The following is a 57,671-nucleotide window of genomic DNA, read 5'->3' as shown; positions in this document are numbered from 1 at the left end:
CTGTCGGGCGTCCTGTCGCTCGCCGCCGAGAAGGCCGGCTGGGCAGCCCGGTCGCCGGGCAAGGCGGACGGCGGCAAGGGCCACGGCTTCGGCGTCGCGGCCCACGAATCCTTCGGCTCCTACGTCGCCATGGTGGCCGAGGTGACGACGGAGGGGGCGAAGGTGAAGGTGAACCGCATCGTCGCCGCCGTCGACGTCGGCATCGCGGTCAATCCGGACATCATCCGGGCTCAGGTCGAGGGGGCCGTGGGCTTTGCCCTCTCTTCGGTCCTGCGCAACCGGATCACCCTCAAGGACGGCGTGGTGCAGGAGCGGAACTTCGACACCTACGAGCCGACCCGCATGAGCGAGATGCCGGTGGTCGAAGTCCACATCATGCCCTCCACCGCGGCCCCCACGGGCATCGGCGAACCGGGCGTGCCGGTGATCGCCCCGGCCATCTCGAACGCCGTTTTTGCCGCCACCGGCCGGCGTCTTCGCTCCCTACCCCTCGATCTCGACGGCCTCAAGGGCGTGTAATCGAACGGCCCCGCGTCTCACGCGGGGTCGATGGAGAACGCCATGCCGAGGCCCGTTCCCTGATCGGCGTAATCCAGAAGGACGTAACCCCGCTCCGAAAGGGCGGCGTCCAGAATGTCGCGATGCTTGCGAAACATCTGGCCGATGGCGAGCGGCGTCAGGCGCGGGTTGCCCCGTCGCAATTCGTCGACGCCGATCCGGAGCGGTGCGCCCTCCCGGTCGGCGATCCGGACAAGGGCACCGGCGAGGTCCGCCGCCTTGGTCTCCGACGCCGACTTCGCCTTGAACGCCATTCCGCTTTCCTTCACCCGCCGTCGCCGTGACGGCAACGATCCTGAACCGGATGCGATCCCGGTCCAGGCGTCCTGCGCAGCACCGTCCCGTGCGCTCAGTTCGGGTGGAACACCACCTTGACGCAGCCGTCCTTCTTGTCGCGGAACGTCTTGTAGAGGTCGGGGCCGTCGGCGAGGTCCGTCGAGCGGTGGGTGATCATCGACGTCATGTCGAACCGCCCCGCCTGGATCAGCTTCGTCAGGGTCTCGAGGTAGCGTTTCACGTGGGTCTGGCCACTCTTGAGGGTCAGGCCCTTCTGGACGATCGATCCCATGTTGATGGGCAGCGGGCCACCATAGACGCCCGGGATCGAGACGATGCCGCAGGGACGCACGGCCTTGATCGCCTCCATGAGAACGTAGGGCCGCTCCGTCGAGGTGAGCTTCTCCTGCAGGGTGCTGATGATCCCGGCGACGCCGTGGCCGGCGGTGGCCTCCATCCCGACACAGTCGATGACGGCGTCGGCGCCCTCGCCCTTGGTGATCTCCTTGATCCGCTCGAACACGTCTTCCTTCATGAAGTCGATGATGTCGGTGGCGCCGGATTTGCGCGCCAGCGCGATGCGCTCGGGCACCGTCTCGATGACGATGATGCGTTCGGCCCCCATGATCTTCGCCGACTGGATCGTGAACAGGCCGACGGGCCCCGCGCCCCAGATGGCGATGCTCTCGCCGCCCCGAATCTCGCAATGCTCGGCGCCCTGCCAGCCCGTGGGCAGGATGTCGGTGAGGAACAGGAGGTGCTCGTCGTCCATGCCCTCGGGCGCCAGCATGGGGGCGACATCGGCCATGGGCACCCGTACGTACTCGGCCTGACCGCCGGCATAGCCGCCGGTGAGGTGCGAGTATCCGAACAGGCCGGCCGTGGTGTAGCCGAACTGTGCCGCCGCCATGGCGCCGTTGCGGTTGGAACGCTGACAGACGGAATAGTTGCCGAGCTTGCACTGGCGGCATTCGCCGCAATTGATGTTGAAGGGCACGACGATCCGGTCGCCCTTCTTGAACTTGGTGAAGCCGGTCCCGACCTCGACCACTTCACCCATGAACTCGTGGCCGAGAACGTCGCCGCTCTCCATGGTCGGCATCTGACCGTCCATGAGGTGGAGGTCGGAGCCGCAGATGGCGCACGACGTCACCTTGATGATGACGTCGCGGGCATCCTCGATCTTCGGGTCCGGTACCGTATCGCACCGGATGTCGCCCTTGCCGTGCCAGCACAATGCCTTCATCCGGTTCATCCTTTTTATGATTTCCAGCAGGACGTTCCGGTCCGGGTCAAGAATTCCGCATCGGGAAAACCAACCTATGTCGTCGATCGTCTGCCGCTGATCGGGTCGATATCGGATCAAGACGATGTGCGGGCATAGGTTCCGGGCGGCTACGCCTTGAGAAACGCCAGCAGATCGTTCGTAAGTCGCTCTGCATGTGTGAAGGGCAAGGCATGGGAGGCGCCCTCGTAGACGACGAGGGTCGAACCCGGGATCGCCGCGGCCGCCGCCCGGCCCGACGCATCAATGGGCACGGTCTGGTCGTCGTCGCCATGGACGATGAGGGTCGGTACCCGGATATGCGCCATGTCGGGGCGGAAATCCGTTTCGCCGAAGGCCCGGACGCAGGCGGTGGTGGCCTTCGGCGAGGCGCGCATGGCAAGGTCGCCCGTCCAGCCCATCAGCTCGCTGGAGGTCGGCGCGGTGAAGACGCCGGCCCCGAAGAAGGTCTTGGCGAAGTTCGCGAGGAAATGCGGGCGGTCGGCTTTCAAACCCTCGATCATGCCCTCGAACACGCCGGCCTCGACGCCTTGCGGGTGGTCGGGAGTCTTCAGCATCATCGGCGTCACTGCCGAGACGAGGGCCACGCGGGACACTCGTGCGCCGCCGTGGCGCGACATGTACCGCGCGATCTCGCCGCCGCCCATGGAGAAGCCGACCAGGGCGACGTCCTGGATGTCGAGCCCGTCCAGCACCGCCTTCAGATCGTCCGCGAAGGTGTCATAATCGTAGCCGCCCCAGGGCTGGTCCGAGCGGCCGAAGCCGCGCCGGTCATAGGCGACTGTGCGAAACCCCGCCTCGGTGACGGCGGGCATCTGATACTCCCACATGTCGGCGTCCAGGGGCCAGCCGTGGATGAACACGACGGGGCGGCCGGTGCCCCAGTCCTTGTAGTACAGTCGGGTGCCGTCCGGGGTGTCGAGGAAGGGCATGGGAACTCCGTCGCCTTGGGAAGCCGGTCGATCCGGCGGGATGACAAACCAAGAGCCGCGGGGCGCCCGCGTTCCCGCATCCCCTGTGCCGGAACGGGCCGGCTTCCTATGTCCCCGTCAGCATGCACTCCGCCCCCGATTTCAGCGCCACCGCCGCGTCCCTACGCGCCTGCCGCCTCTGTCGCGATGCGCCGGTCTACGGACCGCCCCTGCCTCAGGAGCCGCGCCCCATCGTCCAGGGAAGTTCCAGCGCGCGCCTGTGCATCGCCAGTCAGGCGCCCGGCAACAAGGCCGACAAGAGCGGCATCCCGTTCATGGACCCCTCCGGCATCCGCCTGCGTGACTGGCTCGGCCTCGACGAGGCGGCCTTCTACGACGCCTCGCGCCTCGCCATCGTCCCCATGGGGGCCTGCTTTCCCGGCTACGATTCCAAGGGTGGGGACCGGCCGCCCCGGCGCGAGTGCGCCGAGCGCTGGCGGGAGGAGCTGTTCGCCGGCTTGCCGCAGCTCGAACTCATCCTCGTCATCGGGCAGTACGCGCAGGCCTGGCACCTCGGCCGGGCCAAGGGGGGCCTCACCGAGACCGTCCGGGGGTGGCGCACCGTGCTCGATGCGCCGCGCCGGCCGCGCGTGCTGCCCCTGCCGCACCCATCCTGGCGCAACAGCGGCTGGCTCAAGGCCAATCCGTGGTTCGAGGCCGAGCTGCTGCCGGTGCTGCGGGCCGAGGTCGCGCACGCCATGCGCCCGCACGCCTCACCCTCGCGTTGACAGCGCGGGCCGGACGCGGGATGGCCGGCCCGACGCAGCGCAACGGCCAGGATTTGCCCATGTCCACCATCACCGATCCGCGCGACCGCCTCATCGTCGCCCTCGACGTCGCGACGGTCTCGGAGGCGGAAAGCCTGGTGGAGCGCATCGGTGATGCGGCGACCTTCTACAAGATCGGCTACCGCCTCGCCTATGCGGGCGGCCTCGCCCTCGTGCCGCGCCTCGCCGCCGCCGGCCTCAAGGTGTTCCTCGATCTCAAACTGCACGACATCGGCAACACCGTGGAAGAGGGGGTGCGGGCGCTCGTCGACCTCGGTCCGACCTTTCTCACGGTGCACGCCTACCCGCAGACCATGCGGGCGGCCGTGCGCGGGCGCGGCGCGGGCGATCTTCGAATCCTGGCCGTGACGGTGCTGACCTCCTACGATGAGGCCGACGCGCGCGAGGCCGGCTACGCGCTGCCGGTCTCCGAACTCGTGGCGCAACGGTCCCGCCAGGCGGCGGAGGCCGGCATCGACGGCATCGTCTGCAGCGCCGTCGAGGCGGCGTCCGTGCGGAGTGTGATCGGGCCGGAACGCCTCATCGTCACCCCCGGGATCCGACCGGCCGGCAGCGCGCTCGGTGACCAGAAGCGGGTGATGACCCCCGGTGCGGCGCGGCGCGCTGGCATCGACCATGTGGTGGTCGGCCGCCCGATCACTGGAGCCGCCGATCCTGCTGCCGTAGCGCGGGCGATCGTGGCCGAGATGGCTTGAGGGGCGTTAGGGAATTCGGCGCAAGCCTCTGATCAGGAACATGATCATGGCCTCCAGCGGCGGAATGCCGACGTTCGGATATTGGCTCACCAGGGTCGGATGGCAGTAGCGCAACACGGCCGTATGCAGGCAGGCGGCGGCCAGGGCCGGGTCGTCGACGGCAAATTCCCCCGCGGCGACGCCACTCCTTACCAGGGTCTCGAATATCGCGGCGGTCCGCTCGATGTGCTGGGCGCAGACGTCCCAGCTTTCGGCCACGGCGGCCGCCACCATTTCCTGCATCCGGGGATTGGCGTCGCAGCGCTCGGCACAGGTTTGGTGCAGAACGCGGATCACCGCACCGAGCCGATCCGCAGCGCTCGCATTACCGCTCTGCGCCGCAACCGTCACGCGCCGCTCAGTCTCATCCATGAGACGCTGGATGACGGCTTCGTGGATCGCCTTCTTCGAATCAAAGAACCGATATACGTTGGCCGGGCTCATCCGCAGGGTGCGGGCGATGTCGGCGACGGTGGTCTTCTGGTAGCCGATGTCCCGAAATGCCGCTTCAGCGGTTTCGAGAATGCGGCAGCGTGTCGTGGGCGCTGCCTCTTCCGGAAGGGTGTCCGTCTCCGGAAGGAAGGGCGTTGGGGCCGCGGCGCTCGTCATGGCCGTTACGCTAGGCGGCGGCGCACGCGAGGTCAAAGGCCAACACGATCTCTGGCGCGCGGTATATCTGAGTTGTGTCTTACGAGCCGAATTGTGAGCCGAGCTGCTCCAAGTATTCCGCCAGATCCACGCCGCCGATGCGTTTGCCGTAATCGAAACGCATGCCCTCGCGGATGTCGACGCTGCTCGATTTCGTGGTCAGCGTGAACGGCTTCACGCAGATCCATGCGCCGTCACGACGATGCTCGAAGAAGTTCAGGATCTCGTGCTTGGCCATAAACGCCTCCCGCGTTGTCTGACCTGTCAACGACGATCAGCCCCAACGGTTCACGCCGCGCCTGAATTTCACCACTTCCTGAATGAGCTTGACCGTAAGGAACAAAGATCCTGATTCAACGGGGTGGGGATATCCCCACCCCGGCGTTTCGGCTCAGGCCGCGCTCTTCAGCGGCCCGATCTTCTCGTGGAAATCCGGACCGTTGATCGTCTTCGTCACGTACCCGTCCCGGATCAGGTAATCGCCGAAGCGCTCGCCCGCCTGCTTGTTCTTCGCATAGGCGGCGAACAGCGGATCGAGCACCGTCTTGATCTCGGAGGCCGTCACGTCCTCAGCGTAGAGCTTGCCCAGGCGCGAACCATCGAAGGCCGCGCCGAGATAGAGGTGATAGCGCTCGGGTCCCCGACCGACGAGGCCGATCTCGGCGAGGAAGGGCCGGGCGCAGCCGTTGGGGCAACCGGTCATCCGGATCGTGATCTCGTCGTCGGCCAGACCGTGCGACGCGAGGCTCGCTTCCAGCTCGGTCATCAGGTCGGGCAGGTAGCGCTCGCTCTCGGCCAGCGCCAGGCCGCAGGTCGGGAGGGCCACACAGGCCATGGAGTTGCGCCGCAAGGCGCTCGCACCCTTCAGCAGGCCGTACTGATCGACCAGCGCCTCGATCTCGGCGCGCTTCTCCGACGGAACGTTGGCGATGATGACGTTCTGGTTGCCCGTCAGGCGGAAATCGCCCTCGTGGATCTCGGCGATTCGGCGCAGGCCCGTGAGGAGCTGGGCGCCGCCGTCGTAATCCTTGATCCGACCCGACGCGATGTAGAGCGTGAGGTGGTGGCGGCCATCGTCGCCCTCCGTCCAGCCGTAGCGGTCACCGTTGTTCGTGAAGGCGAACGGCTTCGGATCGGCCAGCGGCTTGCCGACGCGCTTCTCGACCTCGGCCCGGAAGGCGGCGAGGCCGTAGCGCTCGATGGTGTATTTCAAGCGCGCGTTCTTGCGGACCTTGCGGTTGCCCCAGTCGCGCTGCACCGTCATCACGGCTTCCGCCGCCTTCAGGGCATCCTCGGGCTCGACGAAGCACATGACGTCGGCCGTACGCGGGAAGGTGTCGGTCTCGCCGTGGGTCATGCCCATGCCGCCGCCAACCGTGACGTTCCAGCCCTTGACCTCGTTCTTCTCGTCCAGGATGGCGATGAAGCCGAGGTCGTGGGCGAAGATGTCGACCTCGTTCGACGGCGGCACGGCGATCACGGTCTTGAACTTCCGCGGCAGGTAGGTCTTGCCGTAGACGGGCTCGATCTCGGCCGCGTCCTCGCCGCCGGCCACGCGCTCGCCGTCGAGCCAGATCTCGCGCCAGGCGCTGGTCTTCGGCAGGAGTGAATCGGAGATGTCCTTGCCGAGCTTGTAGGCCGCCTTGTGCGCGCCGGATTGCGCCGGGTTCGTCGCCGCCATCACGTTGCGGTTGACGTCGCCGCAGGCCGCGATGGTGTCGAGCAGGGTCGCATCGATGGCCGCCATCGTGCGCTTGAGGTTCGACTTGATGACGCCGTGATACTGGAAGGTCTGACGCGTGGTCGCCCGCAGGGCGCCGCCCGCATAGGTCGTGGCGATCTCGTCCAGCGCCAGCCACTGCTTCGGGGTGACGACGCCACCGGCGATGCGCAGGCGGATCATGAAGCTGTACGACTTCTCGAGCTTCTTCTTCGTGCGTTCCGCGCGGATGTCGCGGTCGTCCTGCATGTACATGCCGTGGAACTTCACGAGCTGGCCGTCATCCTCCGAGATGGCGCCCGTGGCGTGCTTGAGGAGCCCGTCGGCCAGGGTCCCGCGCAGGTAGCCCGAGGCGATCTTCAGGTGCTCGTTGTGCGCGAGTCCTGCCGACCGGGCGGCTTCCGCCTCGGTGATCGGGCGCTCCGTCGGCGGGGTCTCGTAGGTGCGGGGCGGGGTCTGCTCGGCCATGGCGGGATTCCGGTCTTTTCGAGTTTGTCTGGTGCCTTGGGTGCGCGTCCCTCTCCCCTCTGCGGGAGAGGGTGGCCCGCGTCGCGGGTCGGGTGAGGGAGCGCCGGTTCCGGATAGGGCTTCCCCTCTCCCGCCTGCTCCGCAGGCACCCTCCCCCGCAGAGGGGGGAGGGTTCAGTTCGCTCCTAGTACACGTCCTGCTGATAGCGATGGGCGCGCTCCAGTGCCGCGACCGCCGCCTCGGCGTCGGCGTCGGTCAGGGATTTCACGGTGGCGTAGGCGCGTACCACGGCGTTGCGCACGTCCTTGGCCATCCGGTTGGCGTCGCCGCAGACATAGAAGCTGGCGCCGCCGTCGAGCCATTCCACGAGTTCGCGGGCGTGCTGGGCGATCCGGTCCTGCACGTAGACCTTCTCGGGCTGGTCGCGGGAGAAGGCGACGTCGATCTTCGTGAGTGAGCCATCTTCCAGGGCCTCCTGCCACTCGAGCTGGTACAGGAAGTCGTGGGTGAAGTGGCGGTCGCCGAAGAACAGCCACGACCGTCCGGGCGCCTCGACGGCACGGCGCTCCTGCACGAAGGCGCGGAACGGCGCGACGCCCGTGCCGGGCCCGACCATGATGATGTCGGTCGACGGATCCTGCGGCAGGCGGAAGTGGCGGTTGGGCTTCAGCTTCACCCGTAGCTTGGCGCCGTTCTTCACGCGGTCGGCGACATGGGTCGAGGCGACGCCGGCGCGGGCCCGGCCATGGGTCTCGTAGCGCACGGCCGCGATGACGAGGTGGACCTCGTCGCCCACTTCCTTGCGCGACGACGCGATGGAGTAGGCCCGCGGCGGCAGGGGCCGGGTGATGGTGGTGAGGTGGTCGGCCGTGACGGTGGCCGGGAAGCTCTGGATCAGGTCGATGAGATGGCGGCCCTCGATCCAGGCCTTGGCCTCGCCGCTGTCGATGAGCTTCTGCGCCTCGGCATGGCCGGTGGCCTTGGCGAAGCGCTCCACCGTGGTGGCCGACAGGGTGGTGATGTCGCGCTCGGAGAGCAGCGCCTGGCGCAGGGCGGCGTCGCCCGAGAGCCCGGTGGCGGCCAGGATCTCGTCCACGAGGGCCGGATCGTTCTCGGGGTAGATCTCGAGGCTGTCGCCCGGCTCGTAGGCCGGCGCGCCGTCCTCGAATTCGAGGGCAAGGTGGATCGTCTCCTTGTCGGACCGCGACGAATTCAGGTTCACGTGGTCGACGACCTCGACCACCTTCGGCTCACGGCTCGGTTCGGCCTCCTCGTCGTCCTCAACGGCGCGGGCCGCGAAATCGACGGCCACGACGTTGTCGGCGCTGGGCGGCGGGGTCAGCGCCTTGAGGGTGTTCTTGATCCACTCGGCGGCGGGCTTGTCGAAATCGAGGTCGAGGTCGGCGCGCTCGTAAGCACGCTTGGCACCGAGGGCCTCGAAGCGGGCGTCGAGCGCCTTACCGATGGCGCAGAACTCCGCGTAGGAGGTGTCGCCCAGAGACAGCACGGCGAAATCGATGCCGTCGAGGCGCGGCGCGCCTTCGCCCATAAGTTCGCCGTAGGCCCGCGTCGCCCGGGCGGGGGGCTCGCCCTCGCCCCAGGTGGCGGCGATGGCGACCACGTGTTTTTCCTTGGCGAGGCTCGCCACGTCGAGGTCGAAGAAATCCACGACCTTCGGCTTGAAGCCGTTCTTGCGGGCGAGCTTGGCGAGATCGCCGGCGAGCTTCTCGGAGTTGCCCGATTCGCTCGCGAACAGGATCGTCAGGGGCTCGGCCGCCTTCGGTGGTGCGGCCGGAACGGCGGCGGGCTGGCCGCCGGCGGCGTCGAGGCCGGCGAGGAAGCCGGCGAGCCAGGCCCGTTGGATCGGGGTCGCGGCGCCGAGGACGGCGTCGAGGCTCGCCCGTTCCTTGTCTTCGAACGGGGCCGTGCGGGGAAGGATCGCGTGTCGTGCCATTGGGTGAGCCATGTCGTCCTGAGCGGCCGCCCGTCCAACGGAATGTCCGTTTTACAGAACGACGTCACGGTAGAAGGAGCTGCCTGCGGTTGCGCCGCAAAACAGAAGTTTATTCTTTCGCCCTATTCCCCCGCGACAACCGACAGGGTCGGCGCGAAGCGTCCGTTGGTCGGCGGGGCCGGCAGGGGCAGGGCGGTCGTGGACTTCACCTTCTCCATGGCGAAGCGCGACGTGACGTTCTTCAACGGCAACGTCGCGATGAGATGCTTATAGAAGGTGTCGTAGGCGCGCATATCGGCCACGACGACGCGCAGCATGTAATCCACATCCCCCGCCATGCGGTAGAATTCCAGAACCTCGGGCATGGCCGAGACGGTTTCGGCGAAGCGCTCTAGCCATTCTCGGGAATGGTCCGCCGTCTCGATGGAGACGAACACGGTGAGACCGAGGCCGAGCTTCACCGGGTCGAGCACGGCGACGCGGCGATCGATGACGCCGTCCGCTTCGAGGCGCTGAATGCGCTTCCAGCAGGGGGTCTGCGACAGGCCGACCCGCTCGCCGATGGTGGCGATGGACAGGGTGGCATCCTGCTGCAGCAGCCCGAGGATCTTCAGATCGATGGCATCCAAGGTCGCCTCGTATCGGTTCCGGGACGGCGACACGTGCGGGAGAGCACGGCACGCCGTTCGTATGAGAAGGATCTTTCCTGATCAGGCAACCGATCTCGGGATCGGACCGTTGCCCGATCGCACCGCCCACACGGCCGGAAATCCGGCACAAAGGCGGTGATGCCTTGACAGCGTTCGTTATAGCGAACATTTCAGTCCTCAGACAAGCGGACATTCCGAACACCGTTATGAGCTCTCAACTCGAACACGCGGCGCGCGAACTGGCCGCCCGCATGGCGGACCTCGACCTGAAGGGCCGCGTTGCCGTGATCGAAGCGACCGTGCCCGGTCGCCTCGTCTTCACCACCAGTCTCGGGATCGAGGACCAGGCTCTGACCCACGCCCTCGCCATGGCGAAGGGGCGCACCGAGATCGTCACCCTCGACACGGGGCGGCTCTACCCCGAGACCTACGACACCTGGACCGAGACCGAATCGGCTTACGGCATCCGCATCCAGGCCTACGTGCCCGAGCGCGAGGCCGAGGAACGCTTCGTGCGCGAGGAGGGCATCAACGGCTTTCGCCAGTCGGTCGCCGCCCGGCAGGCCTGTTGCGGCTTTCGCAAGGTCGAGCCTCTCGGCCGGGCCCTGGAGGGGGCGGCAGGCTGGCTGACAGGCCTGCGTGCCGGGCAGTCGGCCAACCGGGCGGACACGCCGCTGGCCGAGGCCGACGCGGCGCGTGGCCTCATCAAGATCAACCCGCTCGCCGACTGGAGCCGGGCGGACGTCGACCGGTTCGTCGCCGACAACTACATCCCCTACAACGTTCTGCACGATCGCGGTTTCCCGTCCATCGGCTGCGCGCCCTGCACCCGCGCCATCAAGGTGGGCGAGGACGAGCGCGCTGGGCGCTGGTGGTGGGAGCAGACATCGAAGAAGGAATGCGGCTTGCACATTCATACGCCCGAGCAAATCCCCGAGGCCCGCGTCCAGCCGGGCCAGGAGCCGGCCGCGTTCGAGACCCCCAATCGCAACCTGTCCCCGGAGATGGCCCGATGAGCGCCGCCCTCGCAGCCACGCGCGCCGAGCGCCTCACCCATCTCCAGCGCCTGGAGGCCGAGAGCATCCACATCATGCGGGAGACCGTCGCCGAGACGGAGAACCCGGTGATGCTCTACTCCATCGGCAAGGATTCGTCGGTGCTGCTGCATCTGGCGCTCAAGGCCTTCGCGCCCGGCCGGCTGCCGTTCCCCCTGATGCACATCGACACGACGTGGAAGTTCAAGGAGATGATCGCGTTTCGCGATTCCCGGGCAAAGGAGCTCGGCCTCGATCTCATCGTGCACACCAACCAGGAGGGCTTGGCGCGCGGCGTCGGTCCGATCAGCCACGGCTCGGAAGTCCATACCGACGTGATGAAGACCCAGGCCCTCCGGCAGGCCCTGGACAAGCACAAGTTCGACGCGGCCTTCGGCGGCGCGCGCCGCGACGAGGAGGCGAGCCGCGCCAAGGAGCGCATCTTCTCGCTCCGCACGGCCCAGCATCGCTGGGACCCCAAGCGCCAGCGCGCCGAGCCGTGGCACCTGTACAACCTCCGCAAGAAGCGCGGTGAATCCCTGCGGGTGTTTCCGATCTCGAACTGGACCGAACTCGACGTCTGGCTTTACATCGAGCAGGAAAACATCCCGATCGTGCCGCTGTATTTCGCCAAGCCGCGCCCCGTGGTGGAGCGCGACGGCCAGCTCATCATGGTCGACGATGCACGCCTGCCCCTGGAGCCGGGTGAGACCCCGCGGGACGTGTCGGTCCGCTTCCGCACGCTGGGCGACTATCCCCTGACGGGCGCCGTCGAGAGCGACGCCGCAACCCTGCCCGAGATCATCGGCGAGACCCTGGCGGCCCGCACCTCGGAGCGCCAGGGCCGCGTCATCGACAAGGACGGTGCCGGCGCCATGGAGCGCAAGAAGCAGGAGGGCTATTTCTAAGATGACCATCCATCAATCGCCCGAAGCCTTCGGCTACGACAGCTTTCTCGCCGCACACCAGAGCAAGGAGGTGCTGCGCTTCATCACCTGCGGGTCCGTGGATGACGGCAAGTCGACCCTCATCGGCCGCCTCCTGCACGACACGAAGCAGATCTTCGACGATCAGGTGACGGCCCTTCAGCGCGATTCGCGCAAGCACGGCACGCAAGGGCAGGAGATCGATCTCGCGCTCCTCGTGGACGGCCTCCAGGCCGAGCGCGAGCAGGGCATCACCATCGACGTCGCCTATCGGTTCTTCTCCACCGACCGGCGTTCGTTCATCGTCGCCGACACGCCCGGCCACGAGCAGTACACCCGCAACATGGCGACCGGCGCCTCGACGGCCGACGTGGCGGTGATCCTGGTCGACGCCCGTCAGGGCCTGACCCGGCAGACGCGACGCCATGCGCTCCTCGTCTCGCTACTCGGCATCAAGCGCGTGGCGCTCGCCATCAACAAGATGGATCTGGTCGGCTGGTCGCAGGACAAGTTCGACACCATCACGACGGCGTTCGAGGCGTTCGCCGCGCCCCTCGGCTTCACCGAGGTCCGGGCGATTCCGCTCTCAGCCAAGAACGGCGACAATGTCGTGCTGCCGGGCGCCGCCGCCACCTGGTACACGGGCACGCCCCTGCTTCGGTACCTCGAGGAGGTGCCCGTCCACGTCGAGGAACAGGCCGCCCCGTTCCGCATGGCGGTCCAGTGGGTCAACCGGCCGAACTCGGACTTCCGTGGCTTCTCCGGCCTCATCGCCAGCGGCCGGATCGCCCCCGGCGACGCCGTTGTCATCGCGCCGTCCGGCCGGACCTCGACCATCGCCCGCATCTATACCGCCGACGGCGACCTGCCGCACGCGGTGGAGGGCCAGTCGGTGACCCTCGTCCTCACCGACGAGGTCGATGCCTCGCGCGGGTCCGTCATCGCACCCGTCTCCGCTCCGATCCGCGTGACGGACACCCTGGACGCGCGCCTGTTCTGGGCGGCCGAGACCGAGCTGTCCCAGGGCGCGACCCTGCTCGCCAAGATCGGCACCGTGACGGTCAACGCCGTGGTGACCACGATTCTCAGTCGGATCGACCCCGAGACGGGGCAGGCCGAGCCGGTGACCCGGCTTGTTGCCAACGACATCGGCGACGTGGTCCTGACCCTCGACCGCGCCGTGCCCGTGGATGCCTACGCGGCCAACCGCGACACCGGCGGTTTCATCCTTATCGACCGCGAAACCACGGACACGGCGGCCCTCGGCCTTGTCCAGGCGCCCGCATCGGCACCCAAGCCCGCCACGGTCAACGCCGCCGAGACATCGATCGACGCAGCCGAGTCCGCCAAGTCCGGCGGCCTGCTCGCCGGCATCAAGCGCCTGTTCGGGGGCTGAGTTCGACCCAGGACATTTCGACTGAAGACAGCGCCGCCGCGTCCGACAGGGCACGGCGGCGTTGTCGCGTCGGGAGGTGACGGGCGCGGGTTCGGCATGCGACACGGCCGGCGCGGCGCGCTCGCCCCGGGATCGGTCTGAAGGAAACATGGCGAACTTCCACTTCGTCGAGGATTATGAACGCTACGTCGCCGACCTGATGCGCCAGCATCCCCTCGAGACGGCCATGAGTCTGGCGGTCGGGGGCTCCTACGAGGCGGTGGGCGCCATCGAGGCCGCGATCCTGCTGCATGCGGGCCTCGCGCCCGGCATGGCGGTGGTCGATCTCGGTTGCGGCAGCGGCCGCCTCGCGGTGGCGTTGGCCAAGGGCTTGGACGTCTCGTATCTCGGCCTCGACGTTGTGCCGGCACTCCTCGACTACGCCCGCACCAAGGCCCCGAAGGCCTACAAGTTCGTCCTCAACCGCGCCCTGTCCCTGCCCGTGGAGGCGCAGTCCGTGGACATGCTGTGCGCCTTCAGCGTGTTCACGCATTTGCTGCACGCCGAGACCTATCTCTACCTCGAGGACGCCCACCGGGCCCTGCGTCCGGGCGGACGGGTGGTGCTGTCGTTCCTCGAATTCGCCATCCCCGACCATTGGGCGGTGTTCGAGCGGACGGTGCAGGCCCAGCGCGCCAGTACGGTGCCGCACCTCAACCAGTTCCTGGAGCGCAACCAGATCACGATCTGGGCGCAGCACCTCGGCTATACGTCCGTCGACTTCATCGACGGCAACACCGCGCCTTGGCCCTCGGGGGCGCCCCTGGGACAGTCCATCGCTGTCTTGACCAAGGGGTGAGCCGTCTCTTGCCCGAATAACCCCCCGCGCTTAGGGTCCGGCCCGTCCTGAAATCACAAAAAATCCGGAGCTGTCCCATGGGCTTTCTCGCCGACGCCCTGTCGCGTGTGAAACCGTCCGCGACCATCGCGATGACGCAGAAGGCGCGCGAGCTCAAAGCCGGCGGGATGGATGTGATCAGCCTCTCGGTCGGCGAGCCGGATTTCGACACGCCCCAGCACATCAAGGACGCGGCCGTCGCGGCCATCGCCCGGGGCGAGACCAAGTACACGCCCGTCTCCGGCATCGTGCCCCTGCGCGAGGCCATCGTGAAGAAGTTCAAGCGCGAGAACGGACTGGACTACAAGGCGTCGCAGACCATCGTCGGCACCGGCGGCAAGCATGTGATCTACAACGCGCTGCTCGCCACCCTGAACCCCGGCGACGAGGTGGTGATCCCGCGCCCCTACTGGGTCTCGTATCCGGAGATGGTGGTTTTGTGCGGCGGCACGCCGGTCTTCGCCGAGACCACCATGGAACATGACTTCAAGCTCCAGCCCGATGAGCTGGAGCGCGTGATCACGCCGAAGACGAAGTGGATCATCCTCAACTCGCCCTCGAACCCCTCGGGGGCGGCCTACGCGCGGGATGAGATGAAGCGGATCACCGACGTGCTCCTGCGCCATCCGCACGTGTGGGTGCTCACCGACGATATGTACGAGCACCTCTGCTACGGCGACTTCGAGTTCGTCACGCCGGCCCAGGTCGAGCCGAACCTCTACGAGCGCACGCTCACGATGAACGGCGTCTCGAAGGCCTATGCCATGACGGGTTGGCGCATCGGTTACGCCGCCGGCCCGGAGACGCTCATCAAGGCCATGGACTTCGTGCAGGGCCAGCAGACGTCGGGCGCCTGCTCGATCTCGCAATGGGCCGCCGTGGCGGCCCTGGACGGCACGCAGGCGCACCTCGCCGAGTTCCGCAAGGCGTTCCATGCCCGGCGCGACCTCGTGGTGTCGATGCTGAACCAGACGCAGGGGCTGAAGTGCCCGACCCCCGAGGGTGCGTTCTACGTCTACCCGTCCTGCGCCGAGACCATCGGGCGTCGGGCGCCGTCCGGCAAGGTGATCGAGACCGACGAGGATTTCGTGCTGGAGCTGCTCCAGACCGAGGGCGTGGCCGCTGTCCACGGCTCCGCCTTCGGCCTCGGCCCCAACCTGCGCATCTCCTACGCCACCTCGAATGCGGCTCTCGAAGAAGCCTGCACGCGCATCCAACGCTTCTGCGGCGCCCTGCGGTAGGTTTCCCGTCAACGATGGCCACGCCGTGGGACGATGTCCTGCGGCGTGGCGGCCAGTTGCCGGCTTCCGGTCCGACCCCTACACCGATCCTCCCTGCTGCCGATGCGCTCGATGGTTTCGCGAACCCGCTCGGGCTTTGCATGGCGGCGGGGCCTGTCGTGACGGGGCGGTGCGGACCAGTTCTCTGCTCCGTTCCTGTGAGGCCTAGTGGGCCGGGTCGCGGCAGGTGTGTCACGGGCGCGGGGAACAGGAACCGTCGCCGTGGCGCAAGGCCCACCCTTCTCGAAACGTTTCAAGATGAGTCCCGGTGACCTGAACCGGGATGGTCACGCGCCGCGGATGGGAGCGGTCCTTTAACGATCCTGCGCGAGAGTCGTATCAGGCCGGGGAACCGGTTATGTGCCACCGCGTAGCTTCGGGCCAGACCACAATGAGACGCCTCCTCACGGGTGGCATCAAGGCGATCCTCGCCATCGCCGCGCTCTCCACCGCAGCCCACTGGACCATGCGTCTGCAGCGTGAGCCCACGGCCACGTCCTGGCCCGTGGCGTCGATTCCCGATCCGGTGACCACCGGCTCCATCGATGTGCGAAAGCCGGCATCGAGCCAGGACGTGACACGCGGCCTTGATCAGCGGCGGCTCTCCGAACTCTTCGCCGATACGACACCGGAAAAGGCCAAGGTCCAGAAGGCCGCTGCGAAGCGCTGAGGCGTCTTCACGAGCGGCGCGGGGCGGCGCCGTGCCGGAACCCGCCGCGGGGGGCTCGTGTTGGTGAACACAGCCCCATCGCAGGAGAGTCCGAATGGCCAATCCCGGCCTACCGATCCCCGAACCGTTGCCTGGTGGTATTCCGGGCGATCTGCCCGTGCCACCCACCCCCGACGAGCAGCCCGATATCGGCCCCACGGGTCCCCGCACGCCCTATCCGGTCAACGATCCAGGCATCGATTCTCCGGGCGGGCCCGGTTCGGAGCCGGATTACCTACCGGGTGGTCCGACGGACCCCGGCGTCCGGATGTAATCGGAGCGGGTTAGCGCCACGGCGCCGGCTGGTTCAGCTTAGGGCGAGCGCCCTAGTGGTCCCCGTGTGACGCACGCACATCGCGCGGGGCGCTCAAGATCTCAGAGAGGCTCGTCGCGACGTGACGGGCTTCTTCGTCAGTCAGGCGCAGCCGAAAGGGCGGCAAAGCGCCGGCCTGGAGCGCCACGACCGCCTGACCCTGTTCGTCCGTGCCCACCTCGATGGCCGACGAACTCACGTCGAGCATCGCCAGATCCTCATCGTCCATATCCTCCGGGCCATCGGTCTCGTCGGGCTCGTCGATGGCCGTGAGAAGATGGCCGACGGCGCGGACGAGGGCGCGGGCGGCGCGCGCATCCATCACCACGGCCGTCGCTTGGTCGTCCTTCTGGAAGGAGAGCTGAATGTTCGCGCCTTCGAGGGAAACCGAGATGCCCGCCATGAACCGCCTTAACCGCATCACTTCGAACGACCCACGCCAACGCCGATCCGTGACAGATCTCCGGCGTGCGAGCCGGGCCGCGGCGGACATTTCGTGGGCGGCTCTAACCGCCTGGACTCGAACTCTTATATGCACCGGAGCGCTTCGAATTCCCAGCGCCTGGCGCCATTGCCGCAGGCCATTCCCGCGCTCGCTGGGCGGCCCGGCACTCTTCCGGGGCCAGGGATGCCTTGTTGCGGCCGCATGAAACGACTACATGTGGTTCCAGCGGGTATCGGTGAGCCGGACGCTTGTAACACCAAAGCGTTTCACGTCCTGCTGGTCCCCGTCAGGACGTTTTGGAAGAGGATCTTCGCGTCGGCATCTCTTTTTGCTGTGCGAAGATCGACGAACGATACGAGGATCTATTCGTGAATACCGGCACTGTGAAATGGTTCAACGAGACCAAGGGCTACGGCTTCATCCAGCCTGACGATGGCGGCAAGGACGTCTTCGTTCACATCTCCGCCGTCGAGCGTGCGGGCATGCGCAACCTCATCGAGGGTCAGAAGGTCTCGTACGAGATCCAGACGGACAAGCGCAGCGGCAAGGACTCGGCCGGCAACCTCCAGGCGGCCTGACGCCCTCGGCGCCAGCCCTCAGGGCTGGCGTCAATCACGGTTCCGCCAGGAACCTTCACCGCCGATTGTCGCGCCGTTGTTCCGGGGAGGAACGCGTCGCCCGATCGGTTTTTTGCAACCTCAAGCGACGCTTACGGACCCGGCACGGGTCCCGCACATCACGAAATCTGAAAGTACACAAGAAAACATATGTTGTTCGAATACACCCGACGCCGCGGCGTCCGTTCGCCCGTTACTGATGCGGCGACCTTCCGGGTGGATCGTCTTAGGCAGGCCGCGCCACGCGGTACCCAGACGACCGACCTGAGCCATCTCATCGATTCCTCCTACAATTATCATTCGGCCCGCGAACTCCGTTGGCATCTGGCCGATCGGTTCGGCATGTTGCCCGAGGCCATCGCCCTGCGCGAGTACGCCTGACCGATTGGTCGCCAAGGCTGACCCTTGTGAAGGGATTGGTTCTTGAGTCTCGGCGTGTTGATCGCCCTGCTCGGCGTTCCGGGCTGTAGGCCTGTCTCTTAGCGGACACGTCGTGGAAGATGGTCGACGGATGCTGTTTCGTACCGTCCCTCGCCATCCTGCAGCGATGAGTCCGTGTGCCCAGAGGCGCACGGACCGATATCGCTTCAACGCCATAGGGTCTCGCGCGATCGCTTTCAGACCTCTGGGGTCGCATCGGAGTTTGCCCGGAGCTGCGCGCGGCGGGTGAACCATGCCCACTCCGATCTAGAATAGGCCGATGGAGAAAGGTCCGCAAAAAGGCCCGGTGCATGAGCACCGGGCCTTTCTTTTCGCCATCCCCGAACGAAGGAAGCCCGGCCTTTCGGCCGGGCTTCTCAGCTTCCGTGATGCGGAAACGTATCGGCTTAGTACGAGCCGAACTTGTAGTTCAGGCCGGCGCGGATGACAGCGAACTCGGTGTCGCGGCCACGGGTGTTGCCGATGGTGGTGGAGGCGTAGGAGGTGTTGGTGCGGAACTGCAGGCCGGTGCTGTTCGAGACGGCGAACACGTCGCTGGCTGCGGTCCGGTCGAGGTTCACGTACAGACCTTCGATCTTCAGCGTGACGGCCGAAGAGCGGAAGAAGTTCAGGAACGAGTCGGTCGGCAGCGCGTACTCGATGCCACCGCCGGCGGCGTAGCCGGTGCGGAAGCTGTCGTTGCCGCGGAAGCCACCGAACGAACGATCGGCGCTGCCCGAGCCGTAGGCGAAGCCGCCGGTGCCGTAGAACAGGACGCGGTCGAAGGCGTAACCGATGCGGCCGCGCACGGTGCCGAAGAAGTCGAGGCTGGACAGGCCGTTCGGGTTGATGAACGTCAGGTCCGGGTTCGGGGTGCCGATGAAGGTGGCATTACGACCACGGTTGCGGCCGAAATCGACGTACTGCGCGTCGGCTTCGATACCGACCACGACGCCGGAGCCCGGGGTGAACTGGTAGTTGTAGCCGATCTGGCCACCGCCCGTGAAACCTTCCTGCGAGCTACGGTCGGAGAAGATCGCAGCGCCGTTGCCGCCGACGAGGCCGGGGTTGCGGAAGATGCCCGAAGCGCCGCTGGCGACAACCGCCGTGGTGCCGTCGAAGCTGCTGGCGTCGAAGGCGTAACCGGCGTTGAAACCGGCGTAGAAGCCCGTCCAGGTGAACACCGGCACCGGCACGAAAACCGGCGGCGCGGCGCGGCGCGGAAGGTCGGCGGCCGAAGCGGCGGCCGTGAGAGCCGTGAAGGCTGCGAAAGACGTGAGAAGCTTTTTCATTGTTGATCCCCAGCGAGTTGCCCGATCGCTGGGCAAGCTACCCGAGTTTCCACAGCCAAGATGTAGCGTCGGGGTCACACTGGTCGTGGCGATGCGCTGGCATCCCGGGGGGTAATCTCAGGTTGGCGGCGTTCCGTTGGCCGTGAGGACCGCGCCGGCAAGGTAGAGCGAGCCGCAGATAAGGATGCGGGGCGGCTGGGCGAAACTCGCCGTGCACAGACCCTCGAGGGCGGCCTCGACGCTCGATGCCACGCGCGCCTCCAAACCGACTTCGAGGGCGATCTGTGCCACCTCCTCGGCCGGACGCGCCGCCATCTGGCCGGCGATGGGCACGGCGATGAGGGTGCGGGCGAGACCGACGAAGTTGCGCAGGAAGCCCTCAGCATCCTTCGTGCCAAGCAGTCCCACGATGAGGACGAGCGGCACGTCGCTGCGTTCCCCCAGGTCCGCCATGGCGGCGGCGAGGATGCGGCCGCCATCGACGTTGTGTCCGCCGTCGAGCCAGAGTTCCGCGCCGGCCGGCACGAGCTCCGACAGGCGGCCCCGGTTGAGTCGCTGCAGGCGGCCGGGCCAATCGACGGAGGCGAGCCCCGCCTCGATGGCCGCGGTCCCGATATCGCCGAAACCCGCCGCCCTCAGGGCCGCGATGGCCGTACCCGCGTTGGTGAGCTGGTGGCGCCCGTTGAGGCGGGGGCGCGGCAGGTCGAACAGGTCGATCTCGTCCTGGAAGACGAGGCGCCCCCGCTCGGCATGGACGGCGAAATCCTGGTTCCCGACGCGGATCGGATTGGCGCCGATGGAATCCGCGATGCGGCACAGGACCGAATCGGCCTCCGCGTAGTCCTGCGCGGCGATGACCGCCGGGCAGCCGGCCTTGAAGATGCCGGCCTTCTCGGTGGCGACGGCCTCGACGGTATCGCCGAGATACTCCGCGTGGTCGCGCCCGATCGGGGTGACCACGGCGCAGGCCACCCGATCGATGACGTTGGTGGCGTCCACCCGCCCGCCGAGGCCGACCTCGAGGAGAAGCACGTCGGCGGGGGATTCGGAGAACAGCAGGAAGGCCGCAGCCGTGGTGATCTCGAACACGGTGATCGGCTCGCCTGCATTGGCGGCCTCGCAGCGGGCCAGGGCGTCGGCCAGCTGCTCCTCCGGCACGTACTGCCCGCCGCCCACAGCCCCGATGCGGATGCGCTCGTGGAAGCGCACGAGGTGGGGTGAGGTGTAGACGTGAGCGGCCAAGCCCCCGGCCTCCAGGATCGCCCTCATGAACGCGATGGTCGAGCCCTTGCCGTTGGTGCCGGCGACGTGAATCACCGGCGGAAGCCTGCGCTCCGGATGGCCAAGGCGTTCGAGCAGGCGCTCGATGCGACCGAGCGACAGGTCGATCGTGCGCGGATGCAGGGCGAGGAAGCGCGCCATGAGCGCGTCGGAGGAATCCATGGGCGTCACGTCGGCGAGTCTCAGGCCGGTTCGGCCACAGGGGCCGGGCGGGGCGGGGTGGGCGTGTCCTGGTTCATGAGGAGGCCGCACAGGCGGGTGATGGTCTCCTTGAGGGCGTGCCGGTGGACGACCTGATCGATCATCCCGTGTTCGAACAGGTATTCCGAGCGCTGGAACCCGTCGGGAAGTTTTTCGCGAATGGTCTGCTCGATCACGCGCGGGCCGGCAAAGCAGATCAGCGCTCCGGGCTCTGCGAGGTGGACGTCACCCAACATGGCGTAGGAGGCGGTGACGCCGCCCGTGGTCGGATTGGTCAGCACCACGATGTATGGCAACCGTGCGGCTTTCAGCCGACGGATCGCCACGGTGGTGCGGGGCATCTGCATGAGCGAGAGGATGCCCTCCTGCATGCGCGCGCCGCCCGACGCCGAGAACAGGATGTAGGGCGTGCGCTTGTCCAGCGCCGTCTCGGCGCCACGCACGAAGGCCTCGCCCGCCGCCATGCCCAGCGACCCGGCCATGAAGGCGAAGTCCTGGGCCGCGAGGGTCATGGGCAGGCCGCCGACGCGACCGAAACCGATCTTGAACGCATCGGGCATGCCGGTCTTGGCGCGGGCGTCCTTGAGGCGGTCGGCGTAGCGCTTCTCATCGCGGAACTTGAGCGGGTCGGCGGCGACCTCCGGCAGGGGGACGTCGATCCACGTGCCCTCGTCGAACATCATCTTGAGGCGCGCCCGGGCACTCATCTTGAGATGGTGCTCGGAGCCGGGAATGACCCAATGGTTGCTCTCCACCTCCTTGTGGAACACCATCTGTCCGGTGTCGGGGCACTTGACCCAGAGGTTCTCCGGGGTCTCGCGCTTGAACAGGGTCTTGATCTTGGGGCGCACGACCTCCGAGATCCAGTTCATCGGCTCAACCATCATCGTGATGCCGTCCTCAAGAGATCTGGGAACCGAGTCAGGCTTTGACCGCTCGGCGCACGCCCGCGGCGAGGTCGCGCACCAGGGTGCTCACGGCCTCCACGGTTCCGGCCTGCGCTCTGCCTTCGGCATCGAGGCTCCCCCGCAGGGCGTCGATGAGGGCCGAACCGACCACGACGCCATCGGCGCCCCGGGCGATGGCAGCGGCGTCCGCCCCCGTCCGCACCCCGAAGCCGACGACGACGGGCAGGTCGGTGTGGCGCCGGATGCGCCCGACGGCGTCGGCCACCTTATCGAAATCCGGCGTCGCCGTTCCGGTGACCCCGGTGATCGACACGTAATAGACGAAACCGGCGGTGTTCGCGAGGACGGCGGGCAGGCGCTTCTCGTCGGTGGTCGGGGTCGCGAGGCGGATGAAGGCGAGGCCTTTGGCGAGAGCCGGCAGGCACAACTCGTCGTCCTCCTCCGGGGGGAGGTCGACCACGATGAGACCGTCGATCCCCGCCGCCACGGCGTCGTCGAGGAAGCGCGCGACGCCGTAGGTGTGGATCGGATTGTAGTACCCCATCAGGATCACCGGGGTCTCGGCATTGCCCTCCCGGAACCGGCGGACGAGGTCGAGGGTCTTCGCCACGCCCTGGCCGCCCTTGAGCGCCCGCAGCCCGGCCGCCTGGATCGCCGGGCCGTCGGCCATGGGATCCGTGAAGGGCAGGCCGAACTCGACGATGTCGGCGCCGGAGGCCGGCAGGGCTTCCAGCACCTTCAGGGAGGTTTCCGAATCCGGGTCGCCCGCCATCACGTAGGTGACGAGGGCCGCGCGTCCTTCCGCCCGGCACCGGGCGAAGGTCGCGGCGATGCGGGAAGGGGCGGTGACGGTGCTCGATACGGTCATGGGCGCTTGCGCTCTCGCGGCCGGCCCGGATCGCGGGCTTTCGGATTGAGCCGTCGCGCCTACACCATCGGGGCCGGCCCGTGAAGCACGGGCGGCATTCGGCCCATCGCTTCGTCTGTCTTCCGATCCGACGCAGTCCGTCAAGGAATGCTTAAGCGCCTTTCGAAAGCCGGTGTTCAATCCCGGCTGACATCGTCCGCCCACGTCGCGGAGGGAACGGTTCCGTCGCGTCGGGGAGAGACGCATGACCAGCCAGGCCCTCGTGCTCATCCTCGCCGTCCTGGCCGTGGCCGTCGCCCTCGTGGTTCTCCTGCGGCGGCCCGCCCCCGGTCGGGATGGAATGCCGGTGCTGGAGGGGGCGGAGATCGAGCACCTCCATGACCGCATCCGGCGCATCGCCGAGAGCGAGGAGCGCTACCGCGCCCTGGTGGAGGCGACGACGGAACTCATCGTCCAGCGCGACGCCCTGGGGCGGATCACCTTCGCCAATGCCGGGTTCGGGCGCCTCGTCGGTGCCGAGGCCTTCGCGCTCATCGGGTCGACCGCGGAGGTCCCATGCCTGGAGCGTGGCCCCGTGGAGCAGGGGCCGGATGGGGTACGCCGGATCGAGCGGCGCCTCGCCCCCGCGAATGGGCCGCCGCGCTGGTTCTCCTTCATCGAGATGCCCGTCACCGGCCCGGACGGCGAGCGGCAGTGGCTGCATGCGGGCTCGGACATCACCGGGCGGATCGAGGCGGCGCGTTCGCTCGACGAGGCGCTGACCCGTGCCGAGGCGGCCAACGTCGCCAAATCCCGCTTCCTCGCCACCGTCAGCCACGAGTTCCGGACCCCGCTCAACGGCATCCTCGGCATGGCCGACCTCGTCCTCGACACCGGCCTCGACGCGGAGCAGCGCACCTACGTCGAGGCGGTGCGGACCTCCGGCAAGGCCCTGCTCTCCCTCATCGACGGCATCCTCGATTTCTCGCGCATCGAATCGGGCCGCCTCGACCTTGCCGCCGCGCCCTTCGATCTGGCCGCCCTCGCCGAGGGCGTGGTCGAACTCCTCGCCCCCCGCGCCCAGGACAAGGGCATCGAGATCGCCCTCGACCTCGCCGAGGATCTACCTTCCCTGGTGATCGGCGATGCCGACCGCGTGCGCCAGATCCTCGTCAACCTCGCGGGCAACGCCGTGAAGTTCACGCTAGTCGGCGGCGTCGGGATCGAGATCGCGCGGGCGGGCGACGGGGTCGCCCTCACGGTCCGCGACACCGGGCCGGGCATCCCGTCCGAGCGGATCCCACTTCTGTTCGAGGAATTCGAGCAGGGCGACGGCAGCGCGAGCCGGCGCCACGAGGGGACGGGCCTCGGCCTCGCCATCACCCGCCGCCTCGTCGCTCGAATGGAGGGGCGGATCGAAGCGGATTCGACGGTCGGGCACGGCAGCCGGTTCACGGCGATCCTGCCCCTGGCGGGCGCCTCCGCGGGGGAACCGGCCGTGTCGGCGGAGCCGGTCCGCCTCGACGGACGCAGGGTGCTCATCGTCGCGAAATCCCCGTTCCAGGCTCCGTTCCTCGCCCGCCGCCTCGACCACGCGGGGGCTCGCGCGATGGTGGTCCCGACCGAGGCGGCCGGCCTCGATGCCCTCGCGGCGCACACTTTCGATACCGTCATCGCCGACAGGTCGCTCGGCGATTCCGCCGTACGGACCCTGGCCCGGGCCGCCGAGGGGCACGGCGTGCGCTGCAGTCTCGTCCTGCTCTCGCCCTTCGACCGGCGGGAATTCGGGTCCCCGGGAGCGGCGGGCTTCGACGGCTACCTCATCAAACCCGTCCGCGCCCGCTCCCTGTTCGACCGGCTCGGGGCCTCGACGAAGCCCCCGGCCGCGCCCGCCGAGCCGTCGGCCGCCTCGTCCTCGGAGCCCGTGTCCCGCTCCGGCGCCCGCGTTCTCCTCGCCGAGGACAACCCCATCAACGCCCTACTGGCGACGAAGGCCCTGGAGCGCCTCGGCGCTACGGTGGTGCCCGCTCGCGACGGGCTGGAGGCGGTGGCGCTGTTCGAGACCGGCGCCTTCGACCTCGCGCTCATCGACATCCGGATGCCTGGTCTCGACGGCCTTGAGACCGCCCGGCGCATCCGCACCCTGGAGGCGGCGCGGGGCGGAGACCGGCTCAACCTCGTGGCGCTCACCGCCAATGCCGGGCGCGACGACGAGCGGGCCGCGCGCGCCGCCGGCTTCGACGGCTTCCTGCCCAAACCCCTCAACCTCCGCGCCCTGCCGGCGCTGCTCGAGCGGCGGTCGGACGCGGCCTGACGCGGCGTTCGCGGCCGCGCGTTGACAGGGGCCGGCCGGCACGCGAACACGGGCGCCATGGTCGCTCCTTCTCCCCTCGACGCCCCGACGCCGGATCCGGCTTCCGCCCGCAACGACCGTCGTGTCCTCGGCGGCATCGCGGCGATCGTCCTGGCCGCCGTGCTGATCGGAACCCTCGCCCCGGCCCCGCACCGGCCCGCCGCCGCCTTGGCGCCGAGTGCCGACCTCGCCTGTGCCGAGTGGGGCGACGGTTGCCACGTGTGCCAGCGCCGGGAGGAGGGCGCCGCCTGCTCCCTGCCCGGCATCGCCTGCGTGCCGGGTCCGATGCGGTGCCTGCGCGGCACCGGCGACTGATCCGGGCGGGATCGGTGTCCGCGCCGACCTTTCGGTTCGCCCCCAGTCCCAACGGCCGCCTGCATCTCGGCCACGCCTATTCCGCCCTGCTCAATGCCCGCCTCGCCGCGCGCTGGAGCGGGCGCCTCCTCCTGCGGATCGAGGATATCGACCCGGGTCGCTCGCGCCCCGATCTCGTCGCGGCCCTTGGGGACGACCTCACCTGGCTCGGGCTTCGCTTCGACGGCCCGGCCCGCCGACAATCCGAGCATATGGCCGTCTACCGGGCGAACCTCGACGGTCTCGCGGCCCGGGGCCTCGCCTATCCGTGTTTCTGCTCGCGCGCCGAGGTCGGCGCGGCGGCCGGGGCCGCCGCCGGCGACGGCGCGATCCCGCGCGATCCCGACGGGGCGCCGCTCTACCCCGGTACCTGTCGTCACCTGTCGCACGGGGCCATTGCCGGCCGCCTCGCCCGAAGCGAACCCCATACCTGGCGCCTCGCCATGGACCGCGCCCTTGCCACCGCCCCCGGCCCCCACGGCTTCACCGCCTTCGACCCCGATGGCGCGGCACGGACCGTTGCCGCCGATCCCGCCCGCTGGGGCGACACCGTCATCGCCCGACGCGACGTGCCGACGAGCTATCACCTCGCCGTGGTGACCGACGACGCCGCCCAAGGGATCACCCACGTGGTGCGCGGCGCCGACCTCCTCGCCGCCACTGATCTGCACGTCCTGCTCCAGGCCCTCCTCGGCGTCGGGTCCCCGCGCTATCACCACCACGCGCTCCTGTTGGACGCGGCGGGCGCCAAGCTCGCGAAATCGCGCGGCTCGCAGAGTCTGGCGGACCTGCGGGCGCAGGGGATCGCACCGGAGGTCCTGCGGGCGCGTCTCGGATTCGCCTGAAGGGGCTTGTGCCGCACGTGGCTTTTCCCCTCTCATCGCGAAAAATTCGTGAGGGAGAGCCCTGAGCCCGTGTCCGACCGTTTCAATGCCGCCGCTCATTGCCTGTCCGAGAATGCCCGCCTGCGGCCCGACAAGGCCGCCCTCGTCATGGCCGGCGCCGATGGCGCCGCCACGATCCTGACCTTCGCCGAGGCCGATCGGGCCGTGCGGGCCATCGCGGCCGGTCTCCTCGCCCTCGGCCTCGAACCCGGTGCACGCGTGATGGTGCGCCTCGGCCACGAGGCCGATTACGTCCTCACCTATTTCGCGGCCCTGGCCGCCGGCCTCGTCGCCCTGCCGGCCTCGCCCCAGCTCACACCGGCCGAGGCGGCGTTCCTGGCGGCGGATTCCGGGGCCGCCGTGATCGTGGCCGGCGCCGATGTCGTCCTCGATCCGGAGGGCGTCGCCGGCCGCATCGTCCTGCGGCCCGCCGACATCGCCGCCCTAAAGGCGGGGCCGCCGCTCACCGCCTATGCCGATACGGCGGCCGAAGACCCGGCTATCCTCGTCTACACCTCGGGCACCACGAGCCGTCCCAAGGGCGTGCGCCACGCCCACCGCTCCGTGCGCGGCCGGGCGCCGATGCATGCCCATTGGCTCGGCCTCACGGAGACGGACGTGATGCTGCATGCCGGCACCCTGAACTGGACCTACACGCTCGGCGTCGGCGTCACCGATCCGTGGGCCTGCGGCGCCACGGCGGTGCTCTACGACGGCCCGCGCGACCCCGCCCTGTGGCCGGCCCTCATTGCCCGGCACGGCGCCACGATCTTCGCCGCCGTGCCCAGCCTCTACCGCCAGATCCTCAAATACGCCGACATGGCCGCCCACGATCTCTCCCGCCTCCGCCACGGGGTTACGGCCGGCGAGGCGTTGCCGGCCGAGCTTCTCGCCGCCTGGGAGAGCGCCACGGGCAAGCCCCTCTACGAGGCGCTCGGCATGAGCGAGATCTCGACCTATGTCTCGAGCGGCCCGACCATCCCCGTGCGGCCCGGCTCGCCCGGCCGGCCCCAGCCCGGTCGCCGCGTCGCGATCCTGCCAACCGAGGGCCCGCCCGAGCCGCTGCCGTCGGGGGAGGTCGGCCTGCTCGCCGTCCACCGCTCCGAGCCCGGCCTCATGCTCGACTACTGGAACCGGCCCGACGAGGATGCCGCGGTCACCCGCGGTGCGTGGTTCACCGGCGGCGACCTCGCCCGCTTCGATGCCGACGGCTACCTCTGGTTCCACGGCCGCAACGACGACCTCATGAACGCGCTCGGCTATCGCGTCTCGCCGAGCGAGGTCGAGGCGGTCCTCGCCCGCCACCCGGACGTCGCCGAGGTCGGGGTCGCCGAACTCGCCGTGCGCGCCGACCTCAACGTGATCGCGGCCTTCGTGGTGGCCAAACCCGGCACGGCGCCCGAGCCAGCGTCCCTCATGGCCTTCTGCGGGCAGCATCTGGCCGCCTACAAGTGCCCGCGCGAGATCCGCTTCCTCGACGCCCTGCCGCGCACGCCCAACGGCAAGGTCCAGCGCCGCCGCCTCGGGCAGGGATGAGGTTGTGGCGGGGGAGGGGGGCCGATAGAGCGAGGCACCTCCCACAAGGATCCCAGCCCCGATGCCGGCCCCGCGATGACCGCCCTTCCCCTCTCCGTCTTCATCATCGCCAAGAACGAGGCCGACCGCATCGGGGCGACGATCCGGGCGGTGCGGGACCTCACCGACGACCTCGTGGTGGTGGATTCCGGCTCCACCGACGGCACCCAGGCCCTCGCGGCTTCCCTCGGCGCGCGGGTGATCCACAACGACTGGCCGGGCTATGGCCCGCAGAAGCGCTTCGCGGAAGACCAGTGCCGGCACGTCTGGCTCCTCAACGTGGATGCCGACGAGGTGGTGCCCGGCGATCTCGCCGACGCCATCCGGGCCACCTTCGCGGCGGGCGAGCCGGCGCATCCGGCCTATCGCATCGCTATCGCGGAGATCTTTCCCGGCGAAGGCCGCCCCCACCCGTGGGCCTATCGCCTGACCCCCGTGCGGCTCTACCGCAAGGATCGCGGCCGCTACTCGCCGTCGCCGGTCCACGACCGTGTCGACCTCGCGCCCGACGCCTCCGTCGGCCGCCTGCGCGGCGTGATCCACCATTTCTCGGTCCGGTCCCTGGGCGACCAACTCGACAAGCTCAACCGCTACTCCGACCAGCAGGCCGATGATCTGGCCGCCCGCGGCGTCGCGATCCCAACGTGGCGCCTGTTCGTCGAGCTGCCCGGCAACTTCCTCAAGGCCTATCTCGGCCGCCGCCACTTCGTGCGCGGCACCTACGGCTTCCTCACGGCCATGAACTACGCCATCTCGCGCCACCTGCGCGTGGCCAAGCACTACGAGCGCCGCCGCGCAGATTCTCACGCCGATCCCGAATCTCGGCTTGACCGCCCGGACGCGAAATTCTAGATCGGCGGCCTGCGGAGACGTGGCCGAGCGGCTGAAGGCACTCGTTTGCTAAATGAGCGTACCCCGAAAGGGGTACCGAGGGTTCGAATCCCTCCGTCTCCGCCATCTACCCCAAGCCGCTGTAAGCCTCTGGCAAACAAGCGGCTTTTTCTTTGCCGAAAACGCATATGACCCCGATTTGACCCCGAACTTTAAGGCTGTGGAAATCCCTGGCCCGTGTCCGCCAGCCCTCCGCGCCGTAGGAAAGCGTGCTGACGAGTCGCCCAACACCCGCGAAGTATCCTGCGTCCATGATCCAAGACCCGTATCGGTCGCTGCAAGCGGGTATCGGTTAGCGCTACCCGATACCGTCTTGGGACCGCTCCTAGGCGCCACCAACGTCCCGGCGCGGCCGGCCCGGCAGAGAGGTGCGAGCAGACCATCGAGCGCGGCCCGAGGAGCTCTTTCAACCAAACCATCGATGCCGGCGGCATGCGCTTCGAGATGACGTCGCCTGCCAGGTAGGTTCGAGGTCCGCGACGCCTTTCGCATGTGGGCGCTTCGCATCCGGACCGGGACGTCTCCCCCATGTCCAGGTCCAGGCCGCATCCCACGGGATCCGCTAACCTCGGCATCCTGGATTCGCAGGAGACCAAGCGATCATGGCACCCGAGGAAATCAAGGCAAAGGTTCACCAGACCTACGAGAGGGCTTTTCAGGGCTCGATGTCGTACAGCCGCCGTCACCCGCAGGTCGATCACCTGTTCCGCGACCTGAAGCTGTACGGTCGCGACGCCGGTGCCGATTTCGCGGTCACGCACCTTGGCCGGATCGTCCAGGATGTCCTGGATGCGGCCGGGAGCAGGCAGATGTCGCTCACGCTGCACGCCTACGAGTTCGGTAAGGCGGCCATTATGGGTCTGGAGGAAACCCTGCGCGAGCGAACGGGCCTGCGGGTGGAGGTCGTGAAGTCCGCGATCACGCTGATTTGGGCCGAGGAGAGGGCCGGACTTATCTGATCGCTCCGGCCAGACACGTCGCCCGTCGAGGCACGACGCTCAAGTCAGCGGCGTGCCGGCTCTCCTGAAGGCAGGTCCGTACCCGGAGCCATCAGCCTCTGCCGACCGACGTATGGCCGTAAGCGTCCGTCGCACCCACTGCGAGCGGGCCTGGACTGAGGGGAACAAAACGAGCCCAAGCGATTTGGTTCCTAGACTTGGCCGTCAAATTCCGGGGGGCTGGCATGCTTGCGAAAACACTGGCCCGGCCTGCCAAGGGCAAGTCGCCTGCCGACAAGGCGGCGGCGCCCCGCGTCCGGAACGCGGACCCTTCCAAGTCGCCCAGGCCAGCGACCAAGGCCAAGAAGGCCAAGATCCGGATCTTCGTCTCCTACTGCCACGTGAACGCGGTCCAGCAGGCGAAGCTGCAGGTCCACCTAGCCCAGTTGAAGCGTGACGAGGTCGAGACCTGGTTCGACGGCGACATGGCAGCCGGCGACAAGCTGGGCACCGAGATATCCCGTAAGCTGCGGGAGGCGGACATCTTCGTCGCGCTTATGAGTCCCGAGTACATCCACAGCCACTGGTGCCAGCTTGAATACAATCGAGCCATGCGCCGGCGCGCCAACGGCGCCATGCGGGTCGTGGTGGTCATTGTGCGGCCTTGCGGGTGGAAGGATACGGGCGCGTCCGAGCTCAAGGTGCTTCCCCGCGACGGGCGGACCGTGAGCGATTGGCGGACGATGGACCACGCCTTCGCCGACGTGACCGAGGGCATCAAGGGGGCCGTCAGGGCGGTGAGGGCATCGAAGGTCGCGACGCCCGGGGCAAAGCCGGCGCGTGCGTCCAGATCCGCTGCAGCCGCCAAAGCGAAGCAGCGGGCACCGAGGGCCAAGGCAACGCCGGGCGCGAGGCCGAAGGCCAAGCCCGGGGCGAAGGGCGGTCGCACGGTACGCAAGGATGCGGTCGGGTAGGAACGGACCGGAGGGTCGGTAACGACATGCCGAAGAACATCGTCGTCTTCTCGGACGGCACCGGTCAGGACGGCGGCGCCAGGCCGGAACAGCGGCTCAGCAACATCTTCAAGATGTACCGCGTCTGCAAGACCGGGCCGGAGAATGCCATCGACCCGACGGAACAGGTCGCGTTCTACGACCCGGGACTCGGCACGGATATCGGGGCGTCCGCGATGACCGCGCCCGTCCGTTTCATCCAGAAGACGGCCGCCTCGCTGTCGGGGCGCGGCATCACCACGAACATCGCCGACTGCTACGCCTTCATCGTCAACCACTACGAGGAGGGGGACCGGATCTTCCTCCTCGGGTTCAGCCGCGGAGCCTACACGGTCCGCTGCGTGGCCAACCTGCTGATGCTGTGCGGCGTGCCGACCCGGGCAGCCGACGGCGGCCAACTCCTACGCTTCCGCAAGATGACCCGCGACATCGCCCGCGAGGCCGTCGACACCGTCCTCGAACACGGTGCCGGACATCCCCGCGAGGACTACGACGCCGAGCGCAGCGAGATGGCGCGCCGGTTCCGCGCGCGCTACGGCTCGGTCCACCAAGACGGCGGGGATCTCGCCAACGTCGCACCCTACTTCATCGGCACATTCGACACGGTGGCCGCCCTGGGCGTCTCGGGGGCCAAGCGAACGGTGATCCAGGCCATCGTCGCCGCCGCCGTCGGCGTTCCGTTGACCCTGATCATCGCGACCGCGTCGGCGGCCTTGGCTGGCCTCCTCCACCTCGCTTTCGACGTCCCGTTCTGGTCGATGGCCGCCGCCCTCGTCGCGGTCGCCGTAGGCGTATCGGCCATCGCCTATGACGTCGTTCGGTATCGGCTCAGGCTGGCCCGGACGAAGACGATCACGGACTATCCCACCCCCGGCGAAAGCCGCAGCCACGAGGCGCGATGGGAGGGTGCGAACTTCGACAAGCTACTCAGCGCCCAGGTCGGCTACGCCAGAGCCGCCATCGCCATCGACGAGCGTCGGGAGGATTTTGCACGGGTGAAGTGGGGGCCGACCGCCGTGGCGCCGCCGCGGGAGCCTGGCCTACCGCCGATGCTGATCCAGATGTGGTTCGCCGGGAACCACTCGGACATCGGCGGCAGCTACGAGGAGACCGAATCAAGGCTGTCCGACATCGCACTCAAATGGATGCTCGAACAGGCGGTAGGGATACCGGATGGCCTGAAGGTGGGCGGGATGCCGGCGGTTAAGGACTGGCGCCATCCCAAGGAGGTCATGGAGATCCCACGCCTGCACCTGTTCCCGTCGTCGGCCGGCGTTCAGCATTGTGAGGTCGCGGGGATGCGCGACACCATCGAGGAGCGGATCGCCCCCTGGTACGTGCCGGAGCGTGTTCGCGCATGGGCACGAGGCAAGAACTGGGCGGTCCAGGACCGCCCCCGGCCGAAGAACGGCGCCACGCTGCATCCCAGTGTCGCCGAGCGCTTGGCGCTGGAGGATGTCCAGCAGTGCGATGGCAGGCATCCCTACCGCCCACCGCTGGTGAAGGGCGATCCTGCCTTCGCCCATCTCTACGGGCCATGACCGACCTCGGGTTGGTAGTGTCGGCCTCCTGCGCGAACGGGTCGAGCGGATCGTGCGACCTCGGATGGCCGCCAGCAGGACGGAGACGTCTAGGAGCCCAGATAGACCACCGTCTCGTCCGGTCGGTAATCCGAGAAAGTCCAGCCGACGAGCCGGGCCGCCTTCGCCAGGCGGTCCTTCGGACGCCGTGCCATGTTCCTGCGGAAGGTGAAGGCGGCGACCTCTGCCGTCGCCCCTCCGCCGATGGGATCGGGCCAGACCAGGTCGTCGTATCCAGAAGGCTTACGAGGAGGCGGCGCCCCCTGCGGGCCGGCGTAGCCGTACAGTTCGAAGGCCCGAAAGCGTAGCAGGTGGGAGAGATGGCCTTCGGGGACATCCTCACGCTTGCTGTCCGTCAGCTTGGCGATGAAGGTGGGCGTGTAACAGATGTTGCGCAGGTCGCTGTACGACGCCGGGTCCCGTGCGGCCGCATAGAGATGGTTGCACTGCAGGTCGGGTCCGCGCTTGAAGCCCGTGGCCCACTCGAAGGCCGTCGCCGGGCTCGCGTTGTCGTCCAGCATCGCGTCCCCGATGATCGCACCCTTCGGGCCGCCTCGGATCGTGCGGAAGACCGCGCGTGTCCCTACGGAGCCGACCGCATCGGGATGCGCGAAGACCGTCAGCGAGGCGAGCGCCTGGTCGAGCGAGCGCCACGCCGACAAGCCGATCAACTGGACGAGGACGCGCCGGCCATCGTTTTCGAAGTCCGCGAGCGTTGGAAGCGGTCGAAGCTGGTCCACTGCGATGCTCCTGGTACTCGCCTGGGCGCCTACGCGAGCCGCTCAGTCGGTTCGGGTTGGCGCTACGGCATCCCATGAGGTGTTATGCGGATGCCAGAGGGGCGTAATGTACGGCTCCGAGGGTGTGTGCGATGGCGAGTAGGAACGACGGCCTGCCGATGCCCAGAAGCGTGCAGGCTTCAGAGATGGCCCTGGCGGTGCATCTCGCTTAGGGCGTTGAGTGCCCAGCTGCGGAGGTATTCGATCCGCAGCACGACGATTCCGGTGTCGCCAGTCCGCCAACGACACACGATGCCGGTCACGCGCGCCTCCGCAGGTGTCCAGGACTGACCGCCCCGAAGACATTCGACGTAGCGGGTGTTCCAAACCGTGGAGCCGCTGAAGCCCGGCGGCAGGGGCAGGTGGCCGGCGCCTCCGATCATCTCGGCGTGCTCAGGGGAATGGTGCAAGGCGATGAAGTAGCGTCCATCAAGGCCCTCGGGTTGGGCCTCCATCGCCTGAGTTGCATAGGACGTCGATGCGCTGAGCAGGTTCTCGAAGTGGAAGCTTGAATTCTCCTGCGCGTACCCGCGGAAGAACAGGATTTCCCGTGGCACCGTCGCATGGGCCCACGTGATCGACGCCTCCTGGATCGCCGCTGCGCGATGGTCGACTGACCACGCAGTTTCCGGGACCGGGCACAAGGCACAGTCGATTGGGTAGGAAGCTGAAAGCGATCCATGCGCGCAGCGGATGACGCTGTCCGTCCCGTGGAGGCCGTGAGCCAAGTCAGGGAGTTCGCTGTTCGTCGCCGGGTCGAGGATGACGTGCTCATTGGTGAGCAGGAAACGCCGCTCGAACAGTTCGACGAAAGACCCCGTTCCCGACAGGCGTGGAACGTCGTCTGGCTTCTCGTATGAAATGGGCGTCACGAACGGCGCCGTGAACGCCTGCATTTCCTTCACGACATGGCGCTGGTGTGCCTTCCAATCGTCTTCGGTCATCATGCCATCCGAGCCGCGCAAGGATGATCGCATATGCCGAGGCGTTTGTTCCGATGCCGCTGACTTCGTCGCCGATCACCCGTAGGCCGGTTTCACCGGGCGCCGGCCGAATTGTAGAGGTTGGCTCCGGGAACCGGGTCGTACCTGGCGGTCAGGCGGTGCGGCGGCCATACCGCCCCTGCGGTTGAGCCTCGAAGTATTTTCCGTGCTTGATGCGCACGTCCATCTTCTTCTTGAGCACGCCCGGGGTGAGCGGCTCCTTGTGAAGGGCGGCCCCCCGTACGGTCCATGTCTTGATCTCGGGTAGGATCTCGGCCGGGGTCATGGCGCTTCCGTCCGGAATGATGTCGTGGATCTCCTGCATGACGCGGTCCCAGAACTCCTCGGCCCGCAAGCGTTCGAGTTGGTTTTCGACCTTGGCCAGCCGCGTCTGGAGACGCTCGCCGTCCTGGTCTGCGGCGACACCCTTGGCCTTAAGCACCGCGTTCTCGGCCTGTAGCGTCTCGATCATGCCGAGCAGGTGCTCGCGGTCCTGTGCCTCCTCCCTGCGCAGGGCGGTGGCCTCCTCGCGCTCGCGAACGAACTTCTGGGTAGCCTCGCGCTTGGCGCGCTTCCACAGGTCCATGGCGAGAATCTGGGAGGCCTCCTTCATGTCCTTGGGCAGGTCGGTGGGTTCGTGCCTGGCACTGTAGCCGCGTTTTTTGCGCCAGGCGCGCAGGTGCTTGCAGACCTCGCGGGGCGAGCCGCCCTTGTCTAGCGCAGCGCGCACGTTGCGCAGGCTGGGCCTTTCGCCCTTGGCGAGCAGCTTGTCGGCGGTCAGGAATACCGAGAATTCGGTTGGCATCGGGGCCTCCGGCGGGTCGGGGGCAGCTTGCCTGGGCCGGGTTAAGCACCCGTCACGCGGGGCGGTCAGGGCCGCGGGATTCGCGACTCCAACGGCGGGTATCGGGTAACGCTATCCGATACCTTTCGCGCGATGCTTTCGACGGTTTCGCACACGGACTGCGATAGTGAGCCAGTTGGAAATCTTAGTCGCTGACCCCACCTCGCTGTTGCACGCAGTAGCGGTAAGGAGGGGTCTGTGGCGAACTTGAGTACAGGTGCCGTGACAATTTTGCAGCACTTCCATACGAAGGGTCTGCGACAGGGGGATTACGAGCTCCCGGGGATCCTGGTAGCTCTGTTTGACGACCCGCAAGAATGCGAGGCGGCAGAGGAAGAACTAGAAGGAATGGGCATTTTGACCCTTGGGCGCCCCCCGCAAGCGCATATTCCTGTTCCTCACCGCGTGAGGTCCGCCGCTCTTACGCTTGACGGAGAGCGCTTCCTTCAGCGTTTGGCTTCCACGTGACAACTCCCAAATGCCTCCGCCAAACAACTTTGAGCGGATCTATGGAAGGCGCCCGTTGAGCCCTGCTATGGTAAACGGCATTGCCGACCGATCATGGGAGCTCAGCGATCTTGTTGCCCTTTTGGAAGCCGTTGAGCCTTCTTTTGTTAAGCGCAGCCCTCGCAAGAGGAGCGCGAAAAAAGCCGGAAACGGAAACCGAAAAAGACTTAGTAATTGAAGAATACAAATCTTGTCGTGAGCTAATAGGCCGGAATATTGAGATTATTGAACGAAACGAGGTATATGTAATCGGCGCCTGTGCTGTTATTATTATATTCACGATTGACAAGGGCAATAATCTACTAACGTTCTGCGCCGCATGGCTTCCCCTTGTTTTGGCTTATGTTGGCCTCAGACGATACCAAGCATTAGACTCTACAATAGATCTTATTGATAAATACATCGAGAAGCAAGAAAATACATACAAAGTTATTGGATATACATCTTATTATGCAAACCGAAATCCAACTCATCAGCTAGGGAAGGCGCGACTTAAAGTATGGACGATCCTCATCCGGGCCATGATCGCGTTTGCATTGTATAAAAGTTATGCAGTGATCAACCCGCTGCAAGATGTTTGCGTGGCCTATCCCAAAATTGATTTTCTATGCCGGCCTCCGGATTCGGCTAAAGATCAAAACTAATCAATGACCCAGAATGCGCCTCGCTTGCGGCCTGCTAAGGCTGGCAATGCGGCATCCCGACCTGCCGCGCCTGAATGCCCGGCAGAGCACGACCCTCGGGAGGGATTTTTTTGAAGCGAAGGATCGATTGCCCTTTCCAAATCCGCGGCTGCGGAGACAATGGCCTGAACGGTATGGTTAAGATGCGGGCGGCATCGTCCGGGCGGGAGCGCGATGCCGAGCATGATGTCCGCGAATGCCGCTCCGGCGGCCGATGACGAGCCGGGCTCCCCCGTACCGGTCGATGACGGTGCTCCCGCCGCGAAGGCCCCGACCCTCGTCCTGGAGGGACTTCAGTCGATCCTGTCCGGTTTCGAGGAGAACGGCTTCGTCTGCCTGACCGCGCCGGACAGAAACTACAACAATCCCACCTACGTCGACGTGCGGGACCCAAAAGGGGAGCGCAGGTTCACGATCTGGGTCTTCAAGATCGAAGGCGGTGGTGGCGGCCCCACCGTCAGGAGCCCAACCGAACGGCGTATACAGGAAAGCAACGGTCCCGAGACGATTGCCGCAATGGCGGGTGACGGCCGTATACACCTGCTGGTTGGCTACGAGAACAACGAAGACGTTCTTTGCGTCTTCGACCAGCGATACATCACGGACTGGATCGAGAATTATCAGGCCAATCTCGCTTTGCCCAAGCCAAGCACCGGGCCGCATCCAGGTAAGCCGTCACCCTCCCGGCATGTCCATCAGAGCCAACTTCTTGGTTTGGATGCAAATACAATCCGGCCCTACGTAAGAGATGCGGCGGTCTTTCCGGACCGCAAGGCTAGGAACTACATCATGAAGCCGACGATGCTGCCCCAGTTCCTCGGAGCGGTCGAGGCCAATGGCACCTATGCCGGGGCTCTGACCGGAGATGCCTCGCCGACGACGGCCACCGACATCGTCGGATACTGCAAGGCCAACGGCTACCATTTCGATCCCGACCTGATCGCGCGGTACGTCGCCTCCCTCTCCGCCAAGCCGTTCGTGATCCTCGCCGGCATCAGCGGGACGGGCAAATCGAAGCTCGCCGAGCTCGTCGCCGAATTCTACGCGGGAGCCGGCAGAACGGCAGGCGCAGCCACGGCCGCAGCGGCGCCGACCCCGAGCCGGACATACACCTTCGCCGCCCCGGGACTGGCCTCGAATCCGGCCGGAACCGCGAGCGTGGCGCTGGTGCCCGTCCGTCCGGACTGGCTCGACAACAAGTCGGTCCTGGGCTTCGTCAATCCCATCACCGACCAGTACGAGTCGACGGCGACGCTCGACATCATCCTGCGTGCGGCCGCCTCTCCCGCCGACCGTCACTTCCTGATCCTGGACGAGATGAACCTCGCCAAGGTCGAGCACTACTTCTCCGATTGGCTCGCCTGCACCGAGAGCCGGCGCTATCGCCCCGACGGCACGATCCACCAGCAGGGGGTCCCGTTGCACCGCAGGGGCACGCCGATCAGCACCAGCATGCCGGCCACCGACGGCACCGTGACCAAATTCGATATCCCGGCCTCCCTCCTGCTGCCGACGAACCTCGCCGTCACCGGCACTGTGAACGTCGACGAGAGCACCCACGGCTTCAGTCCCAAGGTCCTCGACCGGGCCATGGTGATCGAGTTCGACGACGTCGACCTGGACGGCCTGCGGGACGACGCCGGCGCGACGGCGGCGCCGGCGCCGGCGCCGGCGCCGGGCACCGACTATCGCTTCCCCCCGACGCTTCCTGACTTCCGCCTCGCGACGTCGGCCGACTACGCCGCCATGCCCGACCCGGTGCACGACCACCTGGTCGCCATCAATCGCATCCTGGAGAAGCCCCGCCTGCACGTCGGTTACCGGGCGGCGACGGAGATGGCCCTTTTCATGGGTGTCTACAACGCGATCCTGCCCGAGGCCGACGTCGACGACGAATGGCTCGTGGCCCTCGACGCGGCCCTCCTCCAAAAGGTCCTGCCCCGCGTCGGCGGGAACAGGGTCCGCCTCGAAAGGGCGCTGGCCCTGCTGTGCCACTACCTCAGGGACCTCACGGACCTCAGCGGGGCAACCGTTCCGCCGGACCGCAAGGCATACGCAGCCACCGATAATGCCAAGCTCGGCAGGTCGTACCGGCGTGCGCTGGAGATGTGGGACACCCTGATCGAGTTCGGCTACGTCTCCTTCTTCAAGTGACCGTCGCCTTCCGATACCGCCGCAGGCATGGTTCCGGACCGACCTTCGAGGCGGTGTCCGGGGTCGGCTGCCGTCTCGACGAGAAGTCCGAGTACGTCCTCCTCTTCGACGCGCCCGTCACGGCCGAGGTGCGTACGAACATCCTCGACCTCAGGGGGGAGATGCTGGGGGACAACTCGGCGTTCCTGTCGTTTCGCAACTTCGTCGGCCAGGTCGACATCGCCGGCGTCCCCATCGAGGTCCACTCTGAGAAGCTGGGTGCGGGCGGGACGTCGCGGCTGCTCTCCGAGGTCTCCGAACTCGCCTCCGGCCTCCTGTTCGGCTGGGGGACCCCCACCACGCTCGCGGCGCAGGCCAACCTCGCCGCCGAGCCGCCGGTGCCGTACCACCAACTCCAGTACCTGCGCCGCGCGATGCTGGGCCGCACCGTCCGCAAGGGGAACAGGCTTCAGGACTGGCTCGGCGCCATCGAGCGCTCGCCGACCCGCCGCTTCGCCCAGGAGCGACCGGTCGTCGGCCTCGACCGCGTGCGCCACCTCGACCAGCAGGCTCTCCAATCGGTCTTCTCGCACCTCGACAGGCTCGTCCCGGTCCCCGTCGGATCGCCGCTCGCGGGGTCGCCGCTCGCCCGGGCGCTGACCTTCGGGAGCCCTGCCCGGGCCCACATGCCGGCGACGCTCGCGGCCCCGAGGGGACGGCTGTCGCTCGACACCCCCGAGAACCGCTTCGTCCGGCACGTCGTCACCGAATGCGTCGCCCTCGTCCAACGCTTCGTCAGGCACCCCAAGCTCGATGCAGGTTTCCGGCGCGATTGCACGGAGATGGGCAACCTCCTCGAACAGGCCCTTGCGGCCCCGGCCCTGGCGGAGGCCGGCCGCCTGTCCGCCCTCCACACCCCGACCCAGGCGCTGACCAAGTCCGAGGGATACCGCGAGGTTTTCGGGTTCTGGCTCGGGTTCGGACAGCATGTTTCGCTGCCGTTGGACAACGCCGAAGCGGCGAGGTTCCTGGAGGGGCGTGACGTCGCCACGCTCTACGAATACTGGGTTTTCCTCAAGATCCTCGAAGCGGTCTGCGAGGTCACCGGACGGCGCCCCGCGGGACCGCCGGAGATCGACAAGGGCGATTTCGGGGATTCCCTCGGATACGGAATCCGCGTCGATCTCGGGGAGGATGTTCGGGTCGCCTACAATCCGACGTTCACGCGGTCCCGCGGCGACGCCTACTCGACGCCGCTGCGACCCGACGTGGTGGTCACGCTCGACGGCGAACGCCATGCCTTCGACGCGAAGTACCGCCTCGACAGGATGGACGACGGGAACGACGCCGACGACGGCGACAGGAGCACCTACAAGCGCGCCGACCTCTACAAGATGCACGCTTACCGGGATGCGATACGGGGGATGCGCACCGCGTGCGCGGTCTACCCCGGGAGCGAGTTCGTCTTCTTCGGCAGGGACGGCGGTCCCCGACGCCTGCCCGGTGCAATGGCGTCCGACGCCGACGGGGTGGGCGCGATCCCGCTGCGGCCTTCGGACGTCGAACCGGCGTCGAGCCTGCGGGCGTTCCTGGCCGCCTTGCTTAGCCGGCCGACGCCAGCTTCCCCCTGACTTTCGGAAGCGCCTCAAACGCGGCGCGCACCTCGGCGAAGTCGACGAAGTCGGTGCCGCCCTCGGACGCGATCAGGCGCATCACCTCCGCATGGACGCCCTGGACACCGTGCTTGCGGATGCCGGGATCGGATGCCGCCTTGGCGACCAGCGCCTTGAGGTCGGCCCGCGTGCGGATCGGGACGACGCGCTGGCGGGTCGCACCGGCGGCCGGCTTGCGAAGGCTGAAGACGACGTCGAAGTGGGCGACGTCCTCGGCGCCCGAGCGTCCCTTGTAGCCCTTGTGGCTCTGCTGGCGCCGGTCGAGCGAGGCGGCTTCGTGGAAGGAGAACCCGGCCTTGCCCGCAGCATCCCTGATGGCCTGCCAGACGTCCTTGTCGGTGTTGTGAAAGACGACCGTCGCCCAACCGCCGGGCTTGAGCACGCGCGCCATCTCGGCCATCGCGACCTCGATCAGCGCGGCGTAGTCGGAAAGGCCCTTGCCGCCCTTCTCCTTGCGCAGTGACTTGTTGACCACGGCCTCTTGGGTCGCGTCGGTGACCCGGCCGAGCCACGCCTCCCAGATCAGGTTGCAGTCCGCGTAGAAGATGTTCGAGCCGAAGGGCGGATCAGTGAAGACGTAGTCGACGGAAGCGTCGGCGACTTGGGACAGGGCGCCCGCGCCGCCGAGCAGGATCGCGGGGTCGGGAACCGCGAGGGGCTGGAACGCCCTGTAGTAGCGCTTCAACTGCTCGATCTTGTTGCGCATCACCTCCAGCACGTTCGCCTCGGAGGATAGCTGCGGGACGTACAGGGTGCCCGTCAGGGGTCTCTGGCCGCCGCGGGCGTTGTAGCGGCGCATCCGCGTGCCGTGCCAGGCCGTGTTGGTGAAGGCGAAGGCCAGCGCCCGGCGGACCCGGTCGTCGCCGACGTCCATGATCGCCTTCCAGATCAGGGCAAGCGCCTGGAGGTTGCGGGGGGTGTAGAAGTCGGCGACCTCCGAGATGTCCTGGAGGGCCAGGGCGCAGCGGATGTACATCTCGCGGTCGGCGCCGACGGGCACGTCGGGGAACCACTCGCGGATGTCCTCCCGGCTCAACTTGGTCGCGCGGGCGCGGTCGGCCGGCGAGGCGGCCTTCTCGCCGCGCTTGCCCGTCGCGGTCTCGTAAGCGACCCAGGCGGGGGCCGATCCAAGGGACTTCAGGCCGGACCGCTTGATGTCCGCCTTACAGGACGGGCAGGCGATGACCGTGCCGAGCCGCCCCGTCTTCCGGTCCATCGCGTCCCAGAGTTGGAAGGTGCCGTGGCAGGAGGGACAGCGATGGCGGCTGCTCCAGAGCGTCCAATGCGCGAGGGCGGGCCGCCCCTCGTCGTCGCGCGTCGCATAGAGCTTGCCGATCCGCTCCCCGACGGCCGCATCGACCTCGGCGAACCCCCGTTCGAGCGCCTCCGGGTCGCAGCCCCGGGTATGGTTCCAGGCGAGGTGCACCGCGGCCGGCGACAGGTCGTTCAGGATCGCGCGCCGCCCCGACATCGCCGCCGCGACGCCGGTCATGCCCGAGCCGCAGAACGGATCGAGCACCACGTCGCCCGGCTTCGTGTAGTGCTCGATGAAGGGGATGACCGCCTCGGGCGGTACCTTGGTGTGGTAGCTGTGCGCCATGTAGAAGGCGCTGTTGCGCCCGCCCGCGACTCGGGTTCCAGGCATCGCCCTCGCCGTCGCGGGGTCCGGGTCGACGCTGACGGGCACGTCGGCGGCCGTCGCCAGGTATCCTTCGAGGAACGGTCGAGGCGGAGCGTCAGGGGTCCCGGGCAGGGACCACAGGCCGTCGACCTCCGCGGCGCCCAGTTCCCTGCAGCGCCTGGCCACGGCGGGCATCGTCAGGCCGGTGACCTTCAGGCCGGCGGCGAGCGCCGCACGCACCACCGCGGAGTAGATGGCGTCGGTGCGCCCGCCCGCCCCGAGGGCCTCCCGGATCGCGGCGTCGACGAACTCGGGCGATGCCTTCGCGGCCCCGGAAACCGCCACCGCCGTCCGATGCTTGAGACACAGCATCAGGTCGAACGTGGTGACGTTCTCCTTGCCGGTGACGCCCTTCACGCCCTTGATCGAGGGCTGCCCCTTGTACAGCATGTGGACGCGCTCGGTCTCGAACCCGGCGTCGGACAGGGCGCCTCGGACCGCCTCCCAGACCGCGTCGTCCGAGTTCGAGAACGCCAGGACGCCCCGGCCGCCGGGCTTGAGTATGCGCGCCGCCTGCCCGAACGCCTGCCCCATGAGCTCCCCGTAATCGGCAAGCGTCTTTCCGCCGTTGGCCGAGGTCCGGTGCTTGTTGACGACGATCTCGGCAGCCTGGTCGGTCAGCTTGCCCAACCACGCGTCCCAGAGCAGCGAGGCGTCGGCGTAGAAGATGTTGGCGCCGAACGGCGGGTCCATGAACACCATGTCCGCCGCCCCGTCCGGCACGCCCCCGAGGTCGGTCGCCGACCTCTGGAAGACCTGCGCCGTGGCGCCGGTGGTCGGGAAGGTCCGGTAGTAGCGCAACACGTCGGCCGCCTTGCGCCGGAACAGGCTCCAGACGTTCCACTCGTAGCGGAGGGACGAGACGTAGAGCGTCCCGGTCATCACGTTGGTTGGGCGCTTGGCGTTCCACTGGTACCGGCGCGACGCCCGGTTCACGGCCGCCGTGAAGGCGAACATCAGCGCCTCGCGCACCCGCCCGTCTGTCTCGCTGACGATGGCATGCCGCAGGGCGCCAAGGGCGTGCAGGTTGCGCCGGGTGTAGAAGTCCTTGGCCGAGGCGATGCCCATGACGCGGTGGCCGGCGCGCCACATCTCGCGGCCGGCGTCGAAGTCGACGTCGGGGATCCAGTACGGGATCGGCGCCTGGTCGGCATCGGCGATCAAGGCCCTCTCTGCGGCGGTCGGGGCGTGCGTGTCGATCCGGGCGCCGACCGACGAGGTGTGGCTCTGCACCGGCTCCTCGCATACCCACCCGAGGTCGGCCTTGCGCGAGACGGTCCGGCACTTGGGACAGGCGAGGCCGTCGTTGTCGACGCCCCCCTTATGGAAGATGTCCCAGTACACCATCCGGGCCGAGCAGCGGGGACAGGCGTACACGTCGCTCCAGGTCGTGTACTCGACGAGGGAGCCGCCCTGGGCTGGCCTGTACAGCCAGTCGATGGTCGGCCTGACGAGGGCCTCGACCTTGGCCAGCGCCACCACGAGGGCCTCCGGCTCGCAGAAGGTCGTGTAGTTGCGCGCGATGTGCACCGCCGCCGGCGACAGGTCGGACAGGAGCGCGTTCCTGCCTTCCCCGATGGCCGCCACGCCGGTCATGCCCGATCCGCAGAACGGGTCGCACACCAAGTCGCCCGTACGCGTGAAGGCCCGGATGAAGGGCACGATGGCCTCGGGCGGCACCTTGGTGTGGTAGCTGTGGGTACGGTACGAGGTCGTGGCCCTCGCCACATCGACCCGTTCGGGAATGGGCGCGCCCGGGCGCGGTGGCTTCGACGTGCTGGCAGCGAGGCCCGGCGCCGGCTCGGTCGGATAGGTGACCGCGCGGGCCTCGATCCTCTCCCTGACGGCGGCCACCATGGCCGGCGCGTCGGTGACCAGGGCACTTCGGACGTCGCCGGGTAGGCGACCGCTGCCGATCACGACGAGGTCGCGGGGCAATCGGAGGATCTCGGCGAGCCTGTCTACCTGGTCCTCTGTCGGAACGCGCTTGCCGTTTTCGAGCATGCTGAGCAAGCTCTTGGTGACGCCGAGCGCCTCCGATACATCGGCTTGCGATAGACCGAGCCGTTCCCGTCGCGCCTTGATCGTCATCGTCGCCTTCAGCGAATCCGCACACACGCCCTCATGGCATGGATCGAGGGGTTCACAGAAAGGGTCAACACCGTTTTTATGTGCACGACGTTAAGGCGCCGGGTGGCACCTTCTCGGATCGTCCATCCTGCCGCTTGGCCGCTAGGCTTCGGTATCGACCTTGGCCAACGCTTCCGCAACGCTCAGAGGGTGACGGAAGCCGAGTTCGGCCAGCGCGGTTCGCATCCCTCCGTCGCGGGTGATGATCGTAATCCCTGCGTCCTCCATGTGCCCGACCAGGAAGCTGTCGTTCACGTCGTTCTTCTTGTAGTTCCCGCCGCGCTCCACGGGGGACCGGATGACCTGCAGAAGGTAACGGATGACATAGTCCCTCTTGGAACCGGGGGGCGCCTGCATGTCGGCGCCCACCAACCGTAGGAACCTGTCGTAGTTGCCGTCCTTCGCCGACCTCGTGATGAACCGTCGAAGCTTGTCGATGTCCAGCGTCGCCTCGACCTGCCCCTCGGCGAGCGGAGTGCCTGATATCTCACCGAGGAATTGCCGGGCCGCCGTGACGAACGCGGCCCTGAGGTCGTTGAGCGCCTCGCCGACCACGCGCTGCTGGTTGCCGGTGTCGTAGCCGCGCCGGACCGCCTTCCGGACCGTGTCGGCGATGAGGTCCTGGTTCGATCCGAGGATAGCCTCGGCAAGCCGCCCGACCCGGGCGTCGAAATCTTCGGTCGCCGGTTCCTGGGAGTGCGCGATGTCCGAGAAGTAGGCTCCCAGGGCGACGTTCATAGTCCAGTTCAGGAACTGGCTTTCGGCCTCGATACGACGTTCGAGCAGGACCCGATGAAGGGGGGCGAGCTCCTCCAGGGATGTCGCATTGCAGACCGCATCCAACTCCGATTGCTCGACCGACAGGAATCGGCACTGGACGATGGGGATTGCATGTCGGTGCAGCAGGTCGATGCCCGCCGCGAGCCTGTCCATGTGGCCCCGCTCGGGATGTCCGTGCCTCACGATCCATTCGACGACCGAGACGGAGGAAACCAAGCACCGGCCGGTGGCGAGGAGCCGGCGCAGGTCGTCGGCTTCGGCGTCACCCGGGTCGAGGGCGGCATAGAGATAGTTCGTGTCGAGCAGGGGCTTGGTGTTCATGTGGACGTCGATGGCATCGCGGTGAGCCTCCCTATGGGAGGCGGGGGCTAACCCATGTGGTTCGCGACGGCCTCCTCCGCCACCATTCCCAGCGATCTGTCGCCCTCGCGTCCGAGCTTCGATGCCGCCCCGTAGGCCGCTTACCGGCCGAACGTTTTGACAGACTGGATGCCGGCGGGCGGATTTGTCAGGCGGCCGCAAGGTGCCGAGCTTCGTTCGCATGATCGTTGCGCTGTCCGCTGATTGCGACTTATCCCGCGACGTCACCGTCGACCGGTTGAGCCTGGTCCGCCGACGACCCTCGGAACGGCGTCACCAAGCACGTCCTCAAGCCAGTCGATACGTCTGCCGCGCTCCGCGCAGCACGTGAAGAACGCTCGCTGCTCGGCCCGGGTCACCGCAACGAAGAAAGAATTCATCTCCTCGGGATTCCGGGGCTTCAAACTCCACCAGCTCTGCCCGTCCAACCCGAAGAAGATAACCGTGTGGAACTCCATGCCCTTGCTCTTATGGATGGTCATCAAGGGCACCTGACCTTTCCCCTCGAAGCGGTCCAACGTTTCCGACCAGGACGTCGAGGCGGCCATGCACTCCCCGAGCAGGGCGGTGAACCCGCTGCGTACTCGCCCATAGTCCGAACCGCGCTGATACGCCGGCGTCGACTGCCTGATGAGGTCCTCGCTGATGCCGTCGATCAGGAGCGAAACCACCGCTTCGGCCTGTGCGTCCGCGGGCGACACCTCCGACATGAGCTTGCGCGTGGAAACCGTCAGCCCCTCGGTTTCGCGCATGACCCGGTGCGAGTTGTCGTCCTCTGCGTCCTGGGCGGACCTGAGTGCCGTCATCCGCTCGATTGCGGTCGACCAAGCTTCCGGTGCGCGTCTGGTCGCGCTGGCCCGTAGCAGGGGAAGGAGCAGGGTCGTCAACTCCTCTACAAGAAGGTCCTGGAGAGCCACGCCGCCTACGTTGCGGGCGAGGTTGCGCAACGTCAGTCCATGCCCGTCAAACACCGGTCGAAGCTCGGTCTCCACGTCGTCGGCACGTTGCCTCACGAGGAGGACGACTTGGTGGGGTTCGACGCCCCCGGACCCGATCTCGGTCGCAAGCCATGATGCCAGGGTCTCGACCTCCGCCCGCCGGTCGCTGAACACCCAGATGGCGGACACCTGACCGTCGACGGCCCTGGTCTTCTTCGCCTGCACCATCTCGACACCGGGGGAGATGTGCGAGGCGACGAGGTGCTGTATCGCGACCAAGTCGACGTGGGAGCGCCAATTCGCCAGCAGGGTCACCCTCCTCGACCTGAACACCCCCTCGAAGGCACCGAACCCGTCCGTCATGGCGCCGGCCCAGCCCATGATCCGCTGCTTGTCGTCGCCGACCGTGGTGATGCGCGTCGTCGCCGGGGAGAACGCGATTGAGACGAGTTCGAACTGTGCGGCGGTCGTATCCTGGAACTCGTCGAGGAAAACGAATGGGTAGGTCGTACGGAGCGCTTTCCGTATGCCGGCATGCTCGCGCAACATGTACTCGACCAGTCGATTGATCATCGCGAACGTCAGAAGCGGCGCCCGAGCGCTTTCGTACTGGTCGCGCCAGTAGGCATCGAGCGTCCTCGCATCGTTGTCCGACAGCCCTTGGCCCTCGATGGGCAGCCGCGTGTTGGCGATCAGATGCTCAAGCTGTTCCCTGTTCAGGTCGGATCCGAACCGGTCAAGCTGCGCTTGGAGAATGTCGCGCGTCGGAAAGGAGATCTCGTAATCGGCCGGAGGCGCATAACGCGATGGCAGGGCGCAGCGGAACTGATCGAGAAGCCCCTTGGTCCAGGCGTCGAAGGTCAGGGAGACGAATCGACGTGACTGCGCCTCCGGGAGCCTCAGCCTCAGCCTTGCGCGGAGCGTGGCGGCGGCATCCCTCTTGAAGCTGATGGCCAGTACCCTGCGGGGTGGCGGACAGATGCCGGTCTGAAGGAGATAGGCCGCCTTCTGCGCCAGCATCTCCGTTTTGCCTGCCCCGGCGCCGGCGGTAACGCAGACGCAACGGTCGGTCTCGCGCAACGCTTCCCACGCCCTGTCCTCAAGGCCGTCGATGCCCACCGGGCGCCAATCCTGCGGAGCGACGACAGTCATGCGGGCAAGCTCGCCCCGATTGCCTCCACGAGGGCGATCAGTTCCTTCGGCGCGTTGTCCCTGAGGGTCTTGTCATCCAGTCGGCCCAGGGCAGAAAGATGCGCTCCGGGCTTGCTGGCGCCTAGAAACAGGTAGGGATACCAGATGAAGGCATCGTCGTAGGTGTCGTCCTCCTCGTAGAGCGCGACATTGCCTTCGGTCTTGAGGGTGGTGGCCCTCTTCTCCGAAAGGGCCTTGCCGCCCTTCCTGGGACCCAGCTTGCCCGCGGGCTTCCGCTTGTAGGCGTCCGGAAACGCCTGGATCATCGCGAAGTCGATATCGATGGGGAACGAGAAGTACACGTCCTTGTCCCTGAGCGCCGACAGCCAGGCGTTCTCGTGCCCGTCGTCGAGGACCTTGGCATCATCGATCTGGTCGACCTCGTCAGGGTCGATCTCGCCGCTAAGAGCCTCCCAGGTGTATTCGAGAGACCGGCCCACGGCCTTCATCCGTTCGAGGATGTGCGCGATGGCCCTGGCACCGCCATGCTTGCGTCCCAGGTCGAGGTCCAAAAGGGTGGCGTATGGTATCTGCAGGCTTTCGAGCAGTCTCCAGAAGTGGCGTACGAACCGGCCCCCCAACGGCACCACGGGCACGAATGACCGGTCGAGCGGTATACCCATGGCTTCGGCCAAGCGCGGCAAGATGATCGCCTCCGACTCGCCTTCAGCGAGCACGACGAACCGAGCAAAATACAGTTCGGGATAGGCTTTGACGGCAAGCCGCACGAACTTGTGCGCTTCGGTTTCCTCCTTCGGCAGCCTCAGGCGCCGAACGTGGCTCGTACGGGTGCCTGATGCGAACCTGGTATGGCGCACCTCCTCCGGCTCCACGCGGGCCAGGATGCTCGGGCTATGGCTTGAGACGATGACCTGGGCACCGTCCATCAACCCTATCTCGCGGGCCTGCAGCATGATGCGTGACAGGAAGAACGGCGACAGGCTGTTCTCGGGTTCCTCGATGGCGAGGAGCGTCAGGTAGGTCCTACGCAGCTTCTCACGGTCAAAAACCTCGTCCGCAGGGACGCCCGAGAAGGCATCGCGTTCCATCTCCAAGGTCGCGGCTGTCAGCGCGATATGGAACAGCGAGCGTTGGCCGTCGCTGAGGTCACGAAGGTGCCGCGCCTGCCCCGACTCATCCGGAAGGAAGACAAACTCAGCTTGTCGGACTAGGTCCTCCAGCCTGTTCTCCACCAACCTGAGCACGGGCTTGGCATCTGAGTCGCCGCGATGGACCTGGCTCCACCTCTTCTCCAGTCGCTCGACGATGAAGCGGGAAGGAGCCTCCGCGTCGAAGCGAGCTTGCAGCTGGTCTGCGGTTTCGGTGGCAGCCTTCGACATAGCACCCGACCAACGCGCCGCCCGCCATAGTCTTCCCTTCAGAAGGGCGGTGACCTGGTCGGACGCATTTCGGTTGGCTGGCACGTAGACGAGTTGAATGAGGCTTCTCTCCAGTGCCGCAACCGGCCGACATTTCGACCAGACGAACTCGTCGTCCAACGAGGCGACCCATCGAATGTCGTCCTCGACGACGCCCCCGGGGGTCCCGTCATCCGTCCAGGTCGCCTCCAGTCGGATCCTGACCTGGAGGGGCTTGCCCGGACCCGAGACGGCCATGTGTCCGAAGACCTCGGGGATCGAGGCGTCGTCGTCGTCCGCTGCGAGACCGGGAAAGCCAAGGATGCAATCGATGGAGAGCTTGGTCCCCGACTGGGCCTCGCTCATTTCGAGGGGGACGTGAAAGTCCGATCTCGTGACCGCCTTCTGCCCCCCCGTGACCCCGAAGAGCTTTCCAAGCGCCGCCAAGACGGCCGTCTTGCCCGACCCGTTGTTGCCGACGAATGCGGTCACGCCCCTATCGAAATCGATATGGATCGGCTCGGGACCGAAGCAGCGAAAATTACTGATGGTCAGCTTCTGAAGCTTCATCGAATCCACCCCGGCGCGATTGTAGCCACACGACCGCCGCCGGCCAGGCTTGTTCGGTGAAGTCCTCAAATTTTAGCTTTGTCGCTTCTCAACGACGCATTCAATCGGCACCGGCTGTGGATCCGCGATCCCGGCCTTGCCTATCGCCACCGGCCAGGCCACCTTCGCTGCCCTTCGAGGGGCCCACCGATGATACGCGCGCACCGCCACCCGACCAACTGACCCCGGAGCGCCGCCGCCTGCACGAGCCTCCGTTCACGCGAGGCTTCCGTGACCCAATTCTTCGTTTCCGACACCCATTTTGGCCACGCGCACATCATCTCAGGCAGGATGTTGGCGCCCCGGCCGTTCGCCTCCATCGAGGAGCACGACGAGACCCTGATCGCACGATGGAACGCCGTCGTGCGCCCAGAGGACACCGTCTGGCACCTCGGCGACTTCTGCTACCGCTGCCCGGAGGCCCGCGCCCGATCCGTATTTCGACGCCTGGTCGGGCAGCGACGGCTGGTGCGGGGCAACCACGACCGCATCGGGTCACGCCTGCCCTGGGACGGGCCCGTCGTCGACGTCATCCGAGTCGTCGTCGAGAACGCCGACGGCACGACCACCGGCGTCTGGTGCTCGCACTACGCCCACCGCGTCTGGCCTCGCCAGCATTACGGCGACCTCCACCTGTTCGGACATTCGCACGGCAGCCTGCCCGGGACCGCGACCAGCACCGACGTCGGCGTCGATTGCTTCGGCTTCAGGCCCGTCACCCTGGCCGACATCCGCGTGCGCCTCGCCGAGAACGCCCTGGCGGCGGGAGGTGCGCGATGATCGCCCCATCACGACTCTGGATCTTTTCGGATTTGCACCAGGACTGCCCGGAGAACGCCTGGGACCCGGCAGCCCACGCGCCGGCGGGCGGCTTCGACGTGGCCGTCGTCGCGGGCGACGTGCACATGCCGCTGACCCGGGCCCTGGACTGGCTCGGCGAGCGCCTGCCCGGCGTGCCGACCGTCTACGTGCCAGGCAACCACGACTTCTGGTGGGACCGCGGCGAGGAGCGCTACACCATCCGCGACCAGATCGAGCAGGGGCGCGACCGGTCCGCCGCCCTCGGCATCACGCTGCTGATGGACGATGCGGTCACGCTCGACGGCACCCGCTTCGTCGGCGGCACGCTCTGGACCGATTTTCGGCTCGGGTCGTTCGGCCTGACGCACGGCATGCGCACGGCCCAGGGCCGCGACGGAATGGTCGACTACCGCCGCATCCGCACCGGGCCGAGCTCACGGCACCGCATCGAGCCGGAGGAGGTGCTGGCGATGCATAGGCGCACACGGGCCTATATTGAGGCCGAGTTCGGCCAGGTCCACGGCGGCCCCACCGTGGTGGTCACCCACCATGCCCCGCACCCGGACAGCCTACCGTCGGCGCACGCCCACCTCGCCTGGTGCGACGCCTCGGACCTGACGGACCTGATCGCGGAGCGTGGGCCGGACCTGTGGGTGCACGGCCACGTCCACCATCACGCGGACTACCAGGTCGGACGGACGCGTATCGTCTGCAACGCCCGAGGCCACATCGACGAGGACACCCGTTTCCTGGCCGGTATGGTCGTCGAGGCCGGCTGAGGACCCGTCCGGTTCCGTTAGCCATGAGGCCGCACAAGTATTGCAGGTCTGCGGCCGCGAAGATCGAGAAACTCCCCTGGACTTCAGGGTATCTTCCACACCGACCCACAGACCCCATCAGCTCAAACTACCGATTTTCGAAGTTGTGGGAATCCCTGGCCTTGACGTCCAGGGTTTGCGATTCAAAATAAACAACGACGGCAATCGCTTCCGCTTCCTGCCGAAAGAGACCCCGACCGTGTCCCTGGCCCGCCTCATACGGAAACTTCTGCCCCTCGGCAGACCCGCGTTTCCCACCCTTCCCATCGCTCGGGCCTAGGCGGCGCGCATCAAGCGCCCGGCGGCCCGTGTTCGAGGCCGCCATGACAACTCATCCCATCGACGACGACACCCGCACCAACGACGACCTCGTGGGCGAACTTTTTCGTCGGCTCTTCATTATGAGGGGCTTTCACGAACCCGTCTTCCGGGCCGCCCTGCGCGACGCCATCCTGTCCGTGGCGCGGGCCGCCCACGTTGAGGCCGAGGCCCGCGCCCGCCGCGTCACTGAGCGGACCGGTTCCTGGCCGACCGACTTCAGCGGCACGCCCTGGGGCCAGCGCCGCCCGACCGAGGGCGACGACCTCACCGAAGGCTGACCCCCTCCCACCAGGACATCACCATGACCGTCTTCAAGATACCGCGCTTTGCCGGCCAGCCGAAACGCTTGCCGAGCCTCCGTCCCACACCCCTTCCCGACACCCATTCTAGGGCCTGACCGGCGCATGCGCGCGGCGGCCCTACGAGGCCGCCATGACTAAGAAGACCAAGATCCCCGCCAGCATCCTCAAGAGCCTTCCCCGGAAGGCCAACCGAGACTTCGAGGACGCCTACGACGACGGCTATCCGCAGGACGGTGAGCCCACCGACGAGACCAAGCCGTCCACGCCTGAGGAGGTGCTGGCCACGGCGAGCGTCAGCACGGTGCTCGCGATCAGCATGCTGCACGCGATGCTGCCGGCGAAGGTCATCACTCGCATCCAAGCGCCACCGAGCCTCGCGCTGGTGGTGGCCGTTCCCGGACCGGACTGGATCGTGCCCATCACTCTTGCACTCACATCGTTGAGAGCATGGACGGAGGTGGTGAAGCGAGGAACTGGCGGGAGCAAGACATCGGACAACCGGAGCGTCGGCAACGACAGCGTGGCGGCCGCCCTCGGCGCCGGTCGAAGCGTTCTCGGCGTAACGACAGCCCCGGACCGTTACCTGCCTGCGGCTCTAATTACGGCCGCTGACCTCCGCATCGAATTGAAGCCCCCATCCCCGAAGGCTCTCCAGGCAACCATTCGGCTCGTCACCGGGCGCCGCGCCGGCCGCCTACCCGCCGACATCGTCCAGGGCCTGGGTTTCGACGAGATCACAGGATGCATCCGCAAGGGCAGCACGCCCCGGGACTGCGTCCGACGACTCAAGGCGGCCTCGGCCTCGAAGCGGGCAGCCTCTTCCGACCTCGCCGACGTTCCCCTCGTCGAGGATACCTGTGGTTATGGGCCAGCAGGAGATCATGCCAAGGCTTTGGTCGAGGCCGTCAAGGCACATCGGCGTGGAGCGCCATGGCCGGCGGCGACGCGTTTCATCCTGGCCGGCCCGCCCGGAACAGGCAAGACATCGCTAGCGCGTAGTATTGCCAAGTCGCTCGGAGTGCGTATTACTGCGACAAGCGTGTCCTCGTGGTTCTCTCAGACGAACGGATATCTCAACGACATTTGCAAGAAGGTCGACGAGGTATTTTTGGAAGCATCTCAAAACGGGGGCGTCTTGCTCATTGACGAGTTAGATAGCCTACCAAATAGAGAGACCTGCGATAGTCGTCATCGAGACTACTGGGTAACTGTTGTAAATCACGTATTAATGACATTGGATGGTGCGGTATCGAGCCCGGCATCGAAGCTTGTCATCATCGGGGCGACCAACTTCCCAGAAAGGCTCGACCCCGCCCTCGTGCGGCCTGGACGCCTCGACCGCGTCGTGAGGATCGACCTGCCGGATGAGGACGCCATTGAGGGCATTCTGCGCCAGCACCTCGTGGACGACCTCGCTAACGAGGATCTCGGGCCTATCGCAGCCATCGGCATCGGCGCAACCGGTGCCGACATCGCTGGGTGGGTTGGGGGCGCCCGTATGGTCGCCCTGGCGGGCAAGCGCCAGATGAATTTGGCGGACCTCATTGGTCGGATCGTTCCACCGGAAACTCGCACGCCAGCGCAGCAGCTTTCGGTTGCAAGGCACGAGGCCAGTCACGCGGTGATTTTGGAGACCCAAGCTGTCGGAGACGTCAGAACGGTCTCCCTGGTCGCTCAGGGGGCTTTTGCAGGACGAACCCTGAGCCGACTTAACAACGACACGTCAGTGATGTCGGTGGCCGACCTCGACGCACTCATCGTCAGCGTCTTGGCCGGTCGCGCCGCCGATCAGCAGTGGGATGCGGTCACTGCGGGCTCGGCAGGCGGTTCGGGCTCTGACTTGGCGCACGCCACAGCGCTAGTGGCTGGGAAGCACGCTTCGTGGGGACTGGGACAAAGTTTGCTCTACCGAGGCGACCAGGCGGACGCGTTGGCGCTACTTCGGGTGGACCCCGCGTTCAGGCGCCTGGTTGAGGACGACCTCTCCCGTTTGTACGAGATCAGCCGCGACTTGGTGAGCCGTAACACCGACGTCATCGACCGGATCGCTCGACGCTTGGTCGAACGCCGGGTCATGAGCGGGGCCGAGGTCCGCGCGATCATCGCCGGCTCGCCGATGGCTGGCGACAAGCAGGCTCGCAAGTCCGGCAGGGGAGGTCCCAATGCCTGAGGAGACCGACGAGAGCATCGCCCAGGTCATTCTCGCCTTGATGCGTGCGAGGCGCGCCCTCCACCTCGACCCGCAGACCTTCGACGACCTCGTCGGCTCCATCATGGTGGAGATCGACCTGGGGATGCAGGTCGCCGAGGAAGCCGCCCTGGAAGCCAGCCACCGGCGAAAGGTCGAGGGCAACGTCATCAGGTTCCCGGCCGGCTGATGTCCGTCGACTCCCGAAGTTGCGTGCGGCCGTGGTACAAGACGTTCCAACCGGGGACTGTCAGATTTGAATTAAATTGTTCCTAGTCACTATAGAGCAGATAAGCTTTGGTTGAACGCCGATTTGCGCCGGGGGGACGATTGCCGCCCACTGGATCCAAACCGGGTCCCATGAGAGATTGTCGTCATGAAATACGTCTCGCAACACATGGCCGCCTCCGAGCGGGCCTATCGTCAGCTTGGCTTGATAGCCTAGGGTCGTTGCGGACCTTCGGCCGGAAGCCCTGGCCGACATAGACCCTCTACGAGCCGGCCCCTACGGGCCAGGCATCTGGCAAGCAGCCGGAACGGGAGGCATCGATGACCCCCACCAAGATACCCCTGCGCTAGGACGCGGCACCCGCGGCTCTACCCCGGCCCATCGCCGGATGCCCCTCGGATGCCGCGCTCCGCAAAGTCCGCCCCTTCGCAGGATGAGCCCCGCCATCTCTGCCGTGACCGCCATGTGCGGACCGACAAACCGCCAATCCGCACCTGTGTTCCCGCCCTCCAGGCACCCGCCGGCCACGTTGGCCCGGTGGGCCGCCACGACGGATCGACACCAAGGTGAAAGGGGGCGGTGCGGAGACCGAACGCCAAGCGTGGGAAGTCGAATCCAACCGGTCGCGCACTCTGCGGTGCCTCCCAACCCCGTCGCGTCCGAACGCGACGGTTTCCCCCTCCGAGCGAAGGATGTTCACGATGAAGGACAAGCTACAAGATCTCCCCTCCCACTTAGAGTTCGAGGACACCGCGTCACCTAACCGGCGCGCCCTTGCATTGGCCCGTGCCCTTGGCCGCTACCAAGCGCTTCGCGACATGGCGGCGACCTGCGACGCGGTCGATGCTGAGAACCGGACCGCCGACCAACGCACCGTGTCAGCCGCGTTCGGCACGACCCGGGTCCTCGACCTCTACAGCATGGCGATGCCGGTCGGCGTCCTGCCCGGCTTCTTCGGCCGGATGCCCGCCGCCGCCGGCACCTCGGCCTTCCCCTTCAGGCGGTGACCCCTTCCGACGCCGACCATCCGCGCAAGGAACCTCCCCCATGCGAATACCCCAGCCTCCCCTCCGAATACGCCGGCTTCTCCCGCCCGGTCGGCGACCCGGCTTCGAGCCCGGTCGTAGCCCCACGCCTCCCGTCCGAACCGAGCGCCGGCGCCACGCCGGTGCGCTCGCCCGGGCGGGACCCCGAACCCTTCCCCCGACGAGGCCCTTCGAAGGGCCCGCCAGCGATGCCGTCCCCCAAGCGGGGATACCGCGGCGCCAGTGGAGTTCCGCCCATGACGAACCAGCACCTCCTCGCCCTCCATGGGGACGCCGTCGACCTTCCTTCCATGTGGCTTCCGAACCCCGGCAACGGCCCGACCAGGGCCATCCCGCCCAGAGGCGTCGGCGTCGTCTACGCGCGTTACTCGTCCGACAAGCAGTCCGAGACGAGCGTCGAGCGCCAGTTCGAGATCTGCGCCGAGCACGCCGCGCGGAACGGGATCACGCTGATCAAGACCTACGCCGACAGGGCGAAGCCAGGCACGACCGTGGTCGGACGCGATGAGTTGGAAGAGATGCTGGACGCGGCGCGGCGCGGTCTGTTCAGCATTCTCATCATCGAAAACGTCGACCGTCTGGCGCGCGACCTTTCCTACTTGAGCGCCGTGTTTAAGGAACTGAAGGCCCTCGGCATCGAGATGCACCAGCCCGGTCGGGGCAGGCTCGACCTCCCGGACATCGCGTTCCACGGCTTCATGGGCGAGGAGGGGCGGCGCCTCTTCCTGGAGCGGTCCCAGTACGGCCGCATGCAGATGGTCCGCAACGGCCGCATTCCGCACAAGCCTGCCTACGGGTACGGTCGGACCCCCGGTCGTCCGGGCGAGCAACACATCATCGAAGCCGAAGCCGAGATCGTTCGGCAGATCTTCCAGATGTTCGTGGAAGGCTTGTCGATGATGAAGATTGCACGGGCCCTTAACGCGCGAACCGATAACCAAAGGTACTGGAAGGATTGCAGCATCAGGTCGATGTTCAAGAACCCACTCTATGCGGGGTTCATCGTCTACAATCAGTCCACCGTCGTCACCGACCCCATCACCCGAAAGAGGGTCGCCGTCCAGCGTCCCCGTTCCGAATGGGTTGTTGTGAGGGCCGACCATCTCCAGATCGTCGAACGAGCCGCCTGGGAGGCGGTGCAGGCTCGGATCTCTGGCATCAGGTCTCGCGAGGCACCGACAAGGCAAGCGCCGGGGAAGTACCTCCTGTCCCGCAAGGTTAAGTGCTCGGGTTGCGGGATGACCACGGTGCCTACGGGACCATTGCGCCAGAGGCGTTTTGCTTGCATCGACCGAGCCCATGGAGGGACGTGCAAGAACTTCGAGACCATTAAGGTGGCCGAACTCGAACGCGTCGTCATCGACCTAGTCGCCGAGAACGTCCTCGACCCACGGTGCACCGAGGCTTATGTCGCCGCCTACAACGAGGCCAAGGCAGGGTCCCACAAGGATCACGAGGCCGCCCGATCCGACCTCAAGCGTCAGCGGGACGGAGCGATGCGCGCGCTCGACGCGACTTTCGACGATGCGCTCATGGCTGGCTTCAACGCCAGTTATCTGGCCGAGAAGCGCAGGACGCTGACATCGACCCTCAACGCACTCGATGCGCGGATCGACAGCCTGCCGGCCAAGCCGCTGCCCATCGGACTCGATCAGGGACGCATGACGATGCTGCGTGAAGCCTTGGATGGATTGGTCGGACGGCTCCCGTTCATGCCTAACAACGAGGCGGACTTCAGGCTCGTGGCGGCGTTTGGGGAACTCATCGATCATATCGTGGTCCGGCGCCTAGCCTACGCCCGGTACGAGGCGGAGGTCCACCTCACGGTGACGCCACTCCTGCGAGGCCCGACCTTCGGGGCCGACGACCTGAAGGCTCAAATGTGCCTTCGCAGAACCTACGAACTCAAGACCATGAAGGAGAAGAGCAGGCGTTGGAGAAGGATCGTGCCTTCGTTGCTCGCCCAGGGACGACACGTCCTCCAAGACGCCGAGTGGGACGCCATCAGCCATCTTTTTCCCGAGGGGCTCCTCCTCCGCAAGGACAGAACGACGTCGTGGGACGCCAGACCCTTCGTGGAGGCGTACCTCTTCATCCTGATGCACGGCGTGCCATGGCCGTGCCTGCCTGAATCTTTCGGCCCCTTCAATCCGGTCTACCTAGGTGTGGGCAAGTTCTGCACCTACGGCATTTGGAAGGAGGTCGCGACAATCCTCCATGATCTCGATCCCGAACGTTTTCCGGCCGAGTTTGCTGAGAAGAAGTGGAAGAAGATGAGGCGCGACGAGGCGGTCGCCAGACTCGTCGAGGAAACGCGGGCGGCCCGGGCGGATACAGCCCTTGCACCTATCTCGTGATTGATGCCCGGGCGGGCGGCGCTGGCCCGGGCTCCCTTGGAACGAGGCGCCGAGGAAGTCCCCCGGGCTGCGAACGAGCGCGACGCCATCGGATGGGAGGTCGCATGCAGGCGAAGCCCGGTGTGCCGCTTGCGCGGTTGGGAGACGAACGCCACGACGATCCGAGTCGACGCTGGACTGAGTTCGACCGGCTCATGCAAGAGTGTGGGCCGGAAGGCTCCAGGTAGTCCGCAGTGTAGGGTCTGTTGGCACGCGCAGGGGTCTCCCCCATTTGATCCGTGGCATCCTTGCCGCGCGGGGCGGAACGATACCATTAATGCCCGCCCGATGCGGGCGCCCGTCGGCTCAAGACCTTGGTCATCACGACCGACCCGCACGGCGAGCACGGCGCGATTATCCTGCTTGGGGTTCCGCCCGAACCCTTCCCCTTCATGACGCATCGCCGCGTCTACTCCGCTTACAGAGACGGGTGGGTCGACTCCGCCAACACCATCATGCCCAACGGCGTAGGACCGAAAGAGGGTCTTAACGCTTCTTGGTGCAGTCCACCTGTCGGGACATTGAGCAGAACCTAGCCCGGATCGCCTGTGATCACAGGGGTAGCATCCCTGCTTCGACCGCCTTTCTCACCCTCGCCGCAACCATGATCCGCTCCGCGTGATAGGCCTGAGGCTTTTGGAAGAAGCGCCGAAAGGACGCCTTAGGGTAAGCTCGTGATATCCATCATGACGGGTAGCTGAGGCTGATCCTCGCGAGGTGCCGGTTTTCCGACTT

50 protein-coding genes and 1 tRNA gene (1 of these 51 running past the window's edge) are annotated in these 57,671 nt (G+C 67.0%); 31 read left to right on the top strand and 20 right to left on the bottom strand.

All coding sequences use genetic code 11. The features are described from left to right. Nucleotides 1–519: the 3' end of a xanthine dehydrogenase family protein molybdopterin-binding subunit gene (locus MFF01_RS17805; protein WP_238227465.1), read on the top strand. 1,701 nt of this gene lie to the left of the window's left edge; the window shows 519 of its 2,220 coding nt (coding positions 1,702–2,220); the start codon falls outside the window, past its left edge; the stop codon is at nt 517–519. A gap of 17 nt (nt 520–536) precedes the next feature. On the opposite strand, the gene MFF01_RS17800 is transcribed toward MFF01_RS17805, so the two are convergent. From MFF01_RS17800 to MFF01_RS17790, 3 genes are all read right to left on the bottom strand, one after another. Beyond that, entirely contained in the window at nt 537–812 is a 276-nt protein-coding gene (locus tag MFF01_RS17800) for an adenylosuccinate synthase (protein ID WP_238227464.1), read from the bottom strand. 95 nt (nt 813–907) lie between these two features. Further along, a complete protein-coding gene (locus MFF01_RS17795; RefSeq protein ID WP_238227463.1) occupies nt 908–2,080 on the bottom strand; it encodes a zinc-dependent alcohol dehydrogenase in 1,173 nt (390 codons plus the stop codon). A 149-nt stretch (nt 2,081–2,229) separates the two neighbouring features. Beyond that, entirely contained in the window at nt 2,230–3,051 is an 822-nt protein-coding gene (locus MFF01_RS17790) for an alpha/beta fold hydrolase (protein ID WP_238227462.1), read from the bottom strand. Between the two features lie 122 nt (nt 3,052–3,173). On the opposite strand from MFF01_RS17790, the gene MFF01_RS17785 reads away from it, so the two are divergent. Further along, nucleotides 3,174–3,818: a uracil-DNA glycosylase family protein gene (locus tag MFF01_RS17785; protein ID WP_238227461.1), complete on the top strand. Its 645-nt coding sequence runs from the start codon at nt 3,174–3,176 to the stop codon at nt 3,816–3,818. 59 nt (nt 3,819–3,877) lie between these two features. Further along, nucleotides 3,878–4,573, top strand: a complete 696-nt coding sequence (gene pyrF, locus MFF01_RS17780) for an orotidine-5'-phosphate decarboxylase (RefSeq protein ID WP_238227460.1) — start codon at nt 3,878–3,880, stop codon at nt 4,571–4,573. 6 nt (nt 4,574–4,579) lie between these two features. Here the strand turns inward: pyrF and MFF01_RS17775 are convergent, their stop codons facing one another. From MFF01_RS17775 to MFF01_RS17755, 5 genes are all read right to left on the bottom strand, one after another. After that, complete coding sequence (locus tag MFF01_RS17775) at nt 4,580–5,221, bottom strand: TetR/AcrR family transcriptional regulator (protein ID WP_238227459.1); 642 nt, start codon at nt 5,219–5,221, stop codon at nt 4,580–4,582. A gap of 79 nt (nt 5,222–5,300) precedes the next feature. Beyond that, nucleotides 5,301–5,498 (bottom strand): hypothetical protein, encoded by a 198-nt coding sequence (locus MFF01_RS17770; protein WP_238227458.1) that lies wholly within the window; start codon nt 5,496–5,498, stop codon nt 5,301–5,303. A 153-nt stretch (nt 5,499–5,651) separates the two neighbouring features. Then, the gene (locus MFF01_RS17765; RefSeq protein WP_238227455.1) at nt 5,652–7,448 is read right to left on the bottom strand and encodes an NADPH-dependent assimilatory sulfite reductase hemoprotein subunit; all 1,797 of its coding nucleotides are present in this window, start codon (nt 7,446–7,448) and stop codon (nt 5,652–5,654) included. A 184-nt stretch (nt 7,449–7,632) separates the two neighbouring features. Beyond that, the gene (locus MFF01_RS17760) at nt 7,633–9,402 is read right to left on the bottom strand and encodes a diflavin oxidoreductase (protein WP_238227453.1); all 1,770 of its coding nucleotides are present in this window, start codon (nt 9,400–9,402) and stop codon (nt 7,633–7,635) included. A gap of 122 nt (nt 9,403–9,524) precedes the next feature. Further along, nucleotides 9,525–10,031 (bottom strand): Lrp/AsnC family transcriptional regulator, encoded by a 507-nt coding sequence (locus tag MFF01_RS17755; protein WP_238227451.1) that lies wholly within the window; start codon nt 10,029–10,031, stop codon nt 9,525–9,527. 227 nt (nt 10,032–10,258) lie between these two features. Between MFF01_RS17755 and MFF01_RS17750 the strand changes: the two genes are divergently transcribed. The 7 genes from MFF01_RS17750 to MFF01_RS17720 all read left to right on the top strand — a co-directional run bounded on the left by MFF01_RS17750 (nt 10,259) and on the right by MFF01_RS17720 (nt 16,548). Next, a complete protein-coding gene (locus MFF01_RS17750) occupies nt 10,259–11,068 on the top strand; it encodes a phosphoadenylyl-sulfate reductase (protein ID WP_238227449.1) in 810 nt (269 codons plus the stop codon). Further along, complete coding sequence (gene cysD, locus MFF01_RS17745; protein ID WP_238227448.1) at nt 11,065–11,994, top strand: sulfate adenylyltransferase subunit CysD; 930 nt, start codon at nt 11,065–11,067, stop codon at nt 11,992–11,994. The genes MFF01_RS17750 and cysD overlap by 4 nt, the downstream gene beginning before the upstream one ends. Nucleotide 11,995: 1 nt before the next feature. Then, on the top strand, nt 11,996–13,408 hold the full coding sequence (cysN, locus tag MFF01_RS17740) for a sulfate adenylyltransferase subunit CysN (RefSeq protein WP_238227447.1): 1,413 nt from the start codon (nt 11,996–11,998) through the stop codon (nt 13,406–13,408). Nucleotides 13,409–13,556: 148 nt separating this feature from the next. Next, nucleotides 13,557–14,246 (top strand): class I SAM-dependent methyltransferase, encoded by a 690-nt coding sequence (locus MFF01_RS17735; RefSeq protein WP_238227446.1) that lies wholly within the window; start codon nt 13,557–13,559, stop codon nt 14,244–14,246. A 77-nt stretch (nt 14,247–14,323) separates the two neighbouring features. Beyond that, nucleotides 14,324–15,526: a pyridoxal phosphate-dependent aminotransferase gene (locus MFF01_RS17730; RefSeq protein WP_238227445.1), complete on the top strand. Its 1,203-nt coding sequence runs from the start codon at nt 14,324–14,326 to the stop codon at nt 15,524–15,526. Between the two features lie 430 nt (nt 15,527–15,956). Continuing rightward, complete coding sequence (locus MFF01_RS17725) at nt 15,957–16,235, top strand: hypothetical protein (RefSeq protein ID WP_238227444.1); 279 nt, start codon at nt 15,957–15,959, stop codon at nt 16,233–16,235. A 94-nt stretch (nt 16,236–16,329) separates the two neighbouring features. Next, nucleotides 16,330–16,548 (top strand): hypothetical protein, encoded by a 219-nt coding sequence (locus tag MFF01_RS17720; protein WP_238227443.1) that lies wholly within the window; start codon nt 16,330–16,332, stop codon nt 16,546–16,548. Nucleotides 16,549–16,600: 52 nt separating this feature from the next. Here the strand turns inward: MFF01_RS17720 and MFF01_RS17715 are convergent, their stop codons facing one another. Further along, nucleotides 16,601–16,990, bottom strand: a complete 390-nt coding sequence (locus MFF01_RS17715; RefSeq protein ID WP_306421619.1) for a hypothetical protein — start codon at nt 16,988–16,990, stop codon at nt 16,601–16,603. A gap of 410 nt (nt 16,991–17,400) precedes the next feature. Between MFF01_RS17715 and MFF01_RS17710 the strand changes: the two genes are divergently transcribed. Both MFF01_RS17710 and MFF01_RS17705 read left to right on the top strand, forming a co-directional pair. Continuing rightward, nucleotides 17,401–17,610: a cold-shock protein gene (locus MFF01_RS17710; protein ID WP_026175704.1), complete on the top strand. Its 210-nt coding sequence runs from the start codon at nt 17,401–17,403 to the stop codon at nt 17,608–17,610. A 189-nt stretch (nt 17,611–17,799) separates the two neighbouring features. Further along, a complete protein-coding gene (locus MFF01_RS17705; RefSeq protein ID WP_238227440.1) occupies nt 17,800–18,030 on the top strand; it encodes an AsnC family transcriptional regulator in 231 nt (76 codons plus the stop codon). A 446-nt stretch (nt 18,031–18,476) separates the two neighbouring features. Here MFF01_RS17705 and MFF01_RS17700 read toward each other — a convergent pair whose 3' ends face one another. The 4 genes from MFF01_RS17700 to trpA form a co-directional block, all read right to left on the bottom strand. Continuing rightward, on the bottom strand, nt 18,477–19,361 hold the full coding sequence (locus MFF01_RS17700; RefSeq protein ID WP_238227438.1) for an outer membrane protein: 885 nt from the start codon (nt 19,359–19,361) through the stop codon (nt 18,477–18,479). A 117-nt stretch (nt 19,362–19,478) separates the two neighbouring features. Beyond that, on the bottom strand, nt 19,479–20,804 hold the full coding sequence (locus tag MFF01_RS17695; RefSeq protein WP_238227437.1) for a bifunctional folylpolyglutamate synthase/dihydrofolate synthase: 1,326 nt from the start codon (nt 20,802–20,804) through the stop codon (nt 19,479–19,481). 20 nt (nt 20,805–20,824) lie between these two features. Then, nucleotides 20,825–21,727, bottom strand: a complete 903-nt coding sequence (gene accD / locus MFF01_RS17690; RefSeq protein WP_238227510.1) for an acetyl-CoA carboxylase, carboxyltransferase subunit beta — start codon at nt 21,725–21,727, stop codon at nt 20,825–20,827. 37 nt (nt 21,728–21,764) lie between these two features. Beyond that, on the bottom strand, nt 21,765–22,619 hold the full coding sequence (trpA, locus tag MFF01_RS17685; RefSeq protein WP_238227436.1) for a tryptophan synthase subunit alpha: 855 nt from the start codon (nt 22,617–22,619) through the stop codon (nt 21,765–21,767). Nucleotides 22,620–22,863: 244 nt separating this feature from the next. Here trpA and MFF01_RS17680 point away from each other — a divergent pair, with 244 nt between their 5' ends. From MFF01_RS17680 to MFF01_RS17640, 9 genes are all read left to right on the top strand, one after another. Then, on the top strand, nt 22,864–24,912 hold the full coding sequence (locus MFF01_RS17680) for an ATP-binding protein (RefSeq protein WP_238227435.1): 2,049 nt from the start codon (nt 22,864–22,866) through the stop codon (nt 24,910–24,912). A 57-nt stretch (nt 24,913–24,969) separates the two neighbouring features. Beyond that, entirely contained in the window at nt 24,970–25,266 is a 297-nt protein-coding gene (locus MFF01_RS17675; protein ID WP_238227434.1) for a hypothetical protein, read from the top strand. A 14-nt stretch (nt 25,267–25,280) separates the two neighbouring features. After that, nucleotides 25,281–26,150: a tRNA glutamyl-Q(34) synthetase GluQRS gene (gluQRS, locus tag MFF01_RS17670; RefSeq protein ID WP_238227433.1), complete on the top strand. Its 870-nt coding sequence runs from the start codon at nt 25,281–25,283 to the stop codon at nt 26,148–26,150. 69 nt (nt 26,151–26,219) lie between these two features. Continuing rightward, on the top strand, nt 26,220–27,725 hold the full coding sequence (locus MFF01_RS17665) for an acetate--CoA ligase (RefSeq protein ID WP_238227432.1): 1,506 nt from the start codon (nt 26,220–26,222) through the stop codon (nt 27,723–27,725). Nucleotides 27,726–27,800: 75 nt separating this feature from the next. Beyond that, complete coding sequence (locus MFF01_RS17660; protein WP_238227431.1) at nt 27,801–28,616, top strand: glycosyltransferase family 2 protein; 816 nt, start codon at nt 27,801–27,803, stop codon at nt 28,614–28,616. A gap of 13 nt (nt 28,617–28,629) precedes the next feature. Continuing rightward, nucleotides 28,630–28,721, top strand: a tRNA-Ser gene (locus MFF01_RS17655). Nucleotides 28,722–29,257: 536 nt separating this feature from the next. Further along, complete coding sequence (locus MFF01_RS17650) at nt 29,258–29,614, top strand: hypothetical protein (protein ID WP_238227428.1); 357 nt, start codon at nt 29,258–29,260, stop codon at nt 29,612–29,614. Between the two features lie 197 nt (nt 29,615–29,811). After that, nucleotides 29,812–30,567 (top strand): toll/interleukin-1 receptor domain-containing protein, encoded by a 756-nt coding sequence (locus MFF01_RS17645; protein WP_238227426.1) that lies wholly within the window; start codon nt 29,812–29,814, stop codon nt 30,565–30,567. Nucleotides 30,568–30,593: 26 nt separating this feature from the next. Beyond that, a complete protein-coding gene (locus MFF01_RS17640; protein ID WP_238227425.1) occupies nt 30,594–32,147 on the top strand; it encodes a T6SS phospholipase effector Tle1-like catalytic domain-containing protein in 1,554 nt (517 codons plus the stop codon). A gap of 89 nt (nt 32,148–32,236) precedes the next feature. On the opposite strand, the gene MFF01_RS17635 is transcribed toward MFF01_RS17640, so the two are convergent. The 3 genes from MFF01_RS17635 to MFF01_RS17625 all read right to left on the bottom strand — a co-directional run bounded on the left by MFF01_RS17635 (nt 32,237) and on the right by MFF01_RS17625 (nt 34,753). Then, a complete protein-coding gene (locus MFF01_RS17635; RefSeq protein WP_238227423.1) occupies nt 32,237–32,926 on the bottom strand; it encodes a hypothetical protein in 690 nt (229 codons plus the stop codon). A 179-nt stretch (nt 32,927–33,105) separates the two neighbouring features. After that, entirely contained in the window at nt 33,106–33,912 is an 807-nt protein-coding gene (locus MFF01_RS17630) for a hypothetical protein (RefSeq protein ID WP_238227421.1), read from the bottom strand. A 148-nt stretch (nt 33,913–34,060) separates the two neighbouring features. Then, on the bottom strand, nt 34,061–34,753 hold the full coding sequence (locus MFF01_RS17625; RefSeq protein ID WP_238227419.1) for a DNA-binding protein: 693 nt from the start codon (nt 34,751–34,753) through the stop codon (nt 34,061–34,063). 617 nt (nt 34,754–35,370) lie between these two features. On the opposite strand from MFF01_RS17625, the gene MFF01_RS17620 reads away from it, so the two are divergent. From MFF01_RS17620 to MFF01_RS17610, 3 genes are all read left to right on the top strand, one after another. Continuing rightward, entirely contained in the window at nt 35,371–35,943 is a 573-nt protein-coding gene (locus tag MFF01_RS17620) for a hypothetical protein (protein WP_238227418.1), read from the top strand. Between the two features lie 222 nt (nt 35,944–36,165). Further along, on the top strand, nt 36,166–38,136 hold the full coding sequence (locus tag MFF01_RS17615; RefSeq protein WP_238227417.1) for a DUF8727 domain-containing protein: 1,971 nt from the start codon (nt 36,166–36,168) through the stop codon (nt 38,134–38,136). Continuing rightward, entirely contained in the window at nt 38,133–39,746 is a 1,614-nt protein-coding gene (locus MFF01_RS17610) for a DUF2357 domain-containing protein (protein ID WP_238227416.1), read from the top strand. The genes MFF01_RS17615 and MFF01_RS17610 overlap by 4 nt, the downstream gene beginning before the upstream one ends. Here the strand turns inward: MFF01_RS17610 and MFF01_RS17605 are convergent. The 4 genes from MFF01_RS17605 to MFF01_RS17590 all read right to left on the bottom strand — a co-directional run bounded on the left by MFF01_RS17605 (nt 39,718) and on the right by MFF01_RS17590 (nt 48,796). Continuing rightward, nucleotides 39,718–43,560 (bottom strand): DNA methyltransferase, encoded by a 3,843-nt coding sequence (locus tag MFF01_RS17605; RefSeq protein WP_238227415.1) that lies wholly within the window; start codon nt 43,558–43,560, stop codon nt 39,718–39,720. The genes MFF01_RS17610 and MFF01_RS17605 overlap by 29 nt on opposite strands. 141 nt (nt 43,561–43,701) lie before the next feature. Next, a complete protein-coding gene (locus tag MFF01_RS17600) occupies nt 43,702–44,700 on the bottom strand; it encodes a hypothetical protein (RefSeq protein WP_238227414.1) in 999 nt (332 codons plus the stop codon). Nucleotides 44,701–44,963: 263 nt separating this feature from the next. After that, the gene (locus tag MFF01_RS17595; RefSeq protein ID WP_238227413.1) at nt 44,964–46,796 is read right to left on the bottom strand and encodes a UvrD-helicase domain-containing protein; all 1,833 of its coding nucleotides are present in this window, start codon (nt 46,794–46,796) and stop codon (nt 44,964–44,966) included. 29 nt (nt 46,797–46,825) lie between these two features. Next, entirely contained in the window at nt 46,826–48,796 is a 1,971-nt protein-coding gene (locus MFF01_RS17590) for an ATP-dependent nuclease (RefSeq protein ID WP_238227412.1), read from the bottom strand. A 270-nt stretch (nt 48,797–49,066) separates the two neighbouring features. On the opposite strand from MFF01_RS17590, the gene MFF01_RS17585 reads away from it, so the two are divergent. The 7 genes from MFF01_RS17585 (at nt 49,067) to MFF01_RS17555 (ending at nt 56,897) form a co-directional block, all read left to right on the top strand. Further along, on the top strand, nt 49,067–49,615 hold the full coding sequence (locus MFF01_RS17585) for a metallophosphoesterase (RefSeq protein WP_283207204.1): 549 nt from the start codon (nt 49,067–49,069) through the stop codon (nt 49,613–49,615). Then, nucleotides 49,612–50,415 (top strand): metallophosphoesterase, encoded by an 804-nt coding sequence (locus MFF01_RS17580; protein ID WP_238227411.1) that lies wholly within the window; start codon nt 49,612–49,614, stop codon nt 50,413–50,415. Before MFF01_RS17585 ends, MFF01_RS17580 begins: the two co-directional genes overlap by 4 nt. Before the next feature lie 362 nt (nt 50,416–50,777). Next, on the top strand, nt 50,778–51,053 hold the full coding sequence (locus tag MFF01_RS17575; protein WP_238227407.1) for a hypothetical protein: 276 nt from the start codon (nt 50,778–50,780) through the stop codon (nt 51,051–51,053). Nucleotides 51,054–51,207: 154 nt separating this feature from the next. Next, a complete protein-coding gene (locus MFF01_RS17570; protein ID WP_238227405.1) occupies nt 51,208–53,247 on the top strand; it encodes an AAA family ATPase in 2,040 nt (679 codons plus the stop codon). Then, the gene (locus MFF01_RS17565; protein WP_238227404.1) at nt 53,240–53,455 is read left to right on the top strand and encodes a hypothetical protein; all 216 of its coding nucleotides are present in this window, start codon (nt 53,240–53,242) and stop codon (nt 53,453–53,455) included. Before MFF01_RS17570 ends, MFF01_RS17565 begins: the two co-directional genes overlap by 8 nt. A gap of 731 nt (nt 53,456–54,186) precedes the next feature. After that, on the top strand, nt 54,187–54,501 hold the full coding sequence (locus tag MFF01_RS17560; protein ID WP_238227403.1) for a hypothetical protein: 315 nt from the start codon (nt 54,187–54,189) through the stop codon (nt 54,499–54,501). 275 nt (nt 54,502–54,776) lie between these two features. Then, nucleotides 54,777–56,897 carry a recombinase family protein gene (locus tag MFF01_RS17555; RefSeq protein WP_238227402.1) on the top strand — a complete coding sequence of 707 codons (2,121 nt, stop codon included), beginning with the start codon at nt 54,777–54,779 and terminating at the stop codon, nt 56,895–56,897. Nucleotides 56,898–57,671 lie beyond the last annotated feature (774 nt).

The organism is Methylobacterium adhaesivum, assembly GCF_022179065.1.
GTDB lineage: Bacteria > Pseudomonadota > Alphaproteobacteria > Rhizobiales > Beijerinckiaceae > Methylobacterium > Methylobacterium adhaesivum.
This window is presented reverse-complemented; position numbering and strand designations above follow the sequence as displayed.

Coding starts and splice junctions, on each gene's coding strand:
- MFF01_RS17800 (WP_238227464.1), bottom strand. CDS start 812: ATGGCGTTCAAGGCGAAGTCGGCGTCGGAGACCAAGGCGGCGGACCTC.
- MFF01_RS17795 (WP_238227463.1), bottom strand. CDS start 2,080: ATGAAGGCATTGTGCTGGCACGGCAAGGGCGACATCCGGTGCGATACG.
- MFF01_RS17790 (WP_238227462.1), bottom strand. CDS start 3,051: ATGCCCTTCCTCGACACCCCGGACGGCACCCGACTGTACTACAAGGAC.
- MFF01_RS17785 (WP_238227461.1), top strand. CDS start 3,174: ATGCACTCCGCCCCCGATTTCAGCGCCACCGCCGCGTCCCTACGCGCC.
- pyrF (WP_238227460.1), top strand. CDS start 3,878: ATGTCCACCATCACCGATCCGCGCGACCGCCTCATCGTCGCCCTCGAC.
- MFF01_RS17775 (WP_238227459.1), bottom strand. CDS start 5,221: ATGACGAGCGCCGCGGCCCCAACGCCCTTCCTTCCGGAGACGGACACC.
- MFF01_RS17770 (WP_238227458.1), bottom strand. CDS start 5,498: ATGGCCAAGCACGAGATCCTGAACTTCTTCGAGCATCGTCGTGACGGC.
- MFF01_RS17765 (WP_238227455.1), bottom strand. CDS start 7,448: ATGGCCGAGCAGACCCCGCCCCGCACCTACGAGACCCCGCCGACGGAG.
- MFF01_RS17760 (WP_238227453.1), bottom strand. CDS start 9,402: ATGGCACGACACGCGATCCTTCCCCGCACGGCCCCGTTCGAAGACAAG.
- MFF01_RS17750 (WP_238227449.1), top strand. CDS start 10,259: ATGAGCTCTCAACTCGAACACGCGGCGCGCGAACTGGCCGCCCGCATG.
- cysD (WP_238227448.1), top strand. CDS start 11,065: ATGAGCGCCGCCCTCGCAGCCACGCGCGCCGAGCGCCTCACCCATCTC.
- cysN (WP_238227447.1), top strand. CDS start 11,996: ATGACCATCCATCAATCGCCCGAAGCCTTCGGCTACGACAGCTTTCTC.
- MFF01_RS17735 (WP_238227446.1), top strand. CDS start 13,557: ATGGCGAACTTCCACTTCGTCGAGGATTATGAACGCTACGTCGCCGAC.
- MFF01_RS17730 (WP_238227445.1), top strand. CDS start 14,324: ATGGGCTTTCTCGCCGACGCCCTGTCGCGTGTGAAACCGTCCGCGACC.
- MFF01_RS17725 (WP_238227444.1), top strand. CDS start 15,957: ATGAGACGCCTCCTCACGGGTGGCATCAAGGCGATCCTCGCCATCGCC.
- MFF01_RS17720 (WP_238227443.1), top strand. CDS start 16,330: ATGGCCAATCCCGGCCTACCGATCCCCGAACCGTTGCCTGGTGGTATT.
- MFF01_RS17715 (WP_306421619.1), bottom strand. CDS start 16,990: ATGGCGGGCATCTCGGTTTCCCTCGAAGGCGCGAACATTCAGCTCTCC.
- MFF01_RS17705 (WP_238227440.1), top strand. CDS start 17,800: ATGTTGTTCGAATACACCCGACGCCGCGGCGTCCGTTCGCCCGTTACT.
- MFF01_RS17700 (WP_238227438.1), bottom strand. CDS start 19,361: ATGAAAAAGCTTCTCACGTCTTTCGCAGCCTTCACGGCTCTCACGGCC.
- MFF01_RS17695 (WP_238227437.1), bottom strand. CDS start 20,804: ATGGATTCCTCCGACGCGCTCATGGCGCGCTTCCTCGCCCTGCATCCG.
- accD (WP_238227510.1), bottom strand. CDS start 21,727: ATGGTTGAGCCGATGAACTGGATCTCGGAGGTCGTGCGCCCCAAGATC.
- trpA (WP_238227436.1), bottom strand. CDS start 22,619: ATGACCGTATCGAGCACCGTCACCGCCCCTTCCCGCATCGCCGCGACC.
- MFF01_RS17680 (WP_238227435.1), top strand. CDS start 22,864: ATGACCAGCCAGGCCCTCGTGCTCATCCTCGCCGTCCTGGCCGTGGCC.
- MFF01_RS17675 (WP_238227434.1), top strand. CDS start 24,970: ATGGTCGCTCCTTCTCCCCTCGACGCCCCGACGCCGGATCCGGCTTCC.
- MFF01_RS17660 (WP_238227431.1), top strand. CDS start 27,801: ATGACCGCCCTTCCCCTCTCCGTCTTCATCATCGCCAAGAACGAGGCC.
- MFF01_RS17650 (WP_238227428.1), top strand. CDS start 29,258: ATGGCACCCGAGGAAATCAAGGCAAAGGTTCACCAGACCTACGAGAGG.
- MFF01_RS17640 (WP_238227425.1), top strand. CDS start 30,594: ATGCCGAAGAACATCGTCGTCTTCTCGGACGGCACCGGTCAGGACGGC.
- MFF01_RS17630 (WP_238227421.1), bottom strand. CDS start 33,912: ATGATGACCGAAGACGATTGGAAGGCACACCAGCGCCATGTCGTGAAG.
- MFF01_RS17625 (WP_238227419.1), bottom strand. CDS start 34,753: ATGCCAACCGAATTCTCGGTATTCCTGACCGCCGACAAGCTGCTCGCC.
- MFF01_RS17615 (WP_238227417.1), top strand. CDS start 36,166: ATGATGTCCGCGAATGCCGCTCCGGCGGCCGATGACGAGCCGGGCTCC.
- MFF01_RS17605 (WP_238227415.1), bottom strand. CDS start 43,560: ATGACGATCAAGGCGCGACGGGAACGGCTCGGTCTATCGCAAGCCGAT.
- MFF01_RS17600 (WP_238227414.1), bottom strand. CDS start 44,700: ATGAACACCAAGCCCCTGCTCGACACGAACTATCTCTATGCCGCCCTC.
- MFF01_RS17590 (WP_238227412.1), bottom strand. CDS start 48,796: ATGAAGCTTCAGAAGCTGACCATCAGTAATTTTCGCTGCTTCGGTCCC.
- MFF01_RS17580 (WP_238227411.1), top strand. CDS start 49,612: ATGATCGCCCCATCACGACTCTGGATCTTTTCGGATTTGCACCAGGAC.
- MFF01_RS17575 (WP_238227407.1), top strand. CDS start 50,778: ATGACAACTCATCCCATCGACGACGACACCCGCACCAACGACGACCTC.
- MFF01_RS17570 (WP_238227405.1), top strand. CDS start 51,208: ATGACTAAGAAGACCAAGATCCCCGCCAGCATCCTCAAGAGCCTTCCC.
- MFF01_RS17565 (WP_238227404.1), top strand. CDS start 53,240: ATGCCTGAGGAGACCGACGAGAGCATCGCCCAGGTCATTCTCGCCTTG.
- MFF01_RS17560 (WP_238227403.1), top strand. CDS start 54,187: ATGTTCACGATGAAGGACAAGCTACAAGATCTCCCCTCCCACTTAGAG.
- MFF01_RS17555 (WP_238227402.1), top strand. CDS start 54,777: ATGACGAACCAGCACCTCCTCGCCCTCCATGGGGACGCCGTCGACCTT.